We start from the raw sequence: 57,671 nt of genomic DNA on the forward strand, positions 1-57,671 counted from the left end.
GAGGAGCAACAATAGAAATGATTGAGAAATATATTCGCTCTCAAGCAGGAGTTAAAGATTAAAAACCGTTCCGATTCATCTCCCTCCTAGTTAGAGGAGGGGGTTTTCTCGAAACATCTAGATAAAATCAATAGGGCTTGATACCGTTAATTTGGATTTATTATATAAAGATTCTAATAAAGAATAGGGGAATGTAAATGTTTAATTTAATTAAAATGAATATAAAAGAGAGAGGTAAAAATTATCTAATAAGCTACATATTAATTATTTTTATAATGTTGTTATCTAACAAGCTAGCTGATAGTAGCGATATCTATAATAAATATATACCTATCAAAATATCAACAATAATGTGTTCTTATATGTTGGGGAATGCATCATATGAAGGCAAAAAAATGGAAGATTGTTTTTGCTTAACTAATGTATTAAAAATAAGTATTAAGTATTTTATTATTGGTTTAGGAATAATAATTTTTTCTACTATTGTGTTAAAGGTGATACAAGCTATCACTGGTTTGAGTTTAGTAGCGATGTTTTTATAAATTATAAATAGTATAATGATTTCTTATGTTAATATTTTATTATTTCCCCAAGAGCATCATCAACTTTTTATCAAAAGGAGAAATACATACATAAAATAAGATATGGTTTAATTGTGATAATTAGAATAGTAATATGTGCTAAACAATAAGCACCTTGCATTAGGTGCTTTTATTAATGCATTGTTTATTTCTTGTAGAAAAGGGATACACAACAATAGCTGAATTAATATTCTCCATTCTCCTAATAAGTGGAAGTATATTAGGATTTGTTAAAAAAGCAATAGTATTTTTACCATTAAGAACATCAATAGAAATAAATTATTATGGAAATCAAGACAAGTTTATGCATATCTTTAGATATTTCATGAATGGATTAACACTTTTATTTAAAGTGTATCTATTGATTAATATACTAATTAATAATCCTAGTTGGAGCTATTAGTTAGTAAGGATATAATTATTATTAGATATAGATTTATGTTTGTTTAAAGTTTAATAGGCAATAGAAAATCTACAATTACAAACCAGATTAAAAGACAATACATAGTGTGCTATATGTTATAAAAAATGCATTTTATCCCATAAATAATGTCGTTCGTCAGGATTTGTTGAAATTATATTGTAAAAGATATAGTATTAAAAAAAGGAAGGGAGTATTTTTATGGGATATACAAGTTATAATTTGAATAGGTTATATGATAAAGAAAGTGATATAAAAAAAATAACAGAGATTATAGACTATATATTTGATACATTCAGAAATGTAGATAATTCAATTGACTTTGACATTAAAATAAGAGACAATATAAAAGAGCAATTTGTTGTATTGACAAAAGATTTAGAAAATCTTGTTGAACGTTCTTATAATAGTGGACAAATTATCAATAAAGCAATAGCTGAATATAGTGAAGGTGAAAATCAAATAAATAATCTATTTTCCGGATTATTAGATGATACTACTAGCTCAAGTAGTTCTAATATGACTGACATGAGACATAATGGAACAATATTAACCGGTTTTAGTGTTATACCAAATTGGTTTGAATTATTATATAATCAAGTTACAGGGAAAAGTATAATAACACATTTGCATAATTTTTTTGAGGGAATAAGAATTAATGTAAATAATAAAAATTACTCAAAGTCAGTAACATCAGAAGATACATATACCAAATTGAGTTCAGAAAATCAGTTTTATGGGGCATATAAGAATACAGAATATTATCGTAGAAGTAAAATTAAGGAAATACAACAGTATATTAGAGGAAAAGGAATAAACATAGATGTAACAGGTCGTATAGACAGAGCTACATATCAGGCTTCACGAATGATAGGAATGGATGAATTAAAAGATAATGGATTGATTCAAAAAGATATTTATGGTAATTATAGGTTTATATTTAACAAATACAACAATTATCCTGTTAACCATATTGAATCTAATGAGTATCATGAAAAACCAGAGGAAAAAAGTTTTTGGGATAGAATGGGTGATACACTAAGAAATATACCAGAGGTAGCATCTGATGCATGGGATACAACGTCTGAATTTGCGTCTAACGCATGGGATTCAACAACTGAAGTAGCATCTGATATATGGGATACAACAACTGAATTTGCATCTGATACATGGGATAAGGCAACACATGCTGATTGGGGGCAAATGGGTTTAGGATTAGCACAGGTTGTTGGTGGATTTACTGAGGGACTTACTGGATTTGGAATAGCAACGGGTATAACAGCACTATCAGGTGGTACACTTGCGCCAGTAGCAATGTATGGCGGAGGCTATTTAATGGCAGATGGTGGAAGTAATATGGCCGATGGAGTTGGAAAAATGTGGAATGGTTGGAATAATTTTGATGAATCTAGTGAGAAAGCAGTGGATTGGAATTATATGAGGAAAGGTTACAAAGCAGTCTTCGGTGATGAAGCAGGAGAGACGATATATAATTGTACACAGGTAGCAGCTGCTGCAACAACAATATCATATGGTATAACCACTCAAACTGCGATAAAAGGATATACAAATTCACGGTTAGCATATCAATTAAATAATGGAACTGCGGGACCTTTGAAGATGAATTTAACAAATACCAATGCTATTATTGGACATTTTAATACAAGTAATGTACCAATAAAAACTCTATCAATAAATTATTGGAGTTTTTCTACCCTATCATTTTTTACAGGACTTGATCTCTTTAATTCTCGAGGCAGTGCTGAAGATGTAATAGATGAAGTTGAAGAGTCACTTAAGGAGGATTAGATGAAATTAAACAAGAAACAAAAATTCTATTTAGGAACATACCTATTAGGTTATGCTATTGCAGTACTTGAATCAGGAGTACCCTCAATCATATATCTCATACCAATAAAATTACTTGGTATTATTTGCAGTTTATTATTAGGTAAATGTTTTTATTTGGCAGATGAAAGAAAAATGCCATTTACCTCTATGGTATTAGTTGGTGTGAAAAGTGCATTTATTGTATTATTATTAATAATTGGCTCAGATATTTTAAAAGATGCATTATTATTAAATGGCATAGATATATCATTTATAACTGCACCTTTTTAATCTTAGATGCAAAAAAGTAGGGTACCATTTAAACAATATTTAATATACTCTTTGTGAGGGTATATTATTTTGCTAATTTTATTTTAATAATACTAAAATAGCTTTCTCATTAAAAATTCTTCTTTTGAATAAAAACTAAAGAAGCGCATGATTACTTAAGGAGGATTAGATGAAATTAAATAAGAAACAAAAATTCTATTTAGGAACATACCTAGTAGGTTATGCTATTGCAGTGCTTGAATCAGGAGTACCATCAATCATATATCTCATACCAATAAAATTATTTGGAGTTGTCTTGACTCTAACAATGGGTAAAGCTTTATATTTGGCAGATGAAAGAAAAATTTCATTTATTTCAATGGTATTAGTTGCAGTGAAAAATGTAATGATTGTATTATTATTAATTATTGGCTCAGATATTTTAAAAGATGCATTATTATTAAATGGCATAGATATATCATTTATTACTGCACCTTTTTGATCTTAGATGTAAAAAGAAAGATGACATAATTAAACAATATTTAATATCCTTCTTTAAATTACCACTAAAGAAGCGCATGATTACTTAAGGAGGATTAGATGAAATTAAATAAGAAACAAAAATTCTATTTAGGAACATACCTAGTAGGTTATGTTATTGCAGTGCTTGAATCAGGAGTACCATCAATCATATATCTCATACCAATAAAATTATTTGGAATTGTCTTGACTCTAACAATGGGTAAAGCTTTATATTTGGCAGATGAAAGAAAAATGCCATTTACCTCTATGGTATTAGTTGGTGTGAAAAGTGCATTAATTGTATTATTATTAATTATTGGAACATGTATTTTAAAAGATACATTATTATTACATGGTATAGATATATCATTTATTACTGCACCTTTTTAATCTTAGATGTCAAAAGCAAGGTGACATAATTAAACAATATTTAATATCCTTCTTTAAATTACCACTAAAGAAGCGCATGATTACTTAAGGAGGATTAGATGAAATTAAACAAGAAACAAAAATTCTATTTAGGAACATACCTATTAGGTTATGCTATTGCAGTGTTTGAATCAGGAGTACCATCAATCATATATCTCATACCAATAAAATTATTTGGAATTCTTATTGCTATAACATTAGGTAGAGCTTTTTATTTAGCAAGTGAAAGAAAACCACTATCTTCTGCGGTATTAGTTGGTGTAAAAAGTGTTTTGGTGGCAACTTTATTAATTATTGTCTCAGATATTTTAAAAGATGCATTATTATTAAATGGCATAGATATATCATTTACTACTGCACCTTTTTAAATAAGATGCAAAAAGTAGGGTACCATTTAAAAAATATTTAATATACCCTTTATGAGGGTATATTATTTTTACGAATTTTATTTTAATAATACTAAAATAGCTTTATTAATATATAAATTTTTCTTTTGAATTACCAACAAAAGCACATGATTACTAAGGAGGATTAGATGAAATTAAATAAGAAACAAAAATATTATTTAGGAACGTACCTATTTGGTTATGCAATTTCAGTGCTTGAATCAGGAGTACCATCAATCATATATCTCATACCAATTAAATTATTTGGATTTATGTTCAGTATAACAATGGGTAAAGGTTTATATTTGGTAGATGAAAGAAAAATGCCATTGAATTCTATAAAATTCTCTGTTGGTATAAAGAGTACATTTATTGTATTATTATTAGTTGTTGTAACATGTATTTTAAAAGGTGCATTATTATTAAATGGCATAGATATATCATTTATTACTGCACCTTTATAATCAAAATGCAATAAGCAAGATAATATATTGTATTCTATATATTATAAAGTCAATTTACAAATATAATTTTTTACCGTCAATTGAAATTACAAAGTCTGCTATTAGGTAGTAAATTAAACTCAGAATAATTAAACTCAAAAAAAATCTGCAACTTAGTTTAATCAATACATATAAAGTATGTTGCAGATTTTTTAATGTAAATATCTTTATTAATATAATTTCTATTTTGTGTGGTCATTTCACATTCAATCAATCCATTTCAGGAAACTCACACCCAATAGCATTTTTCTTCTCATTAAAATTATCCATAAACGAAGTAAACTCTGTCTCATTAACTTTTTCATTACCCAAATAATATGATATGACAACATCTCCCTCTTCATCCCAACCTACTTCATGGTAACCTAGTTGATTAATAATATAATTGTCATCCACAAATTCTAATTCATTGATACAATAATATCCAGCACCACCTGAAGAAAAAAATGTTCCATCGACCTTGATATCACTCATCTGTCTATGACTAAATATATGGCTACTAATTTTACTATCTTCAATATGTATAACCATTACAAAATCAGCAGAACCTAATGTCATTTCAAGTACTAGTTCTGGAATGCTATCTCTATTCATATCAATAAGGCTATAAGATACTGGTATCAAGCTATATTCTTCATAGTTGATTTCACTGAGAAATACTTTTTTGTCAAAATCTATATTATGAAAACTTACCCTGCTAGTAAGAATATCTTTATAGGTGGCAAGTAATGAATCGTCACATATATAACTCTCATTATCCGCCAATTTATCTAAACCTTGTCTAATGATAACATTCATATCAGTTGAATCATAAGCTAAGTTTTCTTCATCTGTATTTTCTATTACAAAGAAATTTTGTCTCTCATTATTGTCTATATTACTAGCATCACTATTATCATCTATGGATTGATACGGATCACTATTACCACAGATATCAGGAAATCTATCTATTTCTATTTGATTAAATAAAGCACATATTAAAATAAGCATTATTATAGAATTGATTTTATACATTAATCTTATTCCTTTCATTTGAATTTTTTCAAGTATTCAAACTAGTAATATATTAAGTTTATAGTTGCTATGTAATTAGAAGATTAGAGTTTTTACTTTCTTTTCCTATACTCTCCAGGAGTAACCCCATAATACTTTTTGAAAACATAACTAAAATGCTTCACACTTATGTATCCAACTTTTTTTGTAATATAATCAAGTTTCAGGTCATTGTTTTTTAATAGATTGGCTGCATGTTTTAATCTCACTTCAGTTAGGAATTTTATGTATGACTTACCTTCCATCTCATGGAACAGATTACTTAGATAAGCGTAAGAGATACACAGCTTATCTGCAATAAGAGCTAAACTTATAGGTTCCATATAGTGTTGGTAGATAAATTCTTTAGTCTGTTCAATAAGTGAATTTTCATCACAGGATGAGCCACTTATATGTATATTATCAATTATTATATTAGCGATATTAAGTAAAAAAGATTTTATGTTATTAGCAGTAGTTAAACTATCTTTTGATTCAACTAGTAATTTGTATATTTTGCTTATTGCATCTTCATTAAGTTTTATATTGGTTTTCAATTTATATATCATATAATTTATTGCTTTCAACATGTAGCTATCTTTAATTGAACTATATAAAAAATGACTGATATCTTTTGAAATTACTTCTAGGTTGACTGTATCATTATTTTGTATTGAGTATGTAAAATTGGATATGTAGCTGTTAAATATACCTATTTGTTTTTCATAAGCTTCATGGGAATAAAATTGAATAATATTCACTTCATTTTTATTGAATAATGATTGTAAAAAAGCTTTACAAGCATTATCATATGATATATTTAATTGTAGCGGTTCATTTTCTGAACTACCGGCAGCGGAAAATACATGTAGTTTGGTTTCTTCATAATAAGCTTCATCAATCATTGAGTAAATCTGGTAAATGAGCGTATCTGTACTTTCATCTTCTTCTATAGGTACGAGCAGAATGGTATTTTCGTCAGCATCAATAAAAACTTGTACAGATGTATTGGTTACTTGTTTTTTGGCAGTGTTGTATAATAATAATTTCAACAGGATTATATCTGATATCTTGATATTATTTTTTATAAGATTATCCTCTGTAATCTGAAGTACAAGGATTAGACCTTCTGTATCAAATAGATTAATTTTTAGGTCATGTAGTATTGGATATAGAGACTGTACTTCCATGTGAGAATCTGTAACAACTGCTTTTAGAAATCTTGCTATAATTGATTCTTGATATTTATTAGAAGCTATTATAAGTTCAGTATACTTTTGCTTATCAAACTGATTTTTATCACACATGTCTGCTATTGATTCTAACATATTTTTTAATTCATCATTTACAATGGGTTTTAGTAAGTAACGGTTCACATTATAGTTGATTGCACTCTTTGCATAGTTGAATTCTCCGTAACCTGATAAAATGGCGCAATGAGTCTGGGGATACGATTTATTGATATGTCTACATAACTCTATTCCATCCATAACAGGCATTTTGATGTCAGTAAGAACCAAATCTACATGTTCTTTCGCTAATACATCCAATGCATCTTTACCATCCATAACATCATCAATGATTTCCCATTTATTACATAGATTAGGAATAATCTGTTTCAAAAAATTTCTTGTCAACTGCTCATCTTCTACAATTAGTAGTTTATACATGAAAAACCTCCTTATATTGATGCTTTGGGTAAAATAATCTTAACTATTGTACCTGTGCCTTTGGTACTGTCAACCTCTACTCTATACTCATTACCGTATTTGATTTTTATACGTTTGTTGACATTAATTAGTGCTATACCATTTCCCTTTTGGGATAAGTCAAAAGTTCTGTTTAATTCATTATCCGAATTCAATCTTTCCCTTAACTTTGTTAATGATTCTTCTGTCATTCCTACACCATTATCTTTTATTAAGAATATCACATTATCTTCCGTAATAGAACTTGTTATTTCTATAGTAGTCGTCTCTTTCTTTGCTTCACAACCATGTATTACTGAATTTTCAACTACAGGTTGTAAGAGAAGTGCAGGGATAATGTAATCGTTAAGGCTGTCATCAATATCTATTATATAACGTAACCTATCGTTGAATCTGTTTTTCTGTATTGTTAAATAGGCATCTAATAATTGCAATTCAACAGATACTTTAACTTCTTGATCCATATGAGTGAGACCTCTTAATATGATACTGAGTTTATTGATGGTTGTAACTGCTTGTGTCAAGTTGTTGCATTGGACTAACATGCTAATCATGTTCAAGGTATTATATATAAAATGAGGCTGTATCTGATTGAAAAGAGTGTTTATCTGTGCTTCTTTTTGAAGATATTTCGCTTCATATATCTGATGAACCAGTGTATTGTTTTCTTCAAACATTTTATTCAGCTCACTGACCATTTTGTTTAGTGAATTGGACAGATACCCTAGTTCGTCATTAGTCTTTATGGGAAAAACTACATTTAAATTACCATCTTGGATTTTATGTATATTGGTAATAATATTATTTAGTGGTCTAAGGGACATTTTAAGATAGAATATTATCAATATCAATGAAATCAAAAAACATATGAGTGCAATAATAAATGCACTATTCCTCACATCAAGTATTTTTTTATTTATAGTTGATAACGAAGTTACACCAATTACGGACCAATTGGCATAATCAATAACTTTTTTATTGATAAGATATTTATTGTTATCATATGATGCAGTGGTATAGGGTGATTTACTGTCGTTAGTTTTTTCAATCATACCATGGATGTTATTGCAATCTAAATGAGGTACATTAGAAAAAATTACATGCTCATTATTATCTACAATTATGATACCACCATCTTTTCCCAGATCAACTTTATTGCATATGTCACTGATCCCAGAATAATTCGCATCAACTTTTATTACACCAAGTATCTTATCGGTATTTCTGGTACTTCTTACAATACTTACAATAGAAAAAACTATATTCTTAGGATTTTTAATAATCTGTTCCAGATGTGCTGTAACAAATATGGGTTTCTTCTTATCCATAGCTTCCTGATACCATGGATATTCAGTAAAATCTTGATTAGGTTTTATACTTGAAGTTATACGTTCCCCTTTATATATTTCATCAGTCAATATGAAAACCCTAATAATATCTTTTCTTGGAATTATAAGGATCTGCTCTAAGAAGTCTTCTATAGTTCTAGTTCTATAGAGAGATTTCAGGTCAGAATCATCTATTGATTTATCTAAAGCATCCATTACATCCTGATCATAATATGGAGACAAAGATAATCTATAAAGGTCATCTAAATATGTTTCAATATTGAGTGAGGTTAATTCAATAATCTGCTGAGCTTTTTCAGATGATTGCTCCATAATACTGATACTGTATTTGTTATAAGAGGATATGGATATAAATAAAATTGCTATTAACGTTAATATTGCTGTACATATAAATAATTTTAAAGAGAAAGACCGTCTAATCTTATGCATTTTATTATACTCCTACCTTTATTGTTAAATAAATTGCTAAAGATATTATACCACATTTAATGTATTTGGTTATTTTATATAAAAAAAACATACCATAATCCAAAATTTAGGGTATTTATTTATTTGCCCAGTGGTTATACAATACAATTGTAGTAACTGTTACGGAAATATTTCCAAAAAATTATTAGAAAACGGGGGATTACAAAATGAAGAAGATCATATCTATTTTATTAGTAATAATGACGATTTCATTATTTACTGGATGTAGTACCAAAGAAAAAGATGAAGCTGTTGATAAAACAACTGTGGAAGAAAAGAATTCCACAGAAGATACAGATGAAGCTAAACCCGCTGCAAAAGATGAAGTTGTACATATCAAATTATTTACAGGAAAAGTTGAGACAGTAGATTTGATGAATGAAATTATTGATGAGTTTAATGGGTTACATCCTAATATCGTAGTTGAACAAGAATTCCAAAAAGACGCAAGTAACGTAATAAAAGTAAAATTTGCTTCTGATGATGTACCAGATATAACTACTGTAGTTACACAAGAATATATTGATCAGGGTAAATACATTGATCTATCCAACGAGAAATGGTGGGATCGTATTCAACCTGCAATAAAAGATATGTGTACAGACGTTAAGAGCGGTAAGCAATATAGAGTTGCAAGTAACATGACTATGGCAGGATTATTCTACAATAAAGCAATATTTGATGAACTTGGTATCGATGAAGCAAGAACATGGAAAGATTTTGAAGGAGATTTAGCTAAGATTAAGGAAAGTAAAGCAGATGTTGTTCCTCTATTCATGGCAGGTAAAGATTCTTGGACATTAGGACATTTAATTGAATTTGTAGCACATGGAGTGATTAAGCAGACATATGGTGTTACAGAATCAAAAAAAGCATTCTTAGCCAATGATGATTCAAAACTTCAATTTGGTGCTGAAGGTGGACCAATGGATAGTTTTGCCTCTGTTATCTTAAGTGGAAAAGATAAAAAGCTATTCAATGATGATTTTCTAACTGCAACTTATGACAATCAAGTGGAAATGTTTGCAAATGGTGAAGCTGCGATCATCAGTCAAGGTATGTGGGCGTTAAGCAATATAATAGAAAAAAATCCTGATATGGCAGAAAAAATTGGATTTATGCCATATCCTGCAATAACTGATTCAACAGAGCCTGTTATTTTAAGTGCTGAAGATTCAGCTTATGCTATTACTGCTGCTACTAAGCATCAAAAAGAAGCAAAAGAATTCTTAGATTATTTATTTGAATCAAAGAATCTAAAAAAATATAGTGAATCCATAAAATCACCATGTGCATTTAAGGATGTTGATGCTGATTGGGGTCCTATCAAGGAGCAAGTCAACAATGCATTAAGTAATGGTGTTAATATAGGATTTACTAATGAATGCCCATCAGGATTTTCGGGTGATGATGCAGGAAGAATGGTTCAAGAATTATATGCTGGACAATATAAAGCTACTATAGATTTTGCTAAAGCATATAAAGAGGTATGGGATAAGGCTTGGAATGCATCTAACTAGTTCATAGTATATTTTAGGGGCTGCCTATTATAGTTATATTCTAGTCAGCTCCTTTATTATATCTAGATATGGTTGGTGAAATAACTAGACAATAAGATAGTATATGAGTTTATTAAATATGGAGTGATGACGGAGTGTTTTTAAGAAATAAGATAGTTTCCAAATTACATAATTTTATGATATTACCAGCGTTCATATTATTCTTTATATTCTTTATTTATCCATTGATAAAAGGTATTGGATTAAGTTTAACAGATTATGACGGAATGACAAAGGCTAATTTTATAGGATTAAAGAATTTTGTTGATTTCTTTCATGATAGTAGGGCGAAAAATGACGTGATCAATACAGTGCTTTTTGCTTTGGGGAGTGCTCCTCTATTAAATATATTCGGCTTTTTATATGCCCTACTCTTGGATAGTAAATTCAAAGGTAAGAGTATTGCAAGAACGATTATTTATCTACCAGCAGTAGTAAGTCCGTTGATTATGGGGTATATATGGTATTTTATATTACAGCCTCAAAGAGGATTTTTATTTTCGACTCTTGCCAGATTAGGTCTTGACCTAACTAATTTCAATTGGTTAGGAAACAGATATATGGCTTTGTGGGTTATCATTGTAGTTAATGTTTGGCAGTTTGTAGGTATGACAATGGTAGTTTATTTGGCAGGATTACAGTCAATACCAGAAGAAATGCATGAAGCAGGAAAAATTGATGGAGCTACATATTGGCAGAGAATCAGATATATAGTGTTACCTATGATGATTCAACCTATCAAGATTAATGTTACTACTAATATAATAGGATCATTATCAGTTTTTGAAATAATTATGGCTTTAACAGATGGAGGTCCTGGATATAGTACAGAATCGTTAAGTATTTATATCATGAGAATGTGTTATGGTAGTTCTACAGGATATTCAACAGCTGTTGCAATCATCTTATTCTTGATTATTCTGCTCCCTGTTTTGATATCACTGAAGCTGATGAAATCAAAAGAATATGACGTGTGAGGGGGCGGTACAGATGAGAAAATTTTTAAAGATAATAGCAATTCTATTGATAACTTTACTTGCGTTATTTCCATTTTATATACTGAGCTTGTTGGCTTTTACACCATCATCTATGAATTTTGCAAAAGAATTGATACTTCTTCCAAAAGGATATATTGAAAATTTTGGTGCTGCATGGGAAAAGGCTAAAATGGGACGTTCTATCCTGAACTCATTGATTATTACTCTAGGAGCTGTAACAGTTATCGTATCATTCGCTAGTATGGCAGGATATGCTATAGCCAGAGTAAAAAATAAGGTGAATAGATTGATATTCTATTTGATGCTTGGATGTATGATGATTCCAGGAATCATTAATACAGTTCCTCTATACACTTTAATGATAAAAATTGGTGGAATCAATACACATTGGGCTATGATACTAGTCTGTGCGGCTAATGCATTACCATTCTCAGTGTTCTTGTATACAGGATTCATTAGAGGATTACCACTGAATATTGAAGAAGCTGCAATTATTGATGGTTGTACTAAGATAGGTTCTTTCTGGAGAATAGTGTTCCCTATATTGAAACCTGTTACGTCAGCTATCATAATCATAAATGGATTGAATATATGGAATAACTACGCTCAAGCAGTATTTTTCCTTCAGAAGCAATCAATGCGTACCATTCCTCTTGCCATTTCCATGTTCTATCAACAGTATGGCGCTAAATGGCATTTGATGGCAGCCGCAGCGATGATTGGGTTGGCACCAGCAGTTGTAATATTTATTATTTTCCAAAAGTATTTTATTAAAGGGATTACAGCAGGATCAGTGAAAGGGTAAAAATCATTAGAAAATAAGTTGTTATGTACTGACAGAAGACAGAAAATATGAAAAGGTGATATGATGAGAAAATGGATTAAGGATATTTATACAGGTAAAGCTCAATATTTGGAAGGCGAAACTATAGAAATAATTATAGAGTGGAAAAAGGATATTGTTCCTAAAGATATAGATATATTATTAGTGGTTATGCATTTGGATAAGAAATATTTATCAATAAATAAGACTATTGATACTACAAATGAAATATCAACTATCATTCTTGATCCTATAGAAAAAGGTGGTTATGGTGTAGATGTATATGTCAATGAATGTAAGGAATCTTTGTATATCGATTCAACTGCTTTTGATGTAGCAGGAAGTCACAAGGATTCTCCAAGGTATGGTTTCCTAAGTGAATTTGGGGCAAAGGATGAATTGGATGATGGAGATATTTTATCTATGAAAAAGCTTCATATAAATATGGTTCAATTCTATGACTGGATGTATAGGCATCATAATCTGGTGAGTGAAGATGATATTTATATTGATCTGATGGGTAAGAAAATATCTTCAAGAGCTGTTAGAAATAAAATTATGCTTTGTCATGAACATGGTATGAAGGCAATTGCTTATGGTGCTGTTTATGCAGCCGGTAGAGATTTTTATCAGGAAAATAAGGAGCAGGCATTATTTGGTAGTAATATGAAACCTATATCATTTATTGATAAGTTCATTATCATGAATATAGAAGAAAAATCTTCATGGCATAAACATATTATTAATGAGTATATGAGAGCTATTGAAAGTTTGGATTTTGATGGTATCCATATGGATACCTATGGTTATCCCAAGAAAGGGATTAGTTTATTAGATGGAAAACATGTAGTTAATATGGAAGAAGAATTTCCTATATTGATTAATAATACTAAGAAAGAATTAAGCAGGATAAAAAAGGATGTTACATTGATTTTTAATAATGTGGGTAATTGGCCTGTGGGTGCAACTACTTGTGCTGACCAAGATATGGTGTATATAGAAGTATGGGATCCTTATAGCAGTTATAGTCATATTCAGTCAATAATTAAGGATGCAAGAGAACAGACTGATAAACCTATAATTTTAGCGGCTTATTTGAAGCCTTTTAGAGATGAAGGTGAAAAGGCTGGAGCTTATGCATTGAAAATATTAACGGCCACTATAATTGCAAATGGGGCGTATCATCTGATATTAGGGGAAAATCAAGGTGTACTTACTCAGGGATATTATGTGGATTATTCAAAAATAAGTGACAGGTTATTTAATGAGATTAGAAAATATTATGATTTTATGATTAGGTATTGTGATTTGTTTTATGATAAAGAACTCACTGATGTTTCTATGACACATGCTTATGGGGATAACATGGAGTATGTTTTTCAGGGTGATGATTTTAGTGCATGTGGTGAGAGGGATAAGATATGGACTATTATAAGAGAGAGTGAAGATGTTAAGTTGATTTCTCTTATTAATTTAAAGGGTAATGATGAGATATGGAATAGAGGGAAAAGAGAGCCTAGGGTTAATGATAGTGTTATGATAAGGATTCAGCTGGTGAAAGATGTCAGCAAGGTTTTGGTTTGTTCGCCGGAAGGGATTAGATGTAAGGATGGAAATTATTCTGTTGTAGAAGGTGAGAGAGGTAATGAATTGGTGATTGAATTGGAGGAGTTGGATTTGTGGACTGTTGTGGTGGTTAAGGTTAAGTAGGGATGTAATATTGAAGGCTATTTTTGTATGATGTACTGTGAGGATGGTGAATTAACCACTTTAGATAGGTAGTTCAAAAGAGAAGGTTACTTTGTTAATATAGGAAGTAACCTTCTCTATTTTATAAATTTATAAGGTCCATTTTAATTTTTTTATTACGATGTAACGGAAAAAATATTAATAGAAAGGGGTTTAAACGGATCTTATAGATTTCTAATAAATAAATGAATACCATTAATATAAATGGTAAATATTATTTATTATATTATAATAAAAATAATCTATTAGTTCAATAATAACTTATAGATTCATTAAACATATAGGTTATTCTTGATATATTTTAGTAGGGTGAAAAAAATGATTGATTATAAGATTATTGGTAAGAGAATTAAAGAGAGTAGAAAATCGGTAAACATGACACAAGAAAAAGTTTCGGAAATATTAGGAGTATCTCCAGAATATGTTAGTAGGATAGAAACAGGAGCAGCCAAGCTAAACTTGGAGATGCTTGTTAAAATGAGCGATATTCTAGATCTTTCTCCTGCTTATTTATTGACAGGGATAAATACAAAATCTAGTGACTATCTGAATCCCGAAATTACTGCATTACTTAGAGAGTGTCCACCAGAAAAGATTAATGCGATAACTGAGATGATAAAGATTATTGTGGATTTGTAGAATTATAAGTCAATCTATAATTATTACAACATGGTTGAGTAAATTAAAAAGATTATGGTATAATCAGATAAACCATATGAACAAGTTAATTACAGATATGATTATAGATAGGTAGGTATAAACATGAATATATTATCAGCGGAGAATCTAACCAAAAGTTATTCAGAAAAGACTTTATTCGAAAATATATCATTTGGAATAGATGATAATGACAAAATAGGACTTATAGGTGTTAATGGTACAGGTAAATCAACTTTATTGAAAACTCTTGTAGGAGTAGAATCCCTTGATGAAGGGCAAATAGCAGTAGGTAGAGAAGTAAAGATTCAATATCTATCACAAACACCTGATTATGACAGTAATGAAACTGTACTAGAGCATATATTTAAAGGTGAAAGTCAAGAAATGAAATTAATCCGAGAATATGAATTAGTAGTGCAAAAGCTTGAAAATGACTATGATAATATTGAATTGCAGGATGAGTTAACTAAATTGAACATTAAAATGGATGCTCTTGATGCATGGAAAATGGAAAGCGAAGCCAAAAGTATTCTAACAAGATTGGGTATAAACAATTTTAGGTCCAAAATGGGAACACTATCAGGTGGACAGAGAAAAAGGGTTGCACTGGCTGGTGTATTGATTCAACCGGCAGAGTTACTTATTCTTGATGAGCCTACTAACCATATAGATGATAATCTGATTGAATGGCTTGAGAGTTTTTTGAATAATCGTAAAGGCGCACTTTTAATGATAACACATGATAGATATTTTTTGGATAGGGTTACTAATAGGATATTAGAGCTTGATGAAGGTAAATTATATTCGTATATAGGTAATTATAGTGTTTTCTTGGAAAAGAAAGCCGAGCGTGAGCAGGAAGTTGTAAATAAAGAATTAAAAAGAAGAAATATCTTTCGAAATGAATTGGAATGGATAAAAAGAGGAGCAAGAGCTAGATCAACTAAGCAAAAAGCTAGAATAGACAGATTTCAACAGTTAAAAGAATCAAAAGTCGATTTGAGAGAACAAAATATGGATATGACTGTAGGTTCAAGGAGGTTAGGTAAGAAAATAATTAATATTGATAATGTAACCAAAAGCTTTGAAAGTAATACCATCATAAAAGATTTTGAATATACAGTCCTTAGAGATGATAGAATAGGAATAATTGGTGCTAATGGAATGGGAAAATCCACATTACTTAATCTTATTGATGGTAGATTAACTCCTGATAGTGGAAATATAGATATAGGTGAAACTGTAGTCATAGGATATTATTCTCAGGAAAATTTTGAAATGGACGAGAGTTTACAAGTTATTGAATATATTAAGGAAGTCGCAGAATATATTACTGCTGGGGATAACAATAAAATAACAGCTTCACAAATGTTAGAGAGATTTTTGTTTTCCAAGGAAATGCAATATACTTATATTAATCGTCTTTCCGGAGGAGAAAAAAGAAGATTATATCTACTTAGAGTATTGATGGAGAATCCTAATATCCTATTGTTGGATGAGCCCACGAATGATTTAGATGTACAGACACTTACTATATTAGAAGAATATATTCAGAACTTTAATGGAGCAGTAATTACAGTATCTCATGATAGGTATTTTTTAGACAAGATTTGTGATAAATTATTTGTTTTCATGGGAGAAGGGCAAATAAAGCAATTTACAGGTAATTATACTAGTTATATAAAAATTAATCCCAATGTAGCGATGAATAGTAATGATAAAGATAATGATGATAAAGTAAAAGTCGATACGAAATCTAATTATAAACAAAGAGAAAGAACGCCAAAATTCACTTATAAAGAAAAATTAGAATATGAAAAAATTGATGGCAACATCGAAAAGACTGAGAAGAAGATTAGTGAAATAGAAGAAAAAATAGGTAAGGCTGGTAGTGATTTTGTTAGGTTACAGGAACTTACTGAAGAAAAAGAAAAATTGGAAGATGATCTAGAAAATTTAATGGACAGATGGGAATATCTTAACGAATTAGCTGAAAAGATAGAACAATATAAAAAATAGTCTATGTATCAGTTAGGAGTTTATATCTATGAAGACTATGTATGAGAGATTAGATGAATATTTATCTGGTTATTTTACAGATGATTATTGGTACGATGATGGATTTCAAATTGCAGAGGAAATACTGATAGAATTCAACAAAGAGGATTGGGATAGATTAACAGATAGTATTCTTTTAAAACCTATTGAATGGCAAATCAGATTCGCTTATTGTGCTGACAGTAATATCAACAATGAAGCTTTAGAAATCCTACTGTTACTTTGCGGTACAGATAATGGCGAATTGTTTGAAACTAGTATTGATTCTTTGAGAACTTATTGCCAATTGGATAATCAAGGAATAGTTATAGATAATGATTTAGTGGACAAGATACAAAAATGGTTACCTAGATGTAGTATACCTACCCAAAAGGTTTGGAAAGAATTTATTAATAGCATAAAAGTATAAGCCAGTTAATTTATCCTACTAATTATATTAACAATTAAAAATCCGTTATTCTTGCAGAAAGAAAACGGAAATTTTAATGATACTTAATTTATTATGCGTATTTCAAACTTTGCTCAATATTAATCCAGTTATATTTATAATGGCTAAAATAACTACAAATAAGATAAAAGCTATATTCAATATACCATATACAAGATATATGGTCTTTTTCTTAACAGGTAATTTAACATTAATATTAGTTGGCAGTGATTTGCGAAAAATCTTATACTTTATTATATACATAATATACGATAGAGAATTTTTATGTAATCTTTTTTCATTTAACAGCTCTGATAATATATAGTATCCATCAAACTTCAACAAGAATATTAGATTAAGCATTACTAACATTAAATTAAGTATAGTAAGCCATATAAAAAAATTATATGTTGCCCCATTTGTAAAAACAGTAAAAATCAATCCTATTCCTGCTATTTGTAGGTTTAGTAAAATGCCTGCTGCTGAAATTAAAATCCTTTTCATTTTATTCTCTATATAAGATATACCTAAAATACTTGAATAGATGCAAGGAATAAAAATAATCAAACGTAGTCCAACTTCTGCTATATTTGCTCCATTTTTCTTGGCAACTACAACATGAGACAACTCATGAAGAGATATACTGATCAAGAAAAAAGGAATAAAAAGATATATAGGGGGAGCTGTGAAAGATGTATTTATTGATGCAGTTGCAATTGATATTAATAACCCGATAAAAAATAGTGGTAGGGAAAAATATATGATGGAAAAATAAAACATTCTAAAAATAATTTTATCATTATGTAAATTCTTATCAGGATAAATAATTCCTTTCTTGAATGTTAAAATTTTTATTATCTTTTTCATTATAGACACTACTTTATAACGTAGTACCTTCTTATTCTCAACTTGATTTGTATTTATATTGTTATCATTATACTGTTTAGTTTCTGATACCTTTAATAATCCAATCTTTGAAAACTCATTAATAAGATTTTTAATATCGGATATTGAATATATGTTACACTGATTTTGAATTTCCTCTATTGTCTTTAAGCCATCTAATAAACTTAAGACTTTATATTCATTATAACCTAAAGAATAAGTTTTTTTGGTTATCTTATTAAATACGTATACTCTCCCATCGCCTTTAGGTATTAATTCCAAATTCTGATTTATACATGGACTGTACATATATTCCACCACCCTTTTGCTTCTTTTTATATTAAACATTTATATTGAAATATCATAAAATATATTTAACGATGTATATACCAATTGGATTAAATCAGTATGTACTGCTAATAAACAGGATGAATGTCATATAAGTGTGGTGTGACATACAATACATACTGATTTAGGACATTTTACTGATAATCAAGTAATATCACAAAATAATTCCCGATATTACTCTACAATTACTTCTACAATAAAGCTTGTCCGCCTGGTATTGCAAATGACTCTGGAGCTCCAGCAGCGAGAGCTGCACCTTCTGGTCCTGCTGCAGCAGCAGCAACTGGAAGTTCATTAGTATCCTCTGATTTAATATCAAAAGATTTTGATAAACTAGATAATTCATCATCTAAAAACAAACCATACTTTTCTCTATCTGTCACAAAAAACACCTCCTTCCATTTGGTTAATATTTATCTAACTGAATTGTAATATTGTAAAACATGGAACAATATGTAATTTACAAATCAGCCAAATAACAAGATTAAGTCACAATAAAACAATGTTTTATTGTAAAAAAGTAAAAGGAAGCTCGAAGTAAGACGAGGAGTAACCTTTCTAACTAAGCAAAAAGTTTACATATATTTTCTTGATATATAGGATTTCCTATTTGAGCAAAATGTAATTTATTAAGAACCTCTTCACATCTTTTATATGCATCTTTTGTAGCATTGAGTTTAGGAGAATTACCTGATTTTGGTACAAATAACTTAATCATAACTTTTTCTGGATCGCAGAATATATTATCTATTTTTTTACAAATATCCTGATTATAGAATACTTCAAGGTATTCAAGCACCTTTGTATGATCGTGTAATTGAGACATTGCAACAAAGTAATGATGTATGCATTTATAAAAATTAATTTGATCTTTTGATACTGAACAGTGTTCAGCTATATTTATAATATATTTCATTTTTTTAGCAGCGACATCAAACTCTTCGTTCATAACATGACACATGACTACAAAAAATTTAGTATCGCAACCAAATTTTTCGCAAGGCCAGTCCTTAGTGAACTTACAATAAGATTCCATTGTATTTTCAAGAACACTGTTCATAAAAAATTCCATAGTCGCAATTATGTATTTTGTATTTTGCTTATTGATTTTAGTTGGTTTCGAAACTAATGGTGCTATGTAAAATCTAGTGTTGTAAGCTCTAAAAATAACATCTTTATCTTCCCACATTTCAGATAATCCAGGAATCACAATATAATAAGATGGGAATCCTAGATTAGAGACATCACGTATTAGTACATCATAACCATCGTTGATTATATCATCTACCCAATAATTCAGTAATTCTAGATTACTCATGGATGTTACATCTTTTACCGGTACAAATTCAAAAGTTGGTTTACGACCGAATAATTGATATGGGTATTGTCCTACACCCATTTTATAACTGTTGTAAATATTCATTGAATTACTAGAATCTAAGTTACTGAAATCGATTCTGCTTCTCTGTGCATATGTAAAAATATCATTTCCTTGAGTTGCTTCTGTAAAGGCTCGTTCCATTGCAACTCCATAATCAGGATGACAGCCAAGTTTTATACCATAATTACCTGTATTTTTCTCAACAATAACTAGAGCAGTTACTGGATATTTGCCACCAAAAGAGCAGTCTTTTATAGCGACGTAATAATCTTTTTGTTCTTTTAATTTTTCATACATTTTATAAATATAAGGGTATTTTTTGATATATTCCTCAGGGATATCGGGTAAAATAGGTTTTTCCAAAAATAATTTTTTCTGTACATGTCGTTCAATTATTTCAGATAATCCCTGTACAAGTGCTTCAGCGGGAGTGTTCCCTGCGCACATTCCATTACTTCCATAGAAACGTCTACATGTACTTCGAGGCAGATAGATAATTTTTTTATCTTTCATACTATAGAATGGGACTACAATAAAACTATCTTCCAGTTTATGTTCTAGCAAGTCCATTTTTTGCGTATTTTTAAATTCTTTTGCTTTTTCGGATATTGATTTGTTGTTCATTGACCGATTGGAAAAATATAATTTTATAAATGAATTATCACTACTGACTATATCTTCTGCTGACATGATTTTTTCATCTGGTGCTTCATAGAAATTGATATCGTTATGTTTTTTACTTAAAATTATGCCTAATAGATTATTTTGATATCTTTCGAATAGTTCTCCATATGCACTGGCTAATGCATATTCACGAGATATACCTTTTCCATTAGTACCTATTGTAGTTCCTTTGAATGTCAATCGCAGTGAATAAGTTCCCAGGAAACTTTCTTTCAACCAGTGTTCTTCCGTTTCAATTCCTAGTTCAGCTAAGATATTTTTCATTTTAGCAACAGTTTCCGTTGGAGAAACTTCTTTGAAATGCTTTTTGTGTTCGAAACTCATCTAAAATCATCTCCTCCATTTTTTAGCTATAAAGTAAAGAATTTACTTTTTTATTAATATATCATATTTATAAAACTAATACAATAGAAAATTAAGTATTTTTAAATAATTATGTATAATAATAAATATATCAGAAAAATATCAATAAATGTCATAAATTAACAATAAAACAAGAATATTTATTGATATATACCAATATTACGATTTGTATAATTTCAATATTGGATTGAAATTCTGCATTATGAAGTAATTAATAATAGGAAAAAACATATTATTTGTTGTTGCTTAGAAAATAAATTCATTGGATATATTTTTAGCAAATTATTCGTGTATTATAGAATATAAACTTAAAAATAACATATCCTAAAAATGACAATATAGTATATTTTAAAACTAGAGGAGTGATATTTTGAATATAATGGATAATTTAATAGGGTCATATAACACTATAGTTGGAGGTTTGGAGAAAGCTATAGATAATGAAGATTATGTTTTTGTAAAAGATGAAAATGAGAATATACTTTATACGTTATATGATAGGAACAAAGAATGGAATATGTTAGATAAGTATCTTGCAGAAAATAATCTTTCAAGAGATGACGTAAGAATTACAGTGATGGATACATTAGAAAGTAAAGACTTAGAAGAAATATTTAAAGAACATAAAATAACTTATTAAGAAGATGGTTTTATAATACTGATTTGCTAGTATTATAAAGCTATTTTACCTTATAGGGAAGTCATACTTTTTAAGCATATGAAATAAGACCTCTTTTGTTATTGTAAAACTAATTGTGTCAAATATTAATGTTTTATAATATTTATTGTTGTGATAAAATGTAGTTATAAGAAAATATTAAGTTTGTAGGATAAGGGGGAATAAACTGTTTACTAGATTAACTAATCTTATGGAGGAGGTATTACATTGGGAGCATTGTTAGATAATAATAAAATTACTGTAGAAATAACAAAAATATTGGAGAAATATCAAAAGGGCTATACAGAAAAAAATATTGATAATGTAGATAGCTATATGAAGGAGCTTTTTATTGATGATGACAGTATAATAACTATAGGAACTTCTCGTAGTGAATGGTGTTTCGGATTGGAAGAATGTAAGAAGTTAATAGAAAGCGATTGGAAATACTGGGGTGAATTTAAAATTGATTACGAAAATGCTAAGATTAATTCAAAAGGGAATACAGCTTGGTTTTTAAGTGATTGTATAATAAGTTGGGATGAAGAAGAAGACTATAATGAATGGTGTGATGACCTGGTTGCAGATTATTTTAATGAAAATGGACGTTTTATTAATTACAATTCATTATCAAAAGTGGCAATGCTAAATCTGCAATTAGCTTTTATACTAAAATCTGCTACTGGATTTAGAGGTATAAATGTTCCATTTCCTGTTAGGTTATCAGGGGTGCTGACTAATAAAAAAAATCAATGGTTTATAAGTAAATTACATTTTTCAGTACCAATGTCCAGTTATCCAGAGTGGAGAATTGATTATGACAATATGGATTCATTAAAATATTATAATCAGTCTGTACAAAAATTAAAAAATTTTCAATATGGGACAAATGGACAATCTAGAAAAAGTGTCATTGAGCTCTTAAGTACATTGAAAGATAATTATTTAAATAAATCATACAATGTAGTAGATACTGTAATTAATATCTTTTCAAAGTACGAGGATAATTATATAGTTGATCCAAATGAAAATCCAGCGGCTGTCGGGAAAGAAAAAATTAAAGATTTGATTTTGATGCAAAGGGAAAAATGGTCAGAAATGGAACTAAATATTAATGAATCCATAATAAAAATTGAGGGTGATACAGCGATTATTGTAACTAACGGCATATTTAAAAATAATCAGGATTCTGAAGAATTAATTAAAGATGAATGGAACAATATAAAAGATATTTTACAAAAAGATGGTAAAGGAGAAGATAAATTATTTGAAGTACAGAAGAAAATAGCATATACCTTTAAAGAAGTATCTTTTGGAGAAAAATCATCATGGGAATTTAGATTTGATGCCATAGCAATCCATCAAGATGATGGATGGAAATTCCATAATATCCAATTTACATATCCTGTATTGTATATGTTAGAAGGTAATTATAACATGATACCTTTATTAGATAAGAGAAGTTAATTTTATTGGGAGTAGATTCAAAGAGTACATATAATCTAATGTAAAGATTATATGTACTCTTTTATTATTTACTCGATTTTACTATTGACAGTGTATTAACTGTACTATATAATATAATACAGTTAATACATTAAGGGGGTGTACAATTGATTAATATTGATTTAAGAAGTAGAGAACCCATTTATGAACAATTGATTGACAATATAAAACAATTGATATTTTCTGGAATTCTAGCACCTGATGAGAAACTTCCTTCTGTAAGGGAACTTGCAAGTCAACTGACGATTAATCCGAATACGATACAAAAAGCATATAAGGAATTGGAAAATATGGGTTATATATATTCAGCTAGAGGAAGAGGAAATTTTGTTATGCCTGTAGATAGGAATAAAGGAGAAGTTTACGGTATGGAATTATTGAATAAGATGAAAGAATTGGTTAGAGAAGCCAATTATGTAGGAATACCAAAAAAATCTATATTAGAAATGATAGACGATATTTATAATAAATCAGTAAATAAGGAGGTGCAGAAATGATTAAGGTAAAACATTTATCTAAAAAATTTGATGATTATCAAGCATTAGATGACATATCTTTAAATATACAGAAGGGATCTATTTATGGGTTAGTGGGTCCTAACGGTGCTGGTAAAACAACTTTGATAAAACATATGACAGGAGTATATATACAAGATGAAGGTAGAGTGGTAATCAATGGCAGTAATGTTTATGAGAATAATGGGGTAAAAGAGCTTATAGCCTATGTTCCTGATGATTTATATTTCTTCCCTCAATATACAACCAAAAAAATGGCTGAACTCTATAAAAGAATCTTTAAAACTTGGAATCAGGATAGATATGAAAAATTAAAAGAAGTATTTAAGATAGATGAAAATAAAAAGATTAATAAATTATCGAAAGGTATGAAAAAACAAGTAGCATTTTGGCTCAGTATCTCATATATGCCACAAGTTATGATTCTAGATGAGCCAGTAGACGGGATTGATCCTGTCATGAGAAAAAAAGTATGGAACTTATTAGTTCAAGATGTAGCAGAACGCAAAATGACCGTTTTAGTGTCATCACATAACCTTAGAGAATTGGAAGATGTATGTGATACAGTAGGTATTATGCATGAAGGTAAATTACTAATTGAAAAAGAAATAGATGATTTGAAGTCAGATGTCTACAAAATACAAGTTGCATTCAAGAATGGTGAAATATCTAAAGACATTTTTAGTGATACTAAGATATTACATAAAGAAAATAGAGGGAGTATTTTCTTATATATATTAAAAGGTAACAGAAAAGAAACAATAGATAAAATTGAAAAAAAGGGTCCTGCAATATTGGACGTTTTACCTCTTACATTAGAAGAAATATTTATATATGAAATGGAAGGTGTGGGTTATGAAATTAAAAACATCATTCTTTAGTAAAACGTTGATTAGAAATAATTTTAAGATATATGGGTGGTTTGGCATTGTATATACGTTGGTTTGGCTGATGATAATGCCTTTAGCTTATTTACAGAATTCACAAAGAGCTAATAGCGCTTATTGGTATATGGACGAGGTTATGTCATACGATTATTTTATTAGTAATACTATATTAATCTGTATTCCTATTTTATTGGCAGTATTTTTATTTAGGTATCTACATGTTGAAAAATCATATACCATTATACATAGTTATCCATATACGAGAGTGCAGATATTTAATAGTTACATTGTAGTAGGATTAGTAATTCTTGTAGCACCATTATTGATTAACACATTTATAATGATTATTATCAATGGGGTAACAGGTTATTCTGTTGATTCTATTGAAGATATTCAATATATTTATTGGTTTTTAAAGACTTCATTGATATCAATAACTTTATTTATAATTAGTAGTTTCATTGGTGTTGTAGTTGGTGGGTCCATTTGGCAATTGATATTATCCTATATATTCTGCATTTTACCAATAGGATTAAATATGATGATAATACATTTTCTGAATATTATTATTTATGGATTTCCTCAAAACTATTATTATAATATGAACTATTTTTGCCCTCTAGTAATTGGTGATGCATATCATGACTATAGATATAATGTTGCGAATTTAATATATGTTATAGTTTTCTACATTTTTGGTTTGTATCTATATAAAAAAAGGAACTTAGAAAATAGTTCGAATTTAATATGTTTCAACATACTAAAAATCATATTCAAATATGGAGTTACTTTTTGTTTTATGCTTCTATCTGGAGTAGCATTAACTTACTGGACGGACGATAAGGAATCTTTAGTCTTATTCCTTGTAGGTTGCATAATAGGTGCTGTAATAGGATATTTCTTATCAGAGATGTTATTGCAAAAACAATTTAATGTATTTAAAAAAGTAAAGGGACTTATAGTATATAGTTTGATAATGACAATCATAGTGATAGGATTCAAAAATGATGTATTAGGTATTTCAACAAAGATTCCAGATTGTGAAGAAGTAGAAAAAATAGAATTTTATTGTGGGTATGGTCATAATTATTTTAATAATAATCAAATGTATTTTAGATATAAAACTGATGAAATGATAGAATACATTATTAATCTTCATACAGAAATAGTTGATAAACGCCCAAATAATGGACAAAGTGTTAGAATAAGTTATTATCTGGAAAATGGTAAAAATTTGTCAAGAGTGTATAATATTGATGCAAAAGATTATGACTTTTGCTTTAAGCCTATATTTGAGTCCATAGAGTACAAACAAAATCACTATGGCTTACTTACAAGAGATGAAGAAGACATATACAATATCAACATTAATCCTAGTAATGTGAAAGAAAAAATAATTATTAAGGACCAGCAACAGGTTCAAGAACTAATATCTATTACTAGACAACAAATTACGAATGAAACATATGAAGACATGAAAGAGAGTATTGATTTAGCCCATATGGATTTTTATGGGGTTAATAGTGATGGTGAAAATATTGAATTAAGTGCTGAACTTAGAAATAATTATGCTGAGTTGATTTCTTGGTTAAAGGATAAGGGCTATTATGATGATATAGCAATTTTACCGCAAGATATAAGTAAAATGGCAATACCTATATCAGAATCATATAATTATGAAAGTGAAGAAGATATTTTTAATAATAAAGGGAAATATAATTATTTATTTATTGAAGATGAACAAGAAATAAAACAAGTATTAGACAGTGCTTTAAACGATAGTGAAAGGTATGATGATACACAATATAAAATGGTTTATATGAAACTTAAGGTAAATGACTTATATGAGAATATATATGTTAATATATCAAAATTACCTAATAGTATACGACAAAAATTAAATTAATAAATTATATTTAATTAAAGACTATAATGCTTTTTGTAAAAAAGTATTATAGTCTTTTTATAAAAATATGAAAGTTTTATTTTCTATTTTGAAATCATAAACTACTATTAATAGAAATCAAATTAAATTTATGCTTGAAAATAATTGACAAAATTCATCAAAAAATATAAACTATAAAAAGTAAAAACATATATATAGTATATGCTTGTTACAACACAAATATATAATTATATATTTTTTAGGTACATAATAATTAAATCAAGAGGTAAAAAATATGAAGAGAAAGATAAACATTATTGATGTAATTATAATTTTGATTGTTATTGCTGTAATTATAGGATGTTATTCCCACTTTAGCAAAGATAGTCAAAGTGACCAAGTTAACAATATTTTTAAAATAGGTAAGGAAAAAGTGACGTTTGTTCTGGAAGGAGATAATATTAGACCTGAACTAACCGATAAAATATCTATCAATGATAAGTTGATAGCTAATGGTAATTATCAAGATGCTATAGTAACTAATGTTGAGGTATATGACCATGAAATTGTTGTCGCTGTTGATGGGAAGATCAAAGCTGTTAATGATCCAACTGTCAAAAGGGTAGTTGTAACTATAGAAGCTAATGTAAATAGGTATGGTCCATATATGGATATTGGAGGACAACTAATAAAGTCCAGTGTTAATTTTTGGTTCAGAACTGATAAGATGACAATGCTAAGTAAAGTTGTAGGTATTACAGAGATTAAGGTTGATAACTAATTGATAGAGGAGTAGAAATATATGAAATTAGTGAATAAACAAGGTAAATTGTTTGGGAAGATACATTTGGTGGATTGTATTTTCATTGCATTAATAATTATCCTTTTAGTAAGTGTATTAAATAGATTTACTTTTAGTAAAGTTGATGTGATTACTAATAACAGTCAAAATATAATAGCAGAAATAACTGTTGAAACATATCCTTACAGGCAAGAGTATCTTAATTCTATAAGTGTTGGAGATAAAATAGCTGAAAGCAAGAAATATCTGGATGGCGAAATAAAACAAATAGATATTATTGATGATGATATAGCTTTAATAGATAATAACGGAGATACAGTAGTGGGGGCACATCCTTTCTTGAAAAAAGCAAAAGTGGACATAGAAATACAAGTGAAAGTTGATGGTAATAAAATAAAATTGGGAAATCAAGAGTTAGTAGCAGGAACTAATATATTCTTGACTACGGATAAAGCTTATCTATCAGCTATAGTGCTAGATATTAATTTAAATGAATAGAATCTTGATATTAAGTTCATTACTTACATAGCTTAATTATTAGATAATGGAGTTAGACTTATGGATATTATTAGAAAGAAAATATGTGATAGTTACATTTACAATTTGGTATTAAAAATAATATATATATGTTCTTTTAGTTATACGATGAAACCTTCTAAACAAAAATATAAGAAGTATGACATAAGTGACAGAAGGAGTAGAACGCTAAAACCGTTATATAGAATATGTAGATTCTTAGATGCACAATGTTCCAAGATTAGGCAATATTGCAGGAAAAATGGAATTGTTAAGTCTATTAAAAAAATACATATGAATATAACTACTTCAAGCGTTACAGGAAAAATAATAAAAGAATTCAATTTTGCGTATGTCTTAGCTTTATATTTATTTGTGGATACTTTATTAAGAAGTAGACTACCATCTGTAGCCAGTATATGGGACGAAGTTTTATTTATATTAATAATTATGTGGCTTATATGCAGAAGAGTGTTCTTTGACAAAAAATATAGGAATTCTACTATAGATAATGGATTAATATTTTTTGCTATGGTCTATTTGATACTTGTATTTTTAAAATCACCAGAACTTAATATAGCAGTAGAAGGATATAGAGCAGTAGTACAACATATGTTATGGTTCTTTATAATGGTACAGTTATTAGATTCTAAGAAGGTGATCTATAGGACAATCTGGACTTTCATAATAGGTATTGGATTCATAGGTGTTCATGGGATATATCAATATATCACTAAAGTACCAATGTTAGGAGATTGGGTAGATAGTGGAGAAACGATTACAACTAGGGTTTATTCAATTACAAGAAGCCCTAATGCACTTGGAAGTTTATTAGTTCTTTTTATACCCATAGCTTTTGCAATGATTTTTGCTGCTGATGACATAATTAAAAAAATAATAGCAGCGTTATCTTTTCTAGCAATGAGTTTAAGTATTCTCTTTACATTTTCAAGAGGGGCTTGGTTAGGAGTTTTCATAGCTATATTGATCTTTTTCATGTTCATGAATAGAAGATTGATTATTCCCATAGTAACAGTAATAACGATATTGATAATGAATATTGATTCCCTATGGAATAGAGTAAGGTATTTATTTACTGCAGAATATACTATGAAATCAAGAAATGGAGGCAGACTTTATCGATATTATATGGGTATACAGAGATGGTCGGAATCCAAACTTATAGGTGTTGGAGTTGGGAGATTTGGAGGAGCTGTTGCTACTAATCATAATTTGACACCTTTTTATATGGATAGTTTCTATCTAAAAACTTTGGCGGAAGCAGGTATAATAGGACTTGGATCATTTATTATTTTGCTTATATCGACCATGTACAAGTTATTGAGGTATATATTCGGAGTGAAAATCAAAAAAGATAGAGTGATTATGTTTGGGATTTTCTCAGGATTATGTGGTGTATTAATTCAAAATATCGTAGAAAATATTTTTGAAGTGCCATTTATGGTGGTATATTTTTGGTCATTAGTAGCAATTATTGTATCCCTATCAAAGATAAATATTGAAAAAGAATAAGTTATTCATAATAAAATACAGAACAGGGAATGAAAACATTTCTTGTTCTGTAATATTTTAATTATACAAGTCGTGAATATACCATTAGCTTAAAGGCTATTTACAATATTTCCTCTATATGGATATCATTTTCTTGTTCTAGGTCAATCATATTGTTATCCACTTGAACTATAGGTCTAGAAGGTGCTTTTTTGTGGATGAATTTGATTTCACATTCTTCACCTGTAGATAACCTTGCAATGCTTCCTATATAATTATGAGCAATATGTTCTAGAAAAATATACATATATTCGGTATCAAGAATACCGTAACACTCTTCTTCAAATATTTTAATAACCTTGAATGGAGAATAGCGATGATGATAAGTACGTTCTGATGTCATAGCATCATATATATCTACTATGGAAACTATTTTTGCATAAGGGTGTATTTTATCCCAGCTTAGTCCAAAAGGATAACCTGTGCCATCCATTTTTTCATGATGAAGCAGAATAGCCTGCTTGATTCCTTCATCAAAATCACGATCTTTAATCATGTCATAGCCAATTTTTGGATGCTTCTTAATAATTTCAAATTCTTCTTTTGTTAATTTACCAGGTTTATTAAGTATGTTTGGATTTATTTTCATTTTGCCGATATCATGTAGTAATCCAGCTACAGTTAAAGCTTCTATTTGTGAATTTGTAAAATGTAGCCATCGTGCGAATATATTGCATAGCATGGATACATTAAGACAATGAGTATATGTAGTATCATCAGAAGTTTTTAGATGGCATAGATGATTGAATAAATCACTCTGAGTTCCAAGATCACTAACCAAATTGGAACTGATGGAGAATAAATCAGTAATTTTTACACTTCTACCATCACTAATTTCGTTCAAACTATCTTTAACCTTATTTTCTTGTACTTTATAATCTTCATTGAATTTTATAAAATTTCTTCTGGTTTTAATCTGCTGTGGAGTAAGTTCCCGTTTTATTGGAGCTTTTGTATAAGTAGGATCATCAATAAAATCTTTGATGTATACAGACCTAATATTATATAAAGAGAGCTTTAGAATATGTCTATCAGTTATTACTGTGTTTTTTGGAAATAATAGTAATCCGTTAGAATATATAACATCCTCAGCTAAAACCATTCCTTCTGCAATATCTACTGTATTAATATGTTTTACAGTATACTTTGCCATAATCTCACCCCCAAATATATTATTTAAGTACATTATACCAAATATATATAAGTTTTCCAATAAATATAATCAGCAATAGAGGAATATTTCTATTATGTATCAAAATATATACATAGAATTATTTATTATAATTGCACATATTGGACTATTTTGGTAGAATTAATCTAATGATAAGCTTATAGAAAATCTTATATAGATAATAATAACTATAAACAATCCAAAATAGAGAGAAGAGATGTTAATGGATAAAATATATATTTTCGGTCATAAAAATCCAGATACGGATTCAATATGTTCTACAATAGCATATTACAATCTAAAAAAACAATTAGGATATAATAATTATATTCCAGCGAGATTAGGAAAAATCAATAAAGAAACTAGATTTGCACTTGACTATTTCAAAGTGGAAGAACCTATATTATTAAAGGGGCTTAATCCACAAGTATCGGATTTGAATCTTCCTAAAACGGTTGTTGCATCTGAGACAGACACAGTCAAAAAAACCTTAGAAAAAATTATTAGTAAAACAGGACGTTCTATACCAGTAGTGGATGAAAACGAGAGATTAATAGGTATAGTATCCATCTCAGACATTGTACCTCCATTTTTAGAGATGACCAGTAAATCGGTTCTTAAAGATTTGAACACCCCATTTATCAATATAATGAAAGAGTTAGATGCTAATATACTAATCGGTAAATATCCATATGAGAATATTAAGGGAAATGTTTACTTATCTACAGATCTGACAGGTGATATTACATTAGAACAAAGCGATATTATTATTGCAGATATGAATACGGATATAATAAATGAAAATGTAATTAATAATTCCTGCATAATACTATGTAATTGTGATAACATAGATGAAATCAAAGTAGATTCTTCCTTTCAAGGGGTTATTCTTACCACACATTACAGTGTCTATGAAATAGTTAAATTAATAAGTTACAGTGTACCTATTAGAACTATGGTAAAAAAAGAGGCTCTTGAATATTTCGTAACTTATGAAACTATTGATGATGTTAAAAACAATATGTTGACTTCTAAACATATGCGATTCCCTGTTGTTGATGAATTAGGTTATATAAAGGGTATGATATCTAGAAGTAATCTTATAGATATAAATAGAAAAAAAGCAATTTTAATGGATCATAATGAAAAAAACCAATCTATAGAAGGTATAGAACAAACAGAAATCATGGAAGTTATAGACCATCATAGAGTCGCTAATGTTCAGACAATGTCACCATTATACTTTAGAACTGAACCATTAGGGAGTACATGCACAATAGTGACTAAGATGTATGAAGAAAATAATATTCCTATCAGTAAGCAGATGGCAGGGATAATGTTAAGTGCAATCATATCGGATACGTTACTTTTTAAATCTCCAACATGCACAAGTGAGGATAAAAGAGTAGCAGAAAAATTAAGTGAAATAGTTGGCGTAGATACCAATAAATATGGTATGAAACTTATAACTGCTGGTTCTTCATTAAGTGAAGAAACTCCAGAAAACATTATAAAAACTGATATGAAGAAGTTTATGTTCGGTAAGTATAAAGTAATGATATCACAGATAAATACAGGAGATTTTGCAGGTTTTTATTCTATATTTAAGGATATATCTAGTGAAATGAATAGAATTTGTGAATTAGATAATATTGATTTAGCAGTATTATTGATAACAGATATTGTTGTTGGAGGAACAGAAACACTTGCTGTTGGAAAAGAAAGGTGGATTGCAGAAAATGCTTTTAATATGAATAAAGATGACGTAAGTATTTTCCTACCTAACGTTTTTTCAAGAAAAAAACAAATAGTACCTATGCTTATGAATGCAGCGAAATTATAAATTGAAAATATAAAAAATACAAAAGAGAAAAATAGTATAATTACTAAATATACATGTGAGGAATATTATGGAAATTAATCTAAATAAACTTTTACTTTCACTATCGTACACACTAGACTTTATTGAGATGGATGTATTGGGAGTTACATCCAACCACTCAAAAAGGGTGGCATATATAGCTAATATTCTAGCTAAGCAACTCAATATGAATGACGAGGAAAGATTTGATCTGGTAGCATGTTGTATCCTTCATGATAATGGAGTAACAGAATATATGTTAAAAGAGGCTATAAAAACGAATAGTAGCAAAAGAAAACTTGTATTAGAGAATTTTAAGGAACATTGTATAATAAGTGAAGAGAATTTAAAAGAGTATCCTTTTTTAACAGATGTAACTAATGTAATTAAATATCATCATGAAACTTATAATGGCAAAGGATTTTTCAAAAAACAAAAAAATGAGATACCTTTAATGTCTAGTCTGATTTTCTTTGGAGACCACTTAGATAATGTTTTTAATTTGAAAGATACCAATTATAATAAAATAGAAAATATTGATAAATATGTAAGAGGTCATTCGGGTAAACTCTTCTCACCTGAGATAGTTGATTCGTATTTTAATGTAAGTAGTAAACCATGCTTTTGGTTAGACCTAAAAGACGAGTTTATTTCTGATGCGATAAGAAGGAATATACCTAATATCAAGATGAAAAAATCATGGAAACAAATAGAAAAAATAACTAAAATATTTTCTTTGATAATTGATAAAAAATCGACGTTTACATTAAGGCATTCTCAAGGATTGGCCGATAAAATTGAGACAATGGGTAAGTATTATGATAAAGATGAAATAGAAATATTAAAATTGAAAATAGCAGCTAATCTACATGATTTAGGTAAATTAGCTGTAAGTAATGATATTATTGATAAACAATCTAAATTAAATGAAAAAGAGGTATATTTAGTTAAGCAGCATACATACTACAGTAGAATAAGTTTATCCAATTTAGTTGGATTTGAAGATATAACAGAATGGGCTTGCAATCACCATGAAAAATTAGACGGTAGTGGATATCCTTTTGGATTAAAAGCTGAAGATTTAGATTTTAATTCTAGACTCATGACATGTTTAGACATATATCAGGCTTTAATGGAAGAAAGACCTTATAGAAAAGGACTTTCACATGGACAAAGTATGGAAATATTGAAAGATATGGCTAACCAAGGATTGATTGATAATAAGATCGTTGAGGATATTGATATTGTTCATTGCAATGATTCTTTAACATTGTGATGTGATATAGCCAAAATATGAAAATATAGATTGGAGGATAGTTATGGGATATAAACTGAATGATAATCAAAAAATAGCTGTCTCTCATAATGAAGGGCCTATGATGGTTTTAGCTGGACCAGGTTCAGGTAAAACCATGGTAATTACTCATAGAATAATAAATCTTATAGATAAATATAAAGTAAGTCCTAATAATATTTTAGTAATAACTTTTACTAAAGCAGCAGCACTTACAATGCAAAATAGATTTGAAAATCTCTATATAAGCGGTAATAATAAAAATGTGGTGTTTGGTACTTTTCATTCAGTTTTTTTTCGAATACTGAAAAGTTATTATCAGTTGAATGTAAGTCAGATACTCATGGAAAATAAGAAAACAGATGTATTTAGAGAGATTGTCAGGCAACTGGAGATTGAATATGAAGATGAAAATGAGTTCATTAATCAAATCACTACAGAAATATCTTTAATAAAAAATGAGTTGATAAATGTTAAATACTATAATTCAGTATGTTGTTCCAATGAAGATTTCTATAAAATATATAGCCTTTATGAAGCTTACAAGAGAGAAAAGCAAATGATTGATTTTGATGACATGTTAATAAAATGCTATAATCTGTTGAATAAAAATAATAAGATACTTAATACATGGAGATCTAAATTAAAATACATACTTATTGATGAGTTCCAAGATATAAATAGGGTTCAGTACGAGACAATTAAGCTTTTGGCTGAACCTAATAACAACCTATTTATTGTTGGGGATGATGACCAATCCATTTACAGTTTTAGAGGGGCAAAACCTGAATTTTTATTGAATTTTTCAAATGATTTTAAAAACTCTAGAAAAATAATATTAAACGTAAATTACAGATCAACTAAAAGTATAGTGAAAGTAAGTAAAAGTGTCATAACAAATAATAAAAGACGATATATGAAAAATATGATAACCAATAATAAAGAAGGTAACAAGATAAGCATTATAGAGGCGCAAGATATTGGAGATGAGGCAAAAATAGTAGCTGATAACATATTAAGGCTAAGTAAAGATAGAAATATTCCATTATCACAGATTGCCATTATCTATAGAACCAATGTTCAGTCAAGAGCAATAATCGATATGTTTTTGGATATGAACATACCCTTTGTTGTGAGGGACAAAGTAGCTATAATATATGACCATTGGGTAGCGAAAGATATCATTTCTTATATGAAACTTGTTGGAGATATAACCAACAAAGATGCGTTAATAAGAATAATGAATAAACCAAAAAGATATATAAGTAAAGCAGCTATAGAAATATCTAAGAAGTATTCAGATAATATTTGGGATGGATTATATAAATTTTATGAAGAACAGGAATGGATGCAAAATAGACTAGATGAATTGCAATACGATATGCAGGTAATGAAAGGTCATAAACCTTACGATATAATAAAATATATTAGAAATAATATTGGCTATGACAAATATTTAAGTAATTATGCAGAATACAGGAAGATAGGTATTGAAGGTTTGATTGAGATATTAAATGAGATAGGAGAGAGTACTAAAAATTTTCAAACTATGGAGGAATGGTTTATTCATATTGAAGAATATAGGAAATTAATGGAGGAAAGTGATAGTAATAACAATTCATATAAAGATTCTGTAACACTAACGACCATGCATAGTTCTAAAGGACTAGAATTTGATGTTGTATGGATTACAGGTGCTGTAGAAGGTTTAATTCCCCATGAAAAATCTAACAGGGAAAGGGAAATCGAAGAAGAAAGAAGATTATTTTATGTCGGCATGACAAGAGCTAAAGAGTATTTGTACATATCTTATGTGGATAATAGATACGATGAGTTAGCACAACAGTCAAGATTCTTAGATGAGATATATAGTTATTTTACAGATTCTATACAAATAGATAGTATTATAATACATAAGAAATTTGGCAACGGTAAAGTTATAAAATTAAATAAAAAGTCTGTTACAGTAGATTTTGATAAAAAAGGAAAGGTAAAGTTGAATATGAAATTTTGCATTGAAAATAATTTAATAACTGTTAAATAATTTTTGTAATTGAGGTGGTTATTGTGGATATATTGAAGGTAGTGAATATTTATAGTATAGTTACAAGTTTAGTGTGGTTATTAGTATTCATTTGTATATATCTAAAAATAGGAAATGAAAATAAATCTTTAATCTATTATATTAGAGCAGTTATATTTTTTATATTATTTTTGATTTTGGGTCTGTTTTTAAAAGAGGACCGTACTTATATAGGAATTGTTTTTCTAGATATCAGTTATATTTTATTAATACTCAGTACAGAGGTTTTCATACCAATAAAGAAAAGAAATGTCTGGGTATATACATTCATTGGTATGGTTGTTTTTATTCCATTTACAGGGTTGAGTAAACAAGTTTTTTGCTATATCTTCAATTGTTATATAGGTGTCTTACTTACATTCATCGGTTTTCAATTATTAAGAACCAAGAAAAATCATAATAATCTAATAGGAAGTTTCCTTATACTATGGGGAATATTTAATGTAATATGTCCAGTATTATATGAAATCTATGAATATGATCTAACAATATATATCATTAATCGAGTATTCTTTGTTTTCTCCGAGGCATTATTCATAATAGCTTATATCTATAAAATGATTATAGAGTATAAACTTGACAATAGAAATATAAAAAACATATTTAATGCATCATCTGTAGGACTTGAACTCTATAATTCAAAAGCTGAATTAATGATTATCAATCCAATTTGTCTTGATATGTTTGAGATAGAAAACCATAATACAGTTATAGGTTCTAATCTGTTTGAGAGATTCAATATAGCTGATAGAAGTTTAGAACAACTAAGAGAAGGAAGAGACGTTAGTTTTAGAGTAGAATATAATCTTGACAAACAAAATAATAATGATAATAGTCTAAGAAAGAAAAAATACTTAGAAGTGAAGATTAATATTCTTGGTACCAATAAATTGATACCAGATGGATTTTTGGTTCAAATAGAAGATATATCAGAACAAATATATTCTTCACATAAACTAGAAGAGCGACTAAAAATGGCAGTGAGCAGTGCAAAACTATATGGTTGGGATTGGTATATAAAAACAGATGAACTATATGTTGATCCAACGTTTGCTAAATCGTTAGGATATGATGCTGATAAATTTAGTGATAAAGGTAAAACGTTTTTTGATACTGTTGAAAAGGAAGATGTAAAGAATATACATAAAAGACTAACGAAACATTTAGAAGATATAGATAAGGTATACATATGTGAATGGAGAATCAAAGATGCAAAAGGACAATATATATGGTATATGGGAACAGGTTCTGTAATTGAGAGAGATGATGATGGTTCACCAATTAGAATGGTAGGTATTAATCAATGTATAGAAGAACGTAAACAATCAGAAATAGAACTATATAATAGTGAAAAAAGATATCGTAAATTATTCGAAACTATGGTTAATGGCTATGCAAGGCTAGAAGTTACCTATGGAAACAATGACAATATATGTGATTATAGATGCATAGAAACTAACAGTTGTTTAAGTGAAATATTGCAAATCGAAGAGATACAAGGGAAAAACATGACAGATATAATTACACATGAAAAGTATTGGATACAATTAATAAATAAAATGCTTGAAAAAAATAAAAGCCAGAATACCATTGAACAGTACTCAAGGAGATTAGGTAAAATACTTCAAGTAACAATGCATAAATTTGATGAAAACCAGATAATCTTGATCATCAGAGATGTGACTACCGAAAGAAACCTAGAAAATATGGTTAGGCAAACAGAAAAATTATCAGCCATAGGTCAATTAGTTGGAGGAATAGCTCATGATTTCAATAATCAGCTAATGGCAATAGGAGGAGCGATATCCATAATAAAGACTAAATATCCTAACAAAGAATGCAGTAAATACATAAATTATATAGAAAAATGCTCTAATAATTCTGCATCTCTTATTAACAGGTTGCTTAATTTTTCAAGAGAAACGGAATATAAATTAGTACCTATAGATTTACATAGTATCATCAATAGTGTAGTAGAAATATTAGAAAGAAGTGTTGACAAAAAAATTAAAATAGAAACTTCCCTAAATGCAAAAAATCATATGATATTAGGTGATGAAAGCCAAATACAAAATACTATATTGAATATTGGTATCAATGCCAGAGATGCATTGATTAATGGGGGACAACTTATATTTAGAACATATAATATGTTAGATATCAATTGTGACAAAAATAAAAATGGGAATCATAAACCTGCTATAGTAACAGTTGTATCAGATACAGGAATAGGTATGAGTAAAGAAGTGAAAAAAAGACTCTTTGAACCTTTTTTCACAACTAAAGATATTGGTAAAGGGACGGGTATGGGACTTACTATGTCTTTTGGAGTAATAAAGAGTCATGGTGGTTGCATTAGTGTGAATTCAGTAGTCAATGTTGGAACAGATTTCACAATAAAACTTCCATTATTGGATGAAAAGGAGTATCTTCCTAAAGATGAACATGGAAAATTATTAAAAGGTAGAGGTAAAATCTTAATTGTAGATGATGAAGAAATTATAAGAGAATTACTTGGGGAAATGCTTGAGATGTTGGGATACGATGTAGTCGCTTTCGGAAATGGATATGATGCTCTTAAATACTATGAAAAAAATATAAACCACATTGATTTGGTTTTACTAGATGTTGTAATGCCTGAAGTTAGTGGAAAAGAATTGTTAGCAAAATTTTATAATATCAATAATGATGTAAAAGTAGGTTTTCTATCAGGTTATGGGAAAGAAAAAATGGATGAATCCGTAATGGACAAATTAGTAGGTTTCATCAACAAACCAATTGATATAAAAGAACTATCTGTAAAAATTAAAGAAATGTTGGATAAATGATTTAGTAGTAAAAGAATGTGCAAAACAAAAAACTGCCTTATAACATATAATATTAAGTATATGTTATAAGGCAGTTAGTAATTTTACCAAACAGTAGTATCGTATTTAGTTAATATTCTTTTCATAATTAATCTTGCTAATAAATAACTTACAATAGGTACCATCACTATAATTAAAAGTGCGTTATTAATGACATATAAAATCACAAATGACAATATGAATATTACCGCTCCCAATAGAGTAGATGGTAAATGTTTGTTGGCAAGTATAAAGGAATACTTAAATAGTTTTTTTATACCTAGTTCAGAAGTTGACAATAGTGGAAAAATATATAATGTAATAAATAACAATTCTATTGTTAAACTAAAATATATAGGTAGTAACCATGGTATATCAATAATACCTTGAGTTATTGAAGTAATGTTGAAAAACATCAATACATATAACACAACTAAAATTAGCCATACGAACGTTGATTTCAGAAATTTGTTTTTTAGAGTGATGAAAAATGTTTTATATACATAACCTTCATCTTTGATTATATTAAAATACAAACATGTGTATAAAGCAGTTGTTACAGCACCTACAGTTACTCCAAAACCCAATAAAGAAATAACAGTCCACAAAAGACCTAAAACCATGATATCAAAAACTAGACTTCCGATTCTCTGAAAAGGTCCATCAATATTAAAAAAGTTCATTATGTATCCCTCGCTTAGTATATTTTTTTAAATATTAACCCTATAGTTGTATTTTTGGACCAACAAGACATATTTATGCATAACTTGTTGTCTGTATAAAGTTATTATCATTAATATTATCATATGTGTTGCTATAATTTCAATGTGTAAAATCATGTAACTTTGGAAGTTTTTTTGTTTAATTTGTACATATTCATAATATGATTGTTAATATTGATGGATATTATAGTAATATGATATGTGATTTGGTTAAACTATTTAAATTCTGGTAGCCAATTACTATGAGCTTTTATCATATCGTCACACATGTTTTTGATATTATCTATAGATAATTCACTGGAGGTATGTGGATCAAGCATGGCAGCATAGTATATGTAATCTTTTTTCCTTGTCAATGCTGCTTCTACAGTCAGCTGATGTACATTTATATTAGTTCTATTAAGAGCAGCAAGTTGAATAGGTAATTCACCAACATAACATGGATTTACTCCACTTCTATTCACAAGACATGGGACTTCCACAACACAATCCGATGGAAGATTAGGTATAAGACCGGTATTAAGGACGTTACCACCTATGGTATAAGGTACATTGGTTTCCATTGCTTCCATTATGTATGAACCATATTCATTAGTACGTGTGTGAGTAATAGTTTTATCTTTTGTAAGTGTATCTCGTTGTTTTTCCCATTTATTGATTTGGTCAACACATCTTCTTGGATATTCATCTAGTGGAATGTTATATTTTTCGATAAGCTCAGGATATCTGTCCTTAATGAAATAAGGCATATATTCTGCATTATGTTCGCTTGATTCAGTCACATAATAACCAAATTGTTTCATTATTTCTAAACGAACCATATTATTATGTGGAGTACCTAGTTTCTTAGCTGCTTCTTTTATTTCAGGATAAATATCAATTCCATTACTAGTAACGTCTAATAACCATGCCATGTGATTGATACCTGCTATTTTCCATTGTAGATTATCTTTTTTTATGTCCAAGTCTCTTAACAGATGAGGGACACATACCTGTACACTATGGCATAATCCTACAGTTTTTATATTCGTTGCTCTAGCCATGGCTAGTGTAAGTATGGACATGGGATTAGTGTAGTTGAGAAGCCATGCATTTGGACAAACCTCAGCCATATCTTCGGCAAATTCCAACATTACAGGTATTGTTCTAAGTCCTCTGAATATACCTCCGATACCAAGAGTATCACCAATTGTTTGACGTAGACCATATTTCTTGGGGATTTCGAAATCAGTTACAGTACAAGGTTGGTATCCTCCAACTTGTATAGCATTTACTACATAGTTAGCATTTCTTAAAGCTTCTTTTCTGTTTTTATATGAAACTATAGTTGCTCTATTGTTATTAATGTTGCTGTTTAGTGTTTTCAACATCATTTCTGATTCAGATAATCTTTTTTCATCAATATCATATAAGGCTATATGAGAATCTTTTAAAGCCTCCGATAGCATACAATCTCCCAAAACATTTTTAGCGAATACAGTACTTCCTGCCCCTAGAAAAGTTATTTTTGCCATTTAATGACCTCCTATAATAATTTTTATTTATATCATTACTATATATGGTTTAAATACAGTATTCTATGGTATAATGTTTGGATAACATGGTATAATGTTGTTTAATATATTATTGGAAAATCCTGAAATATCTAACTGGTTCTATTAAAAGGGGCGAATGTTATATGCAATATGATTATAAAGCTTACAGTACGGATCTAATATTTTACTATAGTGGAGAAGAGGAATGTATCTCTAATCATTCTTATGGACCAGCTGTGAGAGATCACTATCTTATCCATTTTATCACTAAGGGTAAAGGCATATACAAGGTAGGTGACAAAATTTATCATCTTAGTAAGGGAGATGCTTTTTTAATATGGCCAAATGTTATAACATACTATAAAGCAGATGAACAAGAGCCTTGGAGTTATATGTGGGTTGCATTTAGCGGTAAGCAAGCAAAAGAATATTTACAAAAAGCCAATTTGAATGTATGCAATTTGATTTTTCAGTATAGGGATGATAACATAAAAAAATATATTAAACGATTGAATAATTCTAATCAACTGAGTATTGTAAAAAATTTTAATCTAATTGGCTATCTATATTTATTATTGGGTAAGATTATTGAGGAAAGTCTTAAATTAGATAATGAAAAGGATATAATAAATAATTATGTAGAAGAGGCTATTATTTTTATTAAAGCAAATTATTCAAGAAATATAACAATCTATGACATTGCTAGATATTTGTCACTTAACAGAAGTTACCTTTATAAGTTATTTCAACAACAGTTAAGTATTTCTCCTAAGCAATATTTGATTAATTATAGAATTGATAAAGCTTGTGAGTTAATGTCATATTCAGAACTTACGATATCTCAGATATCAAGGTCAGTGGGTTATAGTGATCCACTAATGTTTTCGAAAATATTTAAAAAATATAGAGGAGTATCACCTAAATATTATCGCAACTCAAAAATTATTTATAAAATTAAGTAGAAATATGGAATAACTATTTTAAAATAAATATTAAGTATTAAATGTTTATTGCCGATATAACATTCGGAGTTTTTTATAAAATTTTTTGTATAATTATTGCTTTTAATGTAAAAAAAGTTATATAATATGGTTGAAATAGTAATATAACGGGGGGGACTAAATTGTTCAGTAATGTGGTATATTCTAACGAATATCTAGAGTTAATAGAGGAAAAAGAACAATATTATGTAAGAGTTTTCTATAAGGGATATAATTTGAATGATTTTAATAGTATCATGTTGCAATATCCCCGTATTAATCTCACATGCTTTTCTGCTCTTACTTCGGCAATTTCATTGGCATCAGGGAAAATAATCAAAATTGGGACAAAAAAACCTTTAATAGAGATTTCAGTAAGCAAAGATAGATTAAAAGGTTATGTAACACTTAATATGACTCAACAGCAATTTGATAATATAGATAAAGCTGAGTTAGCTAAATTAATTATGGAGTCTATACAAAAGTCAAATATCGTTTATGGTATTGATGTACACGATGTAATTAACGTTATCCAACCTTTAAAAAAAATCCAAATTGCTCAAGGAGTACTACCTACTAGAGGTAAAGATGCTGAAGTCAAATTATATAAAATTGATGAAGTAAGACCAAAAATGATAGAAAACGAAAATGTCAATCATTATGAACTTAATCTTATTAACAAAGTTGAGAAAGGAGCTTGGCTTGGTGAGAGGATAGAAGCCAAAGAGGGTGTACCAGGAAAAACAGTATGGGGAGAAATTATACCAGCTCAACGAGGAAGACAAGTCAGCTTAGAATATGACAGAAAAACTGTAGTCGAAAAATATGACAAAGAAAAAGACAAGACAACTCTATCAGCAAAGAGAACAGGTGCAGTAATTTATCAAAACAATGTAATAGGTGTTTGTAATTGCTTAGAGATAGATGGGAGTGTTTCGTTCAAGACAGGTAATATCGATTTTGATGGTTTTGTAGATATCAAGAAATCAATAGAAGATAACTTTGTTGTTAAAGCAGATCATGATATTCAAGTTATGGGTGATATGGGAGTCGGCAGTGTTGATACAATCGAAAGTAGGGATGGTAGTATCTATATAAGAGGTGGAATCGCTGGCAAAAATAAAGCTAAAATAATATGCAACGGTGACTTGTACACGAAATTTGCTTCAGAATGTACGATCATATGTGATGGTACCGTCAACATAGGTTCATATGCTATCAATTGTAATATCAAGGCTAAAGAAGTTAAACTTGAATCATATAAAAGTAGAATCATAGGTGGCACCATTGAAGCAAGTATCAAAGTACAAGCTGGTGAAATAGGTAATAGGACTGAATCATATACTAAAATAACAGTTACCGGATTTGAAAGAAATAGAATTAAGAAAGAATATGATACGATAATATTGACCATTAAAAAAGTGAAAGAGAAAATAGCATTATTGAAGCAAAAACTTTCAATATATGCAGCAGCTAATTTAAATGATTCCCAAAGAATAGAGCTTGAAAAACTGACGGAAGAATTTGAATATTACAGAAATAATCTAAAGAAATTGTATAATAAACAAAAAAAATACGTATCTTATTTACATGCAAAAGGCGAAGGAGAAATAAAAATCACTAATTGTTTATACCCTAACGTATCGATTAACATAAAATCATGTAGTACTCATAGTAGTAAATATATCAAAACACCAACTACTTTTTATGTATTAGCTAATGAACTTATAAAAGCATAGAATCAACGTATATTTATTTTAGGAAGAAGGTACTTAAATATGGCTTATGAAGAAATGCTGTATAATATACTTGAGCATCATAGAAAAAGTGAAGATATTAGTAAAAAAGTATATAGATATACAGGACTTATACATGCTATTGAATTTTTTTCACAAAAGTTTAATTTAAATCATTTAGAAAAATATATATATGAATTTACTAATGAATTATTATTACCAGATCAGATAGCCGTATTTATTAAAGATCAAAATAAGTATATACTGATGCAGTCTAGTGGCTATACTAAAAAAGATTATACTATTGATTATAGCAGTTCCTATGATGAAATAATTAAATACTATAGCGGACTATTGAAAGAAGATAATCTAAGAGAGCATTTTAAAAAAGTTGTGTTTAATGATTTCCCTTTCCAATTTTGCATACCATTAATTATGGATTTAGAATTATACGGATTCATTTTTGTCAATAAAATCAACGATAGCTTTTGTGAAGATGATGAAATTATCGCCAATGCTTTGATGAATCTGTATTCAACATCTTTGGCTAATTACAAATACTATAAAGACTTGGAAAACGTTAGTAGACAATTGAATGAAAAAGTATTTAATCTATTTGCAATGAATCATTCTTCAAAAGCGTTATTGAGTCAATTGGATTTGGATACGTTATATAAATTATCCATAAGTGCTTTTGCAGAACTTACACAAAGTAGTTTTACTGCTTTCTTTTTGTATGATCCAATAAGTAACAGTTATAAATTAGTGAGTTTAAAAGATGTATATAATCATGATCTCATTATGTTTATTAATCTATTTCCAAATGAAAAAACAAGAAGCAAATCACGAGTATTGACGGATATGAGTGATAAGACTCAGAGTGACGATTTTTATGATATATTTGAAAATTCTAGAGAGTTACTAAAAGATTTGAAAATATGTTACGTAGTATCACTTTTGAAAAAGAATGATTTAGTTGGTTTTGTGACATTAGGACCAAAGGTAAATGGTTATAAGTATGATAAAAGTATATTTGAACTCATTGAAAGTCTAGCTTCTTCTATTTATATAGCTATAAACAATGCTAAAAATTTCAAGAAAATAAACATGCAGAAAAAAATTATTAATAATAAATTAACTAGAATAGTTAAACTAAACCAATTGATGAAAAATATAAATACAGCATCCAACATGGAGCAGTTGATTGAGCTCACATTAAGTACTCTTAACATTTATTTTGGTGTTACTAGTGGGTTCATAGGATTGTATGATAACGATATCGATGTAATTAATATCATGGAATCTATAAATATAAGTGAAAGTCTCAAATATATACCTTTTTCAAGAGATCTGCTTGTATTGAAATTAGGAGAAAAAATAATTCTGAACAGCGAGGCTGATGTGGAAAATGTTTTTTCAACCAAAGTTGTCAGTAGTTTTAATAATACATATAGCGGTGGTTTATTTGTACCAATATTTGTTGAAGATAATGAGTTGAAACTTTTGGGTGTTATTGGTATACTAGCTATTAAGGATAAGATTTTAGGAGATGAAGAGAATATCATTACTATGGAGTCTATAGCGAATCATATTGCTCCTGTTATGTATCAATTTATAACACTCAATAAAGTAGTTGAACAGTATAAACCTGATTATCAAGTTTTATTTTTAGAGGATTTGAAATATGATATTATTGAAGCAGAAGATTTTTATTTGGAATTAAAAGTTATACACATAGTTATTGATAGAAAATTTACATTCACTAAGCCGAATATTGGATCCTTAAGTAAAAGGTTTAAAAAAGTATATCCTGTAGATAATATGAATATTTTTGTTATAACTATAGAAAAAGAACCTTTGAAGGATATAGAACAAATACTTGGTAGAAACAGTTATTGTAAACAGTATGATTATGGTAAAGATTTTAAGGACTTTGACCAATTCATGGCAATATATTCTAATGATAAAAACTAGTTGTATACTCCTAAAATACTATACATAAAGATGTTATGAAAGAGAGTAATTATGAAAAAATATCATATTGACAATTTTATTATATTAGGTAAAAAGTGTTATGAAGAAGATAATTTATTAAAAGCATTATATTATTTTAATAAAGCGTATGATTATGGTAAAAATAATGATATTGAATTATTATTGGATATGGCTATCATCTACGATGAATTAGATGATTATGAGAATGCACTTAGAGTGTACAAGGAAATACTTAAGATTAACGATTGTGAAGCAAGAGCATATTATGGAATTGCAATACTTTATGATCACAAAGATAATTTTGAAAAGGCAATACCATATTACAATAAAGCGATAGAGTGCGATCCTTATTACAATAAAGCTTATTTTTTTCTTGCATATGCTTATGATTATTTAGGAGATACTAAAAAGGCAATAGAAAATTATAATCACGTTCTTGAAATTGACCCATATGATTTTTGGGCATGTATCAATCTTGGTTCTATTTATGAACAGAGAGATGAAAATGATGAAGCATTAATGTTAATGGAAAAAGCTCTAAAAGTTGATAATAGACATTATATGGTACTTTTTAATATGGGTGTATTAATGACTAAGAAGGATGAAATAGATCAAGCAAAAAAGTATTATGAGCAGGCAATAAGGTATAACAAGAATTATCCATACTCTTTTTTGAATTTAGGTGTATTATATAGGGATCAAGAAGAATATAATAATGCTGTTAAAGTATTCACAGAAGGAATTAAAAATAATGAAGATGCAGTATTCCTATATTATAATAGGGCTTGTTGCTATATGAAATTAAACTTAATTGAATGTGCCGAAAAAGATATATTGAATGTGTTGACATTACATCCCAAAATGGCAGAATATGTCCAAAATGATAGAGATCTACAAAGTTTGATCAATGGTTCATCAGCTATTAAGAATATGTTAGAGGAGAGCGATGCAATTAGTTAATATATTGATTGAATTAAAAAATGCGATTAAGGAGTGACTGAGATGGCTGATATTTATGATTTAGTAATTATAGGTTCGGGTCCAGCGGGTATGGCTGCAGCCATATACGCTCAAAGAGCTATGCTGAAAGCTGTTGTATTAGAAAAAGATGTTCCTGGAGGTCAAGTGATAAATACTTATGAAGTTGATAACTATCCAGGAATTCCTGATATAACTGGTTTTGAACTGAGTACCAAAATGAGGGAACATGCAGAAAAATTAGGAATAGAAATAAAATCAGAAGAAGTGACTGATCTATTATTAGATACTACAATCAAAAAAGTTAAGACGATTAGTAGCGAGTACAGCACAAAAGCAATAATTATGGCTACAGGTGCTAGGTGGAGAAAACTAGGTGTTAAGGGTGAAAAAGAACTTACTGGACGAGGAGTATCTTATTGTGCTACATGTGATGGCGCATTTTTCAGAAACAGAAATGTTGCAGTTGTAGGTGGAGGAGATGTAGCTGTAGAAGATGCTATTTTCTTAGCTAGAATGTGTAAGAAAGTATATCTGATTCACAGAAGAGATGAACTTAGAGCAGTAAAAATATTACAAGACAGCTTATTGAAACATGATGAAGAAAAAGTTGAGATATTATGGAATTCAGAATTAAAAGAAGTAATAGGAAATGACCAAGTAGAAAAAATATCTATTCTTAATAATAAGACAGATAAGTTAGTTGAACTAGATGTTGATGGTGTCTTTATTGGAATAGGTACAGAACCTAATTCACAGCTTATAAAACAAAAAGTCGATTGTGATGAAAAAGGGTATGTTATAACTGATGAATCTTGTGAAACAAGTGTTAAAGGGGTATTTGCAGCTGGTGATATAAGACAAAAGACTTTAAGACAAATAGTTACTGCTGCTGCCGATGGAGCTACATCAGTATATTCAGCAGAAAGATATATACTTGAGAACTTTTAGTTGTCTTGCACAAAAGAATAACCCTCTATCTAAAATTGAAAGAAGACTAATGTCCTAATAAAAATAGCTGAGGTGACCATATATGAATGGTCATCTCAGCTTATTATGTATTGTTATATTATTACCATAATAAATATATTGTTAATTCATGAAAAAACGAGGGTTTTATTAATTAATTACTCTAGTGGCACCTATATAAGGTAGCATTTGGTTACTAGTCAACTTATTGATGACAATACCAGTTCTAGGATTGTTGGCATGAATAACTTGACCATTACCTATGTATAATCCTACATGAGATATTCTATTATTGTATCCGAAGAATACAAGGTCGCCAGGTAACAAATCCTTTTGGGATATTCTTGTCCCATTTTTGAATTGTGTACTTGCAGTTCTGTTTATGCTGACGCCGAACTTCTTCATTACTTGTTGTGTGAATCCAGAACAGTCAACACCTTTTGTTAAGCTATTACCGCCCCATACATAAGGGTTGCCTAAAAATTGTTTGGCATAATTAACAACATCTTGTCTTAATTGTGAAACATTCGCAATGGTTTTTTGATCAGAAATTTCTACATAAGTTTTATATATATAACCAATATTTCCGTTTGACAATTTGATTGATACCCATTCTTCTAATTCACTAATTATGTCAAAAGTATTATATCTATACACTTGACCTATTTTACTAGATGCAATAGAAGCTTCTTGCCTAACATTCAACACATTCGTAGTAACGGTAACAACTTTTTTGTTCTCTTTTTTAGGTGTATCTTCACTTTCAGGAGTAGCGTCACTTTCAGGAGCATCTTTACTATCTTCTTTTTCAGATGGTTTTACATCATTATCAGGTGCTGTAAAACTATTAGAGTGCATATAGCCTTTACCTTTTGATGTAGCAACATAGAACCATTCTCCAGTCTGGTATACTACATTTATAAATTCTCCGTTTGTGATATCTGCTATTTTGTTTCCTAATAGATTAGGGGAATTTCTTAATTCACCATTATTTACTACAATTCTTGATTTACCAATGTCATCAATATTAATATAACTACTATGTACATACGCATTGCTTAACATATCAATGTCAATTTTATACCATTGATTAGTTTTAGAAAGAATCTCTAATTTATCACCAAAATGAACAGAGTCAACGATAGAACTGGTGGTACTAGGACCACTTCTAACGTTAAGATTCTCCACATTAACAATACCTATAGTAGCAGCGTTAACGTTAAGTGATAAAACCAAACCTCCTAATATACCTAGAGCTAATTTCTTGATACCTCGTTTTTTCATAATTAAACCTCCTAGAGCTAATGTTATTATTTGTTAATATTAAGGAAAAATATTCTATAAAAATTAGTTATTACAGAAATGTTAACTAAATATTACAGTGATATTATAACCTTAATAAAGAAAAAATGCAAGAGGTTGCTTTAATTACCAAATATTTACATTTTTATAGGTTTTTTATTTGCTTTTTTACTACATCAACAATAAATGAAATTAATATTTAATTAACAGTTTATTAATATAATAGATTTGTAAGAAATGATATAGATACATTAATTAAGAAGTGTAACTTTCTAATTTAATATTATATGTAGGTAAACTAATCATGAGGCTTTGTAGAAAGGCAAAAGCAAATTATAAGATAATTTATAAATTATCAAAAAAAAGAGCTGATAATACCAGCTCTTATAAATATCTATTTAGTTCCAAAGATCCTGTCTCCAGCATCTCCTAATCCAGGTGTAATATATCCGATATCATTTAATTTTTCATCAATAGCTAAAGTAAAGATTTGAACATCTGGATGATGAGCATATACTTCTTCAATTCCAGGTCTTGAAGTTACTAGACACATGATTTTGATGTGTTTAACACCATATGATTTTAAAAGACTGACAGCAGCAACAATTGAACCACCAGTAGCAAGCATTGGTTCTGTTATTATTACTGTTCTTTTATCAATATCTTTTGGGAGTTTACAATAATATTCGACAGGTTGTAGAGTTTCTTCATTTCTATATAAACCAATATGTCCAACTTTTGCAGTAGGTAATAAACTTAACATACCATCTACCATACCAAGACCAGCTCTTAAAATAGGAACAATAGCAAGAGTTTTACCACTAATCATATTAGAAGTAGTTTTGCAAATTGGTGTTTCTATAGTTGTTTCTTTTAACGGTAGGTTACGAGTTACTTCATAGCCCATTAACATTGCAATTTCTTTAACTAGTTCTCTAAAATCTTTTGATCCAGTATTCTTATCACGTAATAATGTAAGTTTATGTTGGAGCAATGGGTGATCTAATAATTTTACATTTTCGTTCATAGGGATGATTCCTCCTTTATATTTTGAATAGAACGAGCGTTAATAAGATATATTACTTACTCAATTTTGCCACGTAAGCTATAGAAACAACCAAATGTTCAGAATAAAATCATGTATAACAATGTAAATCTGAAATTGTAATAGGTATACCAATTTATTATGATTGAATTAAACTATAGGTGTTAAAATTGAGGTCCTTATATTATAAACGTTTTATTTATTAATTTGCATACAATTTTTATATTAATATATCTATTAAAGTTTGTCAATTAAATCTTATAAAATAAAAAAAAATAATTTATTGCCTGTTTTATTTTAATACCATTTTATGGTATAATTAGAAATTGATACACGACTTTAAAAATAAGTAAAATGAAAAGGTTACAATTAGGGATTAGTATCTAGAAATAAAGATAAAAGACTACAAAAAACATTAATGAAGTTTCATTATTTAATTATAATTTTAAAAGGGAGATCTATGATATGGAAGAAAGAAGAAGATACAGGCGTTTACCCATAAAATTAGAACTTGAAATTAATTCTCTTTTTAAACAGAATAATGACATAATAAAACTAAATAATAAGACTATTGAAGTCATAGATATTTCAAAAAACGGTATTGGAATAATGTGTTCTGATAATTTCCCTGTCAACTATTATTTCAATGCTAAAATAGAATTTGATGAGGAAAGATATTTTTATTGCGTAGTCAAAATTATAAGAAGCAGTAAACAGGGGAATAAGTATTGCCTAGGATGTGAATTTGTTGGTCTTGCTGATTTCTTAGCTGATAAAGTTGATGAATACGAAGAACTATTGAACAAAAGTCAAATTTATTGACAGTGGCTATACTTGTAGTCGCTGTTTCTTACCTTATAAGAAAGGGTTATTGAGGAGAAATAGATATGTTATAGATTATCAACATATATGTAAAGGGGTGAAAAATAATATGCATGATACTAATGATAAAAAAATAAATATAGATAGATATTATGTCAATTCCAAGGTTCTCAGCGAAGAATACGATCAAATATATATGTATACTGATGTTTTTATAACTTATACAGGTTTAACAATACAGCCAGTTAAAATTGAATTAATGATGATTAATAATGAAGATGAAAAGTTGATAACTGATATAAGATGTGTCTTATCAGGAAAAATAACAAAAGTCACTTTAGAAGTTGAACTTACAGATATTCAGACATGGACAGCTGATTTGCCTAAATGCTATGGCTTCAAAATCATTGTGAAAAATGAAAATGATGAGGAGTTATGTGAGAAAAGTTTTAAACATGGTTTTAGATTTGTTGAGGCAAAAAACAATATGATACATATAAATGGTAAACAAGTATGTTTGAATGGAGTAATTTACAATAACTATGAAGATGATGATTTAGAGGCATTGCAGTCCAAATATCTTGAAGACATTATTTTATTGAAAAGAAATAATATCAATACTGTTATAACATATGATTATGCTAATGCACATATTTTTTATGATATGTGTGATGAATATGGTATTTATGTTATTAATAAACCTATATCAATACCTGATAATGAAGAGCAAATAATATGTCATGAGGAAGAAATAAAAGATACTATATACAAATATATAAACTATTCATGTGTAATTATCTGGACTATAGACAGTAGAGTTGATATACCCATAAAATTCTATAAGAAGATCATGTTATTGGATAATACTAGACCAATCTATTATGAAGGGAATTCAGGTCTCAAGAATTATAATCCTGTAATATTTACATATGATTTTATTAAACAAGATGATCAAAAAGGAGAATCAAGCAATGACCATCCTATAGCAGGTAATTTTTTATGTGACTTTTTGATAATTAGGGATAATGAAACAGATGAAATCATTGATAGAGGTATAGTCTATAATAATAGACAGCTAACACCGTTTTCATATGAAATAAAAAAACAGTATGAATCAATAAATATATATCCAAAAGATATTATAAGAGGAATATTTAGTGTGAAAAACTGTTCAGACATATTAGAACTCGATAATTATACTCTGAATTGGGAAATACTAGAAGATGGAATTATGATAAAGAGTGGAGAGTTAACTGATATAACTATTCCCATCAGCAAAAGAAAAGATATATATATCGAGTATAATATTAAAGACATCCTTGAGAATGCTTGGTATCATATTAATATAAATATGGTGACAAAAGAAGAATCATGGTGGAGCAAAAAAGCATATAATGTAGCTTTTGCTCAATTCAGAATACCGTATAAGGCTCATAAAAAAAGAAAAGCGAAAGAATTGAATTCTGCCAAGTTAAGAGATAGAAAATTAAAATATGAAATTATTGGAGATAATTTTGAAATAGTTATCGATAAATTAAAAGGAAATATACGTTCGGTAGAATTTGACAGACAACAATATATCTTATCTCCTGTCAAGATATACATAGAAAACCATAATGAGAAGTTGGAAATGTCAAGAGTCAAAGATATAAAAGTTGATAATACCAAAAAAGGTAGTATACATATTGATGTCATAAGAAAATGTGCACAAATAAAAGGTAATATTATAACTAACTATGTGATTGAACCAGATGGCAAAGTAAGTATAATAAATAGGATTCGTTCAAATAATAAGTTCATTAAAGTAGGAATGATATTAGAGATACCTGCTAGGTTTAATGATTTTTCATGGTTGGGAAAAGGACCTAATGATACATATCCCGAATATAATGATGGAACTAAAGTAGGGTTATATTATTACAATTTGAATAATTGCGTAGAAAGTGGTAATAAATCAGATGTAAGATGGTCAGCTTTTACAGATACCGATGGTGAAGGGTTATTGATAGAAAGTTGTAAAGATATACTTCTAGGTATACATCCACAAATGTACTCATCTTATTCAATTAAAAAAGAAGAACACAATGATAAACCGATTATAATAAATGTAAAATGTAGTTCAAAAGCTAATTATAATATATTCAATACTTCAACCGAAGAGGAAGATGTTTATGCTTTTAGTATAAAAAGGGTAATATGATAATATTTGTTCTACACAAATCATTATTTGCATAAAGAAAATGAATCTAATAATTATAAGGGAGTGAATTATTCATGCAGAAAAGGAAGAATAAATCACAATCTGTTTTAAAAAAATATTTCAAAAAATATAAATTTCATTTTTTAATGGGTTTTTTTGCATTACTAGTAGTTGATATCTTTCAGTTACAGATACCAGTAATAACCGGTAACATTACTGATGGATTACAAAGTGGTTATTACGAATTCAGTAATCTGCTGAATCAGGTTCTTAACCTATTATTGATAGGTGTTATCATATCAGGTTTTAGATTCGTTTGGAGATATTTTATCTTCGGTACATCTAGAAAAATAGAATATGGTCTTAGAAATGATTTTTTCGGACATCTAGAGAAATTATCATTAAGATTCTTCAATGAACATAAAACAGGTGATCTGATGGCCCATGCCACTAATGATCTCAATGCCATAAGAATGATGGTAGGACCAGGTGTTCTGATGTCTTTGGATGCTATTACATTATTGGTTTTGGTCATATATCAGATGATAACTAAAATAAGTCTTAATTTGACTTTGGTCGCTATAATACCTTTACCGCTTATAGCTATAGGTGGCTTTTTTTTTGGTAAAGCCATAAGATCACGATTCAAAAATAAGCAGGAAGCTTTTGCCCATATGTCAGAAATGGTTCAAGAAAATATTTCAGGAGTGCAAGTAGTAAAAGCTTTTGTACAAGAATCAAAGGAAATAAAAGCATTTAATAAGATTAATAAGGATAATTATAATAAAAATATGCGTGTTATTAAGTTGCATGCAATCATGAATCCACTTGCTACGTTAGTAACAGGATTAAGTATAGCCATAGTACTTGGTTACGGAGGGTATATGACTATGCTTGGTAACATATCTCTTGGTGATTTCGTTGCATTTACACAATATCTTCTTATGTTAGTATGGCCAATGATTGCATTTGGTTGGTGTATTAACATAATGTCTCAAGGATTAGCTTCATTATCAAGATTTCAAAAAATACTAGATGAAAAACCAGAAATACTAGATGAAGGAACAGTCAAAGAAATTGAATCTATCAAAGGTGATATCGCAATAAAAAATCTAACTTTCAATTATCCCGGTTCTGATATCAAGGATCTCGATAATATATCCATCACTGTCAACAAAGGTGAAACCCTTGGAATAGTTGGGAGAACGGGAAGTGGTAAGACTACATTGGTGAATATGCTATTAAGAATGTATAATCCTCCAAGAGGAACTATTTTTATAGATAATCAAGACATAATGAATATTCCACTAAAAGTCCTCAGACATTCTATAGGATACGTACCTCAAGATAATTTCTTGTTTTCAGATACTATATCTAGAAATATCGCTTTTGGTGTAATAGAAACAAGTGATGAATATATAGAATGTGCAGCAAGAAATGCTAATGTGCATGACAACATTATTGAATTTTCCCATAAATATGAGACTATTGTTGGTGAAAGAGGAGTTACTTTATCAGGAGGACAAAAACAGCGTATATCCATAGCAAGGGCATTAATAAAAGATCCTGCAATAATGATTTTAGATGATTCAGTATCAGCTGTAGATACTAATACTGAAGAACAGATACTTAGACATATAAAAGATGAGCGAAAAGACAAAACAACAATAATTATAGCTCACAGGATATCGACTATACAAAATTCAGATAAGATCATTGTAATAGATGAAGGTAAAATTATAGAATCCGGAAATCATGAAAGTTTATTAGAGCAAAAAGGTCTGTATTACAATATGGTTCAGAAGCAACAGCTCGAAAAAGAACTTGATAAGGAATAGGAGGCTTTTATATGCATGATAATGAAGAAGTTGAAATAAAAAAAGGATATGACAAACAGCTTCTGAAAAGACTTTTAGCATATGCTAAACCATATATGGCATGGATAACTGTATCTTTGATTTTATTAATAGGTGTAGTGGGAGCTGACCTAGTAAAACCTATACTTGTTGGTAATGCTGTTGATGACATAATCACTAAATATGATACTATGTATTCTATTGTTGATGAAGATACAGAAGGAGCTATTAAAGTAAAAGATGTTTATCTAGTGTCAGACGAAAAAAATAAATATACAGAAGCCAGAAAAGCTGGAATTATCTATGATGATGCTTATGAAAAACCATATTTCCTAATTAGTGATATTGATATTTCTGAAATAAGCTTATTGAGTAATGTCCAAAAAGTATCCTCTAAGGATGGTAAATATTATATCAGTTACAATAATGTGAAAAAAGAGGTAATTTCCCTGAATGATGGAGAAATTGGATTACTTAGAAATGATCATATTAATGGATTAGTAAAGATAACGATTATATTTATTGTTGTATTAATATTAGGTTTGGTCATTACCTATTTACAGACAATATTACTTAATTACACAGGGCAAAAGATAATCTATAATATAAGGAATGATGTATTTACCCATATACAAAATTTATCGATACAATTTTTTAATAATAATCCGGTAGGAAAATTAGTGACTAGAGTAACTAACGATACGGAAACTCTGAATGAGATGTATACCAGTGTTATAGTTAACTCTGTAAAGAGTGTTTTAATGCTTACTGGTATATCTGTTATGATGTTCATACTTGAATGGAGGTTGACTTTAGCAATATTCCTAGTTATACCTTTATTAATAATTTCAACTATGTTATTCAGACATTTTTCAAGAAAAGCTTATCGTGAAGTCAGGACTAAAGTGGCAGCAATCAATGCATTTTTATCAGAACATATATCAGGCATGAGAATCGTACAGATATTCTCTCAAGAAAAAAGAAAAATGAACGAATTCAAAAAAGCTAATGGAGAATTAAAGAACGCTAATATGAAACAACTGATAGTTTTTGGTGTTTACAGACCTTCTATGTATTTGATATATGTAATAGGATTGGCGATTGTTTTGACTTATGGTGGTAATATGGTTATAAAAGGTACCATGTCAATAGGAAAACTTATTATCTTCATACAGTATATATCCAACTTTTTTGACCCTATACAACAGTTGGCAGAGCAGTTCAATATTCTACAATCTGCTATGGCTTCTTCAGAAAAAATCTTTACATTGTTGGACGAAGACTCTATTATAGATAATAAAGAAGATTCTATTAAGTTAGATAAAATTAATGGAAACATAGAATTCAAGAATGTTTGGTTTGCCTATAATGAAGGTGAATGGGTACTGAAAGATGTATCATTTAGAGTTAGTCCTGGGGAAACAGTAGCATTTGTAGGGGCTACGGGAGCAGGAAAAACGTCAATACTTAATCTCATAAGCAGATATTATGATATCCAAAAAGGTGAAATACTAATCGATGGGTATAACGTAAAAGATTTAGACCTAAAATGCTTAAGGTCAAGTATAGGACAGATGCTTCAAGATGTATTTCTGTTTACTGGGAATATAAATAGTAATGTTAGATTGAAAAATAATGAAATAACTGACGGAAAGATTAAAAAAGCTTCTAAATATGTAAATGCAGATAAATTCATACAGAAATTACCAGATAAGTACAATGAGAAAGTATACGAGAGAGGGGCTACTTTTTCATCAGGACAAAGGCAGTTGTTGTCATTTGCAAGAACTCTTGCATTCAGCCCATCAATACTGATATTGGATGAGGCAACAGCCAATATTGATACTGAAACGGAACTGCTCATACAGGATGCATTGTATAAATTAATGGAAGGAAGGACAACTCTTGTAGTTGCACATAGATTATCCACTATACAACATGCAGACAAAATAATAGTTCTTCATAAAGGAAGAGTTAGAGAAATAGGTAATCACCAGGAATTATTGGCAAAAAAAGGCATATATCACAATTTATATGAATTGCAATATCAGGAGATTAATTAGTATAATATAAGATATGAAGGTGGAAGGTGTTAATAGAAGATTACAGAAGGAATGATTATGGATGTTTGATATAGAAGAAGAATTGAAAAAACTACCCATGAAACCGGGAGTTTACTTGATGAAGGATATATATGGGAATATTATATATGTTGGTAAAGCGATAAAACTTAGAAACAGGGTCAGACAATATTTTCGTAAGTCAACCAATCATTCTAGTAAAATTAAAAAAATGGTTACCATGATAAAGTCATTTGAGTATATAGTGACAGATTCTGAACTGGAAGCCCTTATTCTAGAGTGTAATCTAATCAAAAAACATAGACCCAAATATAATACGTTACTTAAGGATGATAAATCATATCCATATATAAAAGTAACTGTCAACGAGAAATATCCTAGAATCATTTATGCACGAAAGCTTAAAAAAGATAAAGCTA

General features: G+C 28.9%; 48 protein-coding genes (1 of these 48 running past the window's edge). 37 read left to right on the top strand and 11 right to left on the bottom strand.

Annotated elements, in window-relative coordinates; genetic code table 11:
• Nucleotides 1-197 precede the first annotated feature (197 nt).
• The 8 genes from QMG30_RS14145 (at nucleotide 198) to QMG30_RS14180 (ending at nucleotide 4,903) form a co-directional block, all read left to right on the top strand.
• Complete coding sequence (locus QMG30_RS14145; protein ID WP_281816433.1) at nucleotides 198-542, top strand: hypothetical protein; 345 nt, start codon at nucleotides 198-200, stop codon at nucleotides 540-542.
• Nucleotides 543-717: 175 nt separating this feature from the next.
• On the top strand, nucleotides 718-984 hold the full coding sequence (locus QMG30_RS14150) for a hypothetical protein (RefSeq protein WP_281816435.1): 267 nt from the start codon (nucleotides 718-720) through the stop codon (nucleotides 982-984).
• A 219-nt stretch (nucleotides 985-1,203) separates the two neighbouring features.
• Nucleotides 1,204-2,811 (top strand): hypothetical protein, encoded by a 1,608-nt coding sequence (locus QMG30_RS14155; RefSeq protein ID WP_281816436.1) that lies wholly within the window; start codon nucleotides 1,204-1,206, stop codon nucleotides 2,809-2,811.
• Nucleotides 2,812-3,123 carry a hypothetical protein gene (locus tag QMG30_RS14160; RefSeq protein ID WP_281816437.1) on the top strand — a complete coding sequence of 104 codons (312 nt, stop codon included), beginning with the start codon at nucleotides 2,812-2,814 and terminating at the stop codon, nucleotides 3,121-3,123.
• A 169-nt stretch (nucleotides 3,124-3,292) separates the two neighbouring features.
• Nucleotides 3,293-3,604: a hypothetical protein gene (locus tag QMG30_RS14165; RefSeq protein WP_281816438.1), complete on the top strand. Its 312-nt coding sequence runs from the start codon at nucleotides 3,293-3,295 to the stop codon at nucleotides 3,602-3,604.
• A 98-nt stretch (nucleotides 3,605-3,702) separates the two neighbouring features.
• A complete protein-coding gene (locus tag QMG30_RS14170) occupies nucleotides 3,703-4,014 on the top strand; it encodes a hypothetical protein (RefSeq protein ID WP_281816439.1) in 312 nt (103 codons plus the stop codon).
• A gap of 98 nt (nucleotides 4,015-4,112) precedes the next feature.
• Entirely contained in the window at nucleotides 4,113-4,421 is a 309-nt protein-coding gene (locus QMG30_RS14175) for a hypothetical protein (RefSeq protein ID WP_281816442.1), read from the top strand.
• 167 nt (nucleotides 4,422-4,588) lie between these two features.
• Entirely contained in the window at nucleotides 4,589-4,903 is a 315-nt protein-coding gene (locus QMG30_RS14180) for a hypothetical protein (protein ID WP_281816445.1), read from the top strand.
• Nucleotides 4,904-5,152: 249 nt separating this feature from the next.
• Here the strand turns inward: QMG30_RS14180 and QMG30_RS14185 are convergent, their stop codons facing one another.
• The 3 genes from QMG30_RS14185 to QMG30_RS14195 all read right to left on the bottom strand — a co-directional run bounded on the left by QMG30_RS14185 (nucleotide 5,153) and on the right by QMG30_RS14195 (nucleotide 9,461).
• Entirely contained in the window at nucleotides 5,153-5,956 is an 804-nt protein-coding gene (locus tag QMG30_RS14185; RefSeq protein ID WP_281816447.1) for a hypothetical protein, read from the bottom strand.
• A 92-nt stretch (nucleotides 5,957-6,048) separates the two neighbouring features.
• A complete protein-coding gene (locus QMG30_RS14190) occupies nucleotides 6,049-7,644 on the bottom strand; it encodes a response regulator transcription factor (protein ID WP_281816449.1) in 1,596 nt (531 codons plus the stop codon).
• Nucleotides 7,645-7,655: 11 nt separating this feature from the next.
• Nucleotides 7,656-9,461 carry a cache domain-containing sensor histidine kinase gene (locus QMG30_RS14195; protein ID WP_281816451.1) on the bottom strand — a complete coding sequence of 602 codons (1,806 nt, stop codon included), beginning with the start codon at nucleotides 9,459-9,461 and terminating at the stop codon, nucleotides 7,656-7,658.
• A 206-nt stretch (nucleotides 9,462-9,667) separates the two neighbouring features.
• Here QMG30_RS14195 and QMG30_RS14200 point away from each other — a divergent pair, with 206 nt between their 5' ends.
• The 7 genes from QMG30_RS14200 (at nucleotide 9,668) to QMG30_RS14230 (ending at nucleotide 17,756) form a co-directional block, all read left to right on the top strand.
• A complete protein-coding gene (locus tag QMG30_RS14200) occupies nucleotides 9,668-11,020 on the top strand; it encodes an ABC transporter substrate-binding protein (protein ID WP_281816452.1) in 1,353 nt (450 codons plus the stop codon).
• A gap of 134 nt (nucleotides 11,021-11,154) precedes the next feature.
• The gene (locus tag QMG30_RS14205; RefSeq protein WP_281816454.1) at nucleotides 11,155-12,036 is read left to right on the top strand and encodes a carbohydrate ABC transporter permease; all 882 of its coding nucleotides are present in this window, start codon (nucleotides 11,155-11,157) and stop codon (nucleotides 12,034-12,036) included.
• 13 nt (nucleotides 12,037-12,049) lie between these two features.
• The gene (locus QMG30_RS14210; RefSeq protein WP_281816455.1) at nucleotides 12,050-12,862 is read left to right on the top strand and encodes a carbohydrate ABC transporter permease; all 813 of its coding nucleotides are present in this window, start codon (nucleotides 12,050-12,052) and stop codon (nucleotides 12,860-12,862) included.
• 63 nt (nucleotides 12,863-12,925) lie between these two features.
• Nucleotides 12,926-14,590 (top strand): glycoside hydrolase family 66 protein, encoded by a 1,665-nt coding sequence (locus QMG30_RS14215; RefSeq protein ID WP_281816457.1) that lies wholly within the window; start codon nucleotides 12,926-12,928, stop codon nucleotides 14,588-14,590.
• A 357-nt stretch (nucleotides 14,591-14,947) separates the two neighbouring features.
• Nucleotides 14,948-15,268: a helix-turn-helix domain-containing protein gene (locus tag QMG30_RS14220; RefSeq protein WP_281816458.1), complete on the top strand. Its 321-nt coding sequence runs from the start codon at nucleotides 14,948-14,950 to the stop codon at nucleotides 15,266-15,268.
• A 123-nt stretch (nucleotides 15,269-15,391) separates the two neighbouring features.
• Complete coding sequence (locus tag QMG30_RS14225; RefSeq protein ID WP_281816461.1) at nucleotides 15,392-17,308, top strand: ABC-F family ATP-binding cassette domain-containing protein; 1,917 nt, start codon at nucleotides 15,392-15,394, stop codon at nucleotides 17,306-17,308.
• A gap of 28 nt (nucleotides 17,309-17,336) precedes the next feature.
• A complete protein-coding gene (locus QMG30_RS14230) occupies nucleotides 17,337-17,756 on the top strand; it encodes a hypothetical protein (RefSeq protein ID WP_281816463.1) in 420 nt (139 codons plus the stop codon).
• Nucleotides 17,757-17,858: 102 nt separating this feature from the next.
• Here the strand turns inward: QMG30_RS14230 and QMG30_RS14235 are convergent, their stop codons facing one another.
• The 3 genes from QMG30_RS14235 to QMG30_RS14245 all read right to left on the bottom strand — a co-directional run bounded on the left by QMG30_RS14235 (nucleotide 17,859) and on the right by QMG30_RS14245 (nucleotide 21,396).
• Entirely contained in the window at nucleotides 17,859-18,968 is a 1,110-nt protein-coding gene (locus QMG30_RS14235; RefSeq protein ID WP_281816465.1) for a zinc metalloprotease, read from the bottom strand.
• 230 nt (nucleotides 18,969-19,198) lie between these two features.
• Complete coding sequence (locus tag QMG30_RS14240) at nucleotides 19,199-19,390, bottom strand: hypothetical protein (protein WP_281816467.1); 192 nt, start codon at nucleotides 19,388-19,390, stop codon at nucleotides 19,199-19,201.
• A gap of 179 nt (nucleotides 19,391-19,569) precedes the next feature.
• The gene (locus QMG30_RS14245; protein WP_281816468.1) at nucleotides 19,570-21,396 is read right to left on the bottom strand and encodes a YcaO-like family protein; all 1,827 of its coding nucleotides are present in this window, start codon (nucleotides 21,394-21,396) and stop codon (nucleotides 19,570-19,572) included.
• Nucleotides 21,397-21,805: 409 nt separating this feature from the next.
• Between QMG30_RS14245 and QMG30_RS14250 the strand changes: the two genes are divergently transcribed.
• The 8 genes from QMG30_RS14250 (at nucleotide 21,806) to QMG30_RS14285 (ending at nucleotide 29,737) form a co-directional block, all read left to right on the top strand.
• Entirely contained in the window at nucleotides 21,806-22,075 is a 270-nt protein-coding gene (locus QMG30_RS14250) for a hypothetical protein (protein ID WP_281816469.1), read from the top strand.
• Between the two features lie 246 nt (nucleotides 22,076-22,321).
• A complete protein-coding gene (locus tag QMG30_RS14255; RefSeq protein WP_281816470.1) occupies nucleotides 22,322-23,560 on the top strand; it encodes a nuclear transport factor 2 family protein in 1,239 nt (412 codons plus the stop codon).
• 146 nt (nucleotides 23,561-23,706) lie between these two features.
• Nucleotides 23,707-24,096 (top strand): GntR family transcriptional regulator, encoded by a 390-nt coding sequence (locus tag QMG30_RS14260; protein ID WP_281816472.1) that lies wholly within the window; start codon nucleotides 23,707-23,709, stop codon nucleotides 24,094-24,096.
• Complete coding sequence (locus QMG30_RS14265) at nucleotides 24,093-24,995, top strand: ABC transporter ATP-binding protein (RefSeq protein ID WP_281816474.1); 903 nt, start codon at nucleotides 24,093-24,095, stop codon at nucleotides 24,993-24,995. Before QMG30_RS14260 ends, QMG30_RS14265 begins: the two co-directional genes overlap by 4 nt.
• Nucleotides 24,970-26,907 (top strand): DUF6449 domain-containing protein, encoded by a 1,938-nt coding sequence (locus QMG30_RS14270; protein WP_281816475.1) that lies wholly within the window; start codon nucleotides 24,970-24,972, stop codon nucleotides 26,905-26,907. Before QMG30_RS14265 ends, QMG30_RS14270 begins: the two co-directional genes overlap by 26 nt.
• Before the next feature lie 274 nt (nucleotides 26,908-27,181).
• Entirely contained in the window at nucleotides 27,182-27,667 is a 486-nt protein-coding gene (locus QMG30_RS14275; protein WP_281816476.1) for a DUF4330 family protein, read from the top strand.
• 21 nt (nucleotides 27,668-27,688) lie between these two features.
• Complete coding sequence (locus QMG30_RS14280; RefSeq protein WP_281816478.1) at nucleotides 27,689-28,186, top strand: DUF4330 family protein; 498 nt, start codon at nucleotides 27,689-27,691, stop codon at nucleotides 28,184-28,186.
• Between the two features lie 60 nt (nucleotides 28,187-28,246).
• Nucleotides 28,247-29,737: an O-antigen ligase family protein gene (locus tag QMG30_RS14285; RefSeq protein WP_281816480.1), complete on the top strand. Its 1,491-nt coding sequence runs from the start codon at nucleotides 28,247-28,249 to the stop codon at nucleotides 29,735-29,737.
• A 100-nt stretch (nucleotides 29,738-29,837) separates the two neighbouring features.
• Here the strand turns inward: QMG30_RS14285 and QMG30_RS14290 are convergent, their stop codons facing one another.
• On the bottom strand, nucleotides 29,838-30,929 hold the full coding sequence (locus QMG30_RS14290; protein WP_281816481.1) for an HD-GYP domain-containing protein: 1,092 nt from the start codon (nucleotides 30,927-30,929) through the stop codon (nucleotides 29,838-29,840).
• Nucleotides 30,930-31,170: 241 nt separating this feature from the next.
• On the opposite strand from QMG30_RS14290, the gene QMG30_RS14295 reads away from it, so the two are divergent.
• From QMG30_RS14295 to QMG30_RS14310, 4 genes are all read left to right on the top strand, one after another.
• A complete protein-coding gene (locus QMG30_RS14295) occupies nucleotides 31,171-32,790 on the top strand; it encodes a putative manganese-dependent inorganic diphosphatase (protein WP_281816482.1) in 1,620 nt (539 codons plus the stop codon).
• 67 nt (nucleotides 32,791-32,857) lie between these two features.
• Nucleotides 32,858-34,084, top strand: a complete 1,227-nt coding sequence (locus tag QMG30_RS14300; protein WP_281816484.1) for an HD-GYP domain-containing protein — start codon at nucleotides 32,858-32,860, stop codon at nucleotides 34,082-34,084.
• A 43-nt stretch (nucleotides 34,085-34,127) separates the two neighbouring features.
• A complete protein-coding gene (locus QMG30_RS14305; RefSeq protein WP_281816486.1) occupies nucleotides 34,128-36,146 on the top strand; it encodes an ATP-dependent helicase in 2,019 nt (672 codons plus the stop codon).
• A 23-nt stretch (nucleotides 36,147-36,169) separates the two neighbouring features.
• Nucleotides 36,170-39,013: a PAS domain-containing hybrid sensor histidine kinase/response regulator gene (locus tag QMG30_RS14310; RefSeq protein WP_281816488.1), complete on the top strand. Its 2,844-nt coding sequence runs from the start codon at nucleotides 36,170-36,172 to the stop codon at nucleotides 39,011-39,013.
• Between the two features lie 83 nt (nucleotides 39,014-39,096).
• Here QMG30_RS14310 and QMG30_RS14315 read toward each other — a convergent pair whose 3' ends face one another.
• Together QMG30_RS14315 and QMG30_RS14320 are read right to left on the bottom strand one after the other, a co-directional pair.
• Nucleotides 39,097-39,714: a DUF624 domain-containing protein gene (locus QMG30_RS14315; RefSeq protein WP_281816490.1), complete on the bottom strand. Its 618-nt coding sequence runs from the start codon at nucleotides 39,712-39,714 to the stop codon at nucleotides 39,097-39,099.
• A gap of 254 nt (nucleotides 39,715-39,968) precedes the next feature.
• Complete coding sequence (locus tag QMG30_RS14320) at nucleotides 39,969-41,267, bottom strand: alpha-glucosidase/alpha-galactosidase (protein ID WP_281816492.1); 1,299 nt, start codon at nucleotides 41,265-41,267, stop codon at nucleotides 39,969-39,971.
• Between the two features lie 164 nt (nucleotides 41,268-41,431).
• Between QMG30_RS14320 and QMG30_RS14325 the strand changes: the two genes are divergently transcribed.
• The 5 genes from QMG30_RS14325 to trxB all read left to right on the top strand — a co-directional run bounded on the left by QMG30_RS14325 (nucleotide 41,432) and on the right by trxB (nucleotide 47,928).
• Nucleotides 41,432-42,250 (top strand): AraC family transcriptional regulator, encoded by an 819-nt coding sequence (locus QMG30_RS14325; protein ID WP_281816493.1) that lies wholly within the window; start codon nucleotides 41,432-41,434, stop codon nucleotides 42,248-42,250.
• Between the two features lie 161 nt (nucleotides 42,251-42,411).
• The gene (locus QMG30_RS14330; protein ID WP_281816496.1) at nucleotides 42,412-44,007 is read left to right on the top strand and encodes a flagellar assembly protein A; all 1,596 of its coding nucleotides are present in this window, start codon (nucleotides 42,412-42,414) and stop codon (nucleotides 44,005-44,007) included.
• A 39-nt stretch (nucleotides 44,008-44,046) separates the two neighbouring features.
• Nucleotides 44,047-45,978, top strand: a complete 1,932-nt coding sequence (locus QMG30_RS14335; protein WP_281816497.1) for a GAF domain-containing protein — start codon at nucleotides 44,047-44,049, stop codon at nucleotides 45,976-45,978.
• Between the two features lie 51 nt (nucleotides 45,979-46,029).
• Entirely contained in the window at nucleotides 46,030-46,959 is a 930-nt protein-coding gene (locus QMG30_RS14340; RefSeq protein WP_281816499.1) for a tetratricopeptide repeat protein, read from the top strand.
• Between the two features lie 42 nt (nucleotides 46,960-47,001).
• Nucleotides 47,002-47,928 carry a thioredoxin-disulfide reductase gene (gene trxB, locus QMG30_RS14345; RefSeq protein ID WP_281816500.1) on the top strand — a complete coding sequence of 309 codons (927 nt, stop codon included), beginning with the start codon at nucleotides 47,002-47,004 and terminating at the stop codon, nucleotides 47,926-47,928.
• 168 nt (nucleotides 47,929-48,096) lie between these two features.
• Here the strand turns inward: trxB and QMG30_RS14350 are convergent, their stop codons facing one another.
• Nucleotides 48,097-49,230: a C40 family peptidase gene (locus QMG30_RS14350; RefSeq protein ID WP_281816501.1), complete on the bottom strand. Its 1,134-nt coding sequence runs from the start codon at nucleotides 49,228-49,230 to the stop codon at nucleotides 48,097-48,099.
• Between the two features lie 412 nt (nucleotides 49,231-49,642).
• Complete coding sequence (gene upp, locus QMG30_RS14355) at nucleotides 49,643-50,275, bottom strand: uracil phosphoribosyltransferase (protein ID WP_281816503.1); 633 nt, start codon at nucleotides 50,273-50,275, stop codon at nucleotides 49,643-49,645.
• Nucleotides 50,276-50,758: 483 nt separating this feature from the next.
• Between upp and QMG30_RS14360 the strand changes: the two genes are divergently transcribed.
• The 5 genes from QMG30_RS14360 to uvrC form a co-directional block, all read left to right on the top strand.
• The gene (locus QMG30_RS14360) at nucleotides 50,759-51,115 is read left to right on the top strand and encodes a PilZ domain-containing protein (protein WP_281816504.1); all 357 of its coding nucleotides are present in this window, start codon (nucleotides 50,759-50,761) and stop codon (nucleotides 51,113-51,115) included.
• A 109-nt stretch (nucleotides 51,116-51,224) separates the two neighbouring features.
• Nucleotides 51,225-53,315: a beta-galactosidase small subunit-related protein gene (locus tag QMG30_RS14365; RefSeq protein WP_281816506.1), complete on the top strand. Its 2,091-nt coding sequence runs from the start codon at nucleotides 51,225-51,227 to the stop codon at nucleotides 53,313-53,315.
• 74 nt (nucleotides 53,316-53,389) lie between these two features.
• The gene (locus tag QMG30_RS14370) at nucleotides 53,390-55,153 is read left to right on the top strand and encodes an ABC transporter ATP-binding protein (RefSeq protein WP_281816508.1); all 1,764 of its coding nucleotides are present in this window, start codon (nucleotides 53,390-53,392) and stop codon (nucleotides 55,151-55,153) included.
• An 11-nt stretch (nucleotides 55,154-55,164) separates the two neighbouring features.
• The gene (locus QMG30_RS14375; RefSeq protein ID WP_281816509.1) at nucleotides 55,165-57,234 is read left to right on the top strand and encodes an ABC transporter ATP-binding protein; all 2,070 of its coding nucleotides are present in this window, start codon (nucleotides 55,165-55,167) and stop codon (nucleotides 57,232-57,234) included.
• 61 nt (nucleotides 57,235-57,295) lie between these two features.
• On the top strand, nucleotides 57,296-57,671 hold the 5' portion of the coding sequence (gene uvrC / locus QMG30_RS14380) for an excinuclease ABC subunit UvrC (protein WP_281816510.1). Its footprint extends 1,487 nt past the window's final position; 376 of the gene's 1,863 nt are visible here — the first part of the coding sequence; its start codon is at nucleotides 57,296-57,298; the stop codon falls past the right edge of the window.

It is taken from the genome of Vallitalea longa (assembly GCF_027923465.1).
In the GTDB taxonomy this organism is placed as follows: Bacteria; Bacillota; Clostridia; order Lachnospirales; family Vallitaleaceae; genus Vallitalea; species Vallitalea longa.

Coding starts and splice junctions, on each gene's coding strand:
- QMG30_RS14275 (WP_281816476.1), top strand. CDS start 27,182: ATGAAGAGAAAGATAAACATTATTGATGTAATTATAATTTTGATTGTT.
- QMG30_RS14190 (WP_281816449.1), bottom strand. CDS start 7,644: ATGTATAAACTACTAATTGTAGAAGATGAGCAGTTGACAAGAAATTTT.
- QMG30_RS14195 (WP_281816451.1), bottom strand. CDS start 9,461: ATGCATAAGATTAGACGGTCTTTCTCTTTAAAATTATTTATATGTACA.
- QMG30_RS14300 (WP_281816484.1), top strand. CDS start 32,858: ATGGAAATTAATCTAAATAAACTTTTACTTTCACTATCGTACACACTA.
- QMG30_RS14265 (WP_281816474.1), top strand. CDS start 24,093: ATGATTAAGGTAAAACATTTATCTAAAAAATTTGATGATTATCAAGCA.
- QMG30_RS14335 (WP_281816497.1), top strand. CDS start 44,047: ATGGCTTATGAAGAAATGCTGTATAATATACTTGAGCATCATAGAAAA.
- QMG30_RS14225 (WP_281816461.1), top strand. CDS start 15,392: ATGAATATATTATCAGCGGAGAATCTAACCAAAAGTTATTCAGAAAAG.
- QMG30_RS14270 (WP_281816475.1), top strand. CDS start 24,970: ATGAAATTAAAAACATCATTCTTTAGTAAAACGTTGATTAGAAATAAT.
- QMG30_RS14325 (WP_281816493.1), top strand. CDS start 41,432: ATGCAATATGATTATAAAGCTTACAGTACGGATCTAATATTTTACTAT.
- QMG30_RS14180 (WP_281816445.1), top strand. CDS start 4,589: ATGAAATTAAATAAGAAACAAAAATATTATTTAGGAACGTACCTATTT.
- QMG30_RS14315 (WP_281816490.1), bottom strand. CDS start 39,714: ATGAACTTTTTTAATATTGATGGACCTTTTCAGAGAATCGGAAGTCTA.
- trxB (WP_281816500.1), top strand. CDS start 47,002: ATGGCTGATATTTATGATTTAGTAATTATAGGTTCGGGTCCAGCGGGT.
- QMG30_RS14185 (WP_281816447.1), bottom strand. CDS start 5,956: ATGTATAAAATCAATTCTATAATAATGCTTATTTTAATATGTGCTTTA.
- QMG30_RS14340 (WP_281816499.1), top strand. CDS start 46,030: ATGAAAAAATATCATATTGACAATTTTATTATATTAGGTAAAAAGTGT.
- QMG30_RS14230 (WP_281816463.1), top strand. CDS start 17,337: ATGAAGACTATGTATGAGAGATTAGATGAATATTTATCTGGTTATTTT.
- upp (WP_281816503.1), bottom strand. CDS start 50,275: ATGAACGAAAATGTAAAATTATTAGATCACCCATTGCTCCAACATAAA.
- QMG30_RS14155 (WP_281816436.1), top strand. CDS start 1,204: ATGGGATATACAAGTTATAATTTGAATAGGTTATATGATAAAGAAAGT.
- QMG30_RS14220 (WP_281816458.1), top strand. CDS start 14,948: ATGATTGATTATAAGATTATTGGTAAGAGAATTAAAGAGAGTAGAAAA.
- QMG30_RS14370 (WP_281816508.1), top strand. CDS start 53,390: ATGCAGAAAAGGAAGAATAAATCACAATCTGTTTTAAAAAAATATTTC.
- QMG30_RS14285 (WP_281816480.1), top strand. CDS start 28,247: ATGGATATTATTAGAAAGAAAATATGTGATAGTTACATTTACAATTTG.
- QMG30_RS14235 (WP_281816465.1), bottom strand. CDS start 18,968: ATGTACAGTCCATGTATAAATCAGAATTTGGAATTAATACCTAAAGGC.
- QMG30_RS14150 (WP_281816435.1), top strand. CDS start 718: ATGCATTGTTTATTTCTTGTAGAAAAGGGATACACAACAATAGCTGAA.
- QMG30_RS14305 (WP_281816486.1), top strand. CDS start 34,128: ATGGGATATAAACTGAATGATAATCAAAAAATAGCTGTCTCTCATAAT.
- QMG30_RS14280 (WP_281816478.1), top strand. CDS start 27,689: ATGAAATTAGTGAATAAACAAGGTAAATTGTTTGGGAAGATACATTTG.
- QMG30_RS14320 (WP_281816492.1), bottom strand. CDS start 41,267: ATGGCAAAAATAACTTTTCTAGGGGCAGGAAGTACTGTATTCGCTAAA.
- QMG30_RS14295 (WP_281816482.1), top strand. CDS start 31,171: ATGGATAAAATATATATTTTCGGTCATAAAAATCCAGATACGGATTCA.
- QMG30_RS14165 (WP_281816438.1), top strand. CDS start 3,293: ATGAAATTAAATAAGAAACAAAAATTCTATTTAGGAACATACCTAGTA.
- QMG30_RS14290 (WP_281816481.1), bottom strand. CDS start 30,929: ATGGCAAAGTATACTGTAAAACATATTAATACAGTAGATATTGCAGAA.
- QMG30_RS14365 (WP_281816506.1), top strand. CDS start 51,225: ATGCATGATACTAATGATAAAAAAATAAATATAGATAGATATTATGTC.
- QMG30_RS14160 (WP_281816437.1), top strand. CDS start 2,812: ATGAAATTAAACAAGAAACAAAAATTCTATTTAGGAACATACCTATTA.
- QMG30_RS14145 (WP_281816433.1), top strand. CDS start 198: ATGTTTAATTTAATTAAAATGAATATAAAAGAGAGAGGTAAAAATTAT.
- QMG30_RS14350 (WP_281816501.1), bottom strand. CDS start 49,230: ATGAAAAAACGAGGTATCAAGAAATTAGCTCTAGGTATATTAGGAGGT.
- QMG30_RS14170 (WP_281816439.1), top strand. CDS start 3,703: ATGAAATTAAATAAGAAACAAAAATTCTATTTAGGAACATACCTAGTA.
- QMG30_RS14245 (WP_281816468.1), bottom strand. CDS start 21,396: ATGAGTTTCGAACACAAAAAGCATTTCAAAGAAGTTTCTCCAACGGAA.
- QMG30_RS14360 (WP_281816504.1), top strand. CDS start 50,759: ATGGAAGAAAGAAGAAGATACAGGCGTTTACCCATAAAATTAGAACTT.
- QMG30_RS14210 (WP_281816455.1), top strand. CDS start 12,050: ATGAGAAAATTTTTAAAGATAATAGCAATTCTATTGATAACTTTACTT.
- QMG30_RS14215 (WP_281816457.1), top strand. CDS start 12,926: ATGAGAAAATGGATTAAGGATATTTATACAGGTAAAGCTCAATATTTG.
- QMG30_RS14200 (WP_281816452.1), top strand. CDS start 9,668: ATGAAGAAGATCATATCTATTTTATTAGTAATAATGACGATTTCATTA.
- QMG30_RS14175 (WP_281816442.1), top strand. CDS start 4,113: ATGAAATTAAACAAGAAACAAAAATTCTATTTAGGAACATACCTATTA.
- QMG30_RS14375 (WP_281816509.1), top strand. CDS start 55,165: ATGCATGATAATGAAGAAGTTGAAATAAAAAAAGGATATGACAAACAG.